We start from the raw sequence: 57671 nt of genomic DNA on the forward strand, positions 1-57671 counted from the left end.
GAGGTTTTAATATTTTTTGTTTCGCAACCTTAAAATACTAAATTCCAAAAGCATGCACTTTTTTTATTCTATTATTTAATTCACACAACGAGTTACTATACTAAAATACTAGATGGTAAAAGCTTACTTTACTTAATATTGTATTCTCTGATTGAGCAAAAAAGAAATAGCTTAAGAACAATGGAAGATATCTTTAATTGTCTTCAGTTTAAGTTTTTGTTCAATTTTGACACATCAAAAACAGTAAAGTTCAATTCTATTTCAGAACGACTAAGTGTAATCAATCTAGAATTCTTTGAAAAATGTTATATGCTTTTTTATGAAGTATATAGTCAACTTTATAGTGATAAAGAACAGGAAGATCATAAACTCATAAGGGTAGATTCAACCATGGTCGCAGAGACTGCCAACAAAATTAAAAAAGGTATGACAGTCGGCAAGAAAAAAAAATCAGGGGAAAGTCGGAAACAAGTAAAATATACTGTAGGGTATGATGGAATTTTACCATGTAATACAGTGCTATATAATACGCAAGAGTGTTTAAGCGAAGATAAAACCATGGCCCCATTAGTGTTTAATTGTTCAAAAAAGAGAAAGTTTTACCCAAATGGTTGAAGAAGGCATTTCATTTGTTTCAAAACTAAAGTTGGATAGTCGTTATAAGGAAATTGATTCAAACTCAGTAGAAGAAGGCATACAGATTGGAAACATAAAAATAGAAACAGATAAAATTGTTTTATTGGGTAAGCCTAACACAAGAAAGTTTCTACCTCAAGAGTTTAGGCTTATAACTACTTACAATACAAAAAAAGAAAAGTATAGTTATGTACTTACAAATATATTTGATTTACCTGCTGAAGAGATTATAAAAATATACAAACGAAGATGGGATATTGAAGTGTTTTTCCGTTTTTTAAAACAAGAACTAAACTTCAAGCATCTCGGATCGACAAGCACTAATGGAATTAAAGTAATGATGTATTCTACTTTAATAGTATCAATGCTAATTATGATATACAAGAAGCTTAATAATGTGGGATTTAAAACAGCAGTTAGGCGTATTGCATTTGAACTAAATGATTTAATTATGGCAATGGTAGTAAAACAATGTGGAGGTGACCCAGCTTTATTTTTTCGATGATTTTTTACTTACATTTTCGCCTACCTCTAAAATTCTTCCGAACACTTCTAATAAGCAATCTCTACCATCGGAACATCAAGACTGCCTTGGGTACCAATATTTAATGGAACAAACCCTTCCTCACAAGGTGCTTTGCTTTTTGTGTACTTTTTTCTCCAGTAATAGAAAATGTGTTCTTTTATGATGTGGGAGGAACAAAACTCCCTGGGACTTTGATCACCCGATTCCCATTCTTGCATCAACGCAAACATCTTTTCTTGCATAATTTCCATTAGTTTTGTTTGCACACAAAATAAAGGATTCGCTAATTATTTTTCAAGATGTACTTGCTCGGAGGCTTACCTTTTGTCGTTGTTTTGCTGTAAGGCCAAAGGGCTTCTTTTTGTTTTTACCATTTTCTTTGTGCAGAGAAAAGTCCAAAGCAAAAAAGCTCTTCCCATCCCATAAACCCAAGAACAGTCCTTTAAAACCAAAAAACCGACAATGATTTACATGTGACCATATCTTACTGATGTGTTCTGTTTTATAAGTAGACTTCTCAAAATCTGTATCGTCAAACACTAAGCATTTTAGTGATGTTGTATTATTGTCTGCACATTCCTCTATCTTGCCCAGTAGAACTTTGTTGCATTTGAAAACAACGGAACGCCAGTTAATGTTGAAATCATTTTTAAAACGGTAAAAAGTGTTTTTTTGAGCCTCAATGGTTTTACTTAGATGGCTAGTGCTGTAGCTGTAAACGTTAGATATAGAATAGATAGGAAACAGTAATAACCCCAATAATATGTCACCTTTACGAAAAGTAGATTGCGGCATTTCTTGTTGCCCCAATTGTAATCGGTGTAAGTTTAATGTCCTATAAAGTTCCATTATTCTATAAATTCCTTTTTCTGTTGAACTGAAAAAGCTATTTGTCTCTGAAAAAACTTTTGTACTTTTATTCTGAAGCATGTCTTTGTTTTTTTAATGTAACACCTCTAATTTACTGATAATTATCGGATTAATAAAATAAAACATGCTTCTTTTTTGTTGATAATCAACACTTTATGGTACATGCAAAAAATCAGTTAATAAAATATAAAGAGGAAGTGTGTTAATAAGTTTTTTCATAGTAATATTTTTGCTTTTCTAATGTTAGAAATGATGATTTATTATATTGATCACAGGTGGTTGTTTTAATTCAATAAATCGTTAATTGATGATATATATAGTTCTTCTGACCAAGTAATCCAGATGTTCTGTAATTTGCTTATTGGAAAGATTTAGTATCTATTTGTAAAATTAGGACTTTGTTAATGCATTAAAACAAATGTTAAAAGTAGTTGCGAGGGGTTAAAGAATGGACTAAATAAGGATTAAGGAATTTCTTTTTTTTATTAATCGCAATGTTAAAAAAGAAACATCCAAATTCAGATTCGAAAAATCGAGCTTATCCATATAGGCCTGGGATAGTTTATCGATTGGCTGAGGTTTTTTTAAGTTACTGTGAAATATTGAATGAAGAAGATCCTGGCAATTCTAAAATACTTACCTATTTGAATGCAATAAGAGAACGCGCAGGTATTCCTCAATATGCAACAGTACAACAGGATGGCTCTATAGAGATAGATTTAAATAACCAAGAAGAAATACGTGAACTTATTCGGAGGGAACGCAGGGGGGAGCTGTGTGGCGTAGGTAATCGATACGATGATTTACGTAGATGGAAAGAGGCTGAAGAATCCTTGGATGGTGGTTTTTACGGTATGAATTTTTCTGGGAATGAATAATCTGAAGAATCTTCAAATCCTAATGCTTTCTTTGTTAGTACACAATATCAGAATAGAGTGTATTATAAAAAGTACTATTGGTTTCCAATTTATCAAAGTGAGATTGATAAAAATCCAAATTTGGTTCAATCACCATATTGGGCAGAATAGAAATAATTGGAAACTTATAAGTATTAAATTAACATTCTATGAAAAATGAGAAATTTTTATTTAATGCTAACTTTAGTATTTATATGAGTATTTAAGCCTGGAAATATTCATAGGCTTTATTGAGGAATAAATAAGGATCATTTGTTTTTAATATATGTTTGAATTTTATAATAAAATATTATGGATGAAAAACGAATGCATAAATTAGGACTGGCTTTAATGGTACAATTCATCTTTTGTATATCTAATGCTCAAATATCTTGGCCATCTGATCAAATTCTGCCTTCTTTTCCATTGCCAGGCCAAACACAGGATTTAATTTATCTAAATGGAAGCCTTTCTGACGATGAACTGTATTTTTTCGCTTCGTTAAAGGGTATTGTGAATAGGACTCAACCTCGGATATTTTCATATGAGGGTGATGCTTATGCAGAAGGGCAATATACATGGCTTCAATCTTTGAGCTTAAGTTGGAATGAATATTCAGACCCATGGAGTTTACTTCCTAAATATATGAGTGAAATTTCAGGTTTGATTATTTATGACCCGAATCAGATTCATACAGTAAATTTAGCAACAACAATGGCTAATGGCCTTAATGCTGTTATTGTTTCGCCAACTTTAGCTGAAACACTAAGCGAACCTCCATATAATTTACCTGTTTTAGAGGATTTACAAGGAGTGTTTAGCAGTAAATTACAAGTCTATGAAACACTATATAATGAGTACTGGCCAAATATTGATAAACGTTTACTTTTAGGTTTAGATCCTACCTCTCACAAAGCAGCCTTAAGAGAATATGCTACATCCTTGGGAGCTGCTGTGATTTGGCTTGATCCTGAAATTATAGATGAAAGTGCGTTATTAAATAATTTTTTATCTTCAATGCCAGTTGGAGCCAATTATATGGGGTGGTGGCCAGAAGAGGGCGCTGGGGTTTCAAGAGGTTCGGCCTATGGAGTTGGAACGATTGCAAGCGATTGGTGTAGCAATTTAACATTACATAGTGGAACTTCAAGAAAAGTAAATTTAAAAGACATACCGGAAAAACCTACTCTGGAAAACAAAATTTATGTGGCTTTTATTTTAAGTGATGGGGATAACTTGCAATATGTTGAACATTTAATGCGAAAACTTTGGAACAACCCAGACCGTGGATCTGTTCCTATAGGATGGACTGTGTCACCGGCTATGATGGATGCTATGCCGGGAGCTTTAAATTATTATTGGCAAACTGCTACTGATAATGATATGCTGATCAGTGGACCTTCAGGTTTAGCATATGTTTATCCAAACGATTTTGTTGATCAAAGTGAGTTGGAACAGTTTGTTGTGAGAACTGAAGATTACACTAAAAGAGCTGGTTTACGTGTTATAACTATATGGAATACCATCACCGGTGGTATAGATCAAAATGTTGGGGAGGCCTATGCTGATTATGCCCCTTCAATACTAGGTTTAACATCTCAGAATACAAGTGATGGATTAACTGTGTATAATAATAGTTTACCTGGAATGGGGTTAGCTTGTAATTATTGTTGGGATGAAGCAACTATGGAAAGTGCAATTTCAGAAAGGGCTGCAGGCTGGGATGGTTCTGAACCTCGTTTTGTAATTATTCAAAGTCAACCTTGGCAAAATGCAAGGCCAACAACCTTTAAAAATGTGGCAAACTCACTTAATTCCAATTACGAGGTTGTTCGTCCAGACCACTTATTTCAGTTGCTTAGAGAGTATCATGGGATGGAGGATCCTACAAATGTTTCTATAGGTGATGCAAATAATTTTGAATCCTCTTCTCTAAGTGTCTCTCCGAATCCATGTAAAGATGACGTGAACGTTTGCTTCACGAAAGGGCTTTTTGATCAATTAAAAGTAATTGATCAAAAAGGAAAGGAAATTATTTCTATGAACATTCCTTACGATTCCTGTGAAATCATTTTAAACATTGAAGCATTTAAGAAAGGAACGTACGTTATACAGGTATCAGGAGAAAAGGTGCAAGAGAATAGAAAAATAATAAAATAAAAAGTGACAAAGTAAATAATATTTATTCATAAGTGGATGGATGTGGAAACGAATTGAATGTGTCCGTTTTAATTTGCTAGTTATGAATTGTTAATAGATTGTATTTTCATATTTGCTTTTGGAAATTACCACAAAATTGGTTGTAGTTGTTGGGAATTGTAGGCGATTATAGAGGGTTAATCAACTTTGATGTAATTTCTTTTATAGAAATTTTATTTGTAATATACTTATTGTTATTTTAAATTGTTATAGCTTAAAGTTGCTAGTGAAATCATATCCCATTGTTTGTTTATAATCTATCAGAAACGCTTGTTGTCTTATTAATGCTTCATCATTACGTTTTAGCTTTTGTAAAGATTTGACCAAATATTCGATTGCTAATTCATTTATGGGGTCTATATTAAACATTGTTTCTGCAACTTCAATAGTTGTTTGATAGTTCTTTTCTGCGTAACTTCTTTCTAATTCTGATATAATAAAAGGTTCTATTTTTGCTTCTATTGATTCTTTAAATTGGTCTAAAAGTGGTTGGTCATAACCTTTTAAAAACTTACCTCTTGATATTATAGTAAAGAATTCTTCTTTATTTTTCTCGAATTGATTCTCATTTATTATTTGGATTAATCTGATATAGTCACAATATAAAACATCTGATTGTTTAATAAGGTAATACCCTTTATTGTAAATTAATTCTACTCCTTCAATTTCTGCCAAACCTTTACGTAAATTATTTATCGTTACTCCTCTAATATTTTTTATTTTGTCTTTTTCTTTATAGGGCCATAATATTGAACTAATTTTTTTGGAAGATATTCCTTCTATTTGGCTTTCTTTCATAACAAGGCAGAACAGTTCAATCAATCTTGTACTGAACATGTAACTTATATCTTTATTTTTTTTGTTGTAAACTGTAAAATTTCCAAATAAATATATCGCATTAGGTATTTGAGGGATAGTTCGCCTTTTTTTTGTTGGTGTTACTTGGTTTTTAAAGTCTTGCTTCTTTTTTTGAATTCTTATAAGCAGAAATACAAGAAGGATAATAATGATAGCACCTCCTATTAATATCGAATATTTAATGAGTGATAACTTACTATTATTATTCGGAAATTTTGATAATTGGTTGGCTGTAATAGAGGGGTATGATATGGAGTATACTTTTAATTCTGATTTTATATCATATTTGCCAAATTCTTGAATTATAGTATATAATTTACCAATATTAGTATCATAATAAAGGTTGGCATTTGTGTTTATTTTATCTGATTTTATAGGGATTGAATCTCCAAGAATTTCATAGCTACCATCATTTATTGAAAATTTATATAGTTTTAGAAATGAATTTGTAAAGTGTTCGGGATAGCATAATGTATAAAAAACAGAGTCATTAAGTAATAGCATACCTCTTACCGGCACAACATTATTATTTTCCCATTTAATCTCCCAAAGCTTTTTGATTTCTTTTGTTTTTAAATTAATACTATGTAAGTCATATAAATATTGCCTTCCTAAAATTTGTTCCCCGGACTCATTACCCATTCCTCCAAAAACGTATAGTAAGTCATTCTGTTTTGAGTAACCCATACTTGTGAAATATCTAGGCATGATAACATCGCCTTGAAAACTTTGAAGGGTTTTCCACTTTCTTGAATTTATGTCAAAGGCATTAAAGTCTTTGCTATAGTGCATATTGCCAAAGCCCCCAAATAAAATATATTGTTTTTTCGCTATATCATAATATGACCCGTGGTGGTGTAATTGTGTTGGAAGTTTATCATAACTTAGAGTAGACCACTTTAAAGTACTTATATCTAAGCTTGCAACTGTTGGGCCTGCATAAATTGAGTCATAATATACTTCATAGTCATAGATGATGTTATTTGCAGCATCCAAAAAGTTAGTTCCTAGTAACATTTTTACCGGACAAGGAATGCTAAACTTGGTTACTTCAGTTGTCTTATTTACAACATTATATATTGTTATGGAATCATTGTTAAAGTAATATAGTTCATCTCTCAAGGTATTGAAGTTCGCCCCAGCGACGCTATTCGAGCTAAATGACACCTCTTTTTTCCAATTATAAGCCTCATTTATCAACCATTCTGGATTGGAAACATATCCAAGTGCTTTTCCTTTTTGGCTATAGACTATATTGCCATGGCTTTCACGTAAGGGAAAGAAATATCTTAACTTGTTTCCTACAGAGAGATTCTTTATTGCGAAAGAAGGAACATCAATTAGGTGGTCACTTTTGCCAAATATGATTTCTGGAGTATACGTATTCGGCAGGTTTGTGTTTTTAGCCACAATATCATGTTCTTTTATTTTTAATTGAATCTCATTATTTTTCAGGTCAAATCTTAGGAATATTTTAAACCAATTAGAGGCAATTAGTTCTTTTTTATTTATTCTGATAGAGGCCAGGTTTCTAATACCTTCTTCATTCAATTTAAACACTAAATCCTCACCTAATTCTTCACAAAAGAGATTATATATCTTAGGAATATTTTTATTTTTTATTCTGAGGATGTAGCCAAATTCAGAAGATGTATATACTGCAATATCAAATTCTATTTCAAAGTAATTTAAAAAATTAATTTCATAGTTATTAAAAACGTTGTATGATCCCCTATTTTTAATTGGTTCTTCATTTCCTTTAAATTTAAGGCCTGTTATGACATTTTGTTGATATGTTAAAAAACTTAAAATTAGTAATGGTATATATTGTAGTTTAATTAGTAAAGCCATAGTTGCAGTTGATCCTATTTTAACTGTTGAATAGATTGTCTATGTTGTATAATGACAAGTATTGTATTACTTGTACAAAAGTACAAAAAAAAGAATAAGCCAAAACTAAAGATTGAAATTGTTTAATTACCTACTTAAACTTAAACATATTTTAAGGATTAATAATATAAATAAGCTATTAACCCTTTATTAATCCCCTTTTTTAATCCGTGATGTTCGACATTTGTTTTTTGAATTAACTAAGCATTATGGATTTGTAAATAATGCTGAAATCATTCAAGATTTTAAAAAAAGCAAATTTTAACAAAAAAAGTTAATCATGAAAAAAGTTAAATTATTAAATTATCTGTTAGGATTCTTAATGTTTTGGGCATTTACTTTGTCTCTAAATTCCTGTAAAGATGATAATGATCTTGAGATCGCTGTCGATTTAGGTACCATTACTGGTGTAATTACCGATGAATTTGGCGAGCCTGTGGTTGATGTGTCAGTAATATTGTCAGGTGTTGATGTGGAAGATATGTCTACTACTTCAGGAAGCGATGGTGTTTATACCATTTCTAATGTAAAACTAGGCTCTTATGTTGTTTCATTTTCAAAAGAAGGCTGGTTAAGTACAAGTGTAACCATTTTAACAAGTAAATTTAGTACTGATAATGTTGCCACTGTTGATGTTTCAATGGAAAATGCCAGTGCTAAAATAGTTGGTACTGTGACTGATTCCAAAAATGGTGGGGCTGCCTTGGCTGGGGTTACAGTTAGCATTGGTGCTGCTGGTACTGTTACAACTGGAGAAGATGGGACTTATTCTATTGAGAGTTTAAAAATTCAGGATTATACAGTAACATATACTTATTCTGGATATGCGACTGTATCAAGAGATATTAGTTCTGGTGATTTTGTTGATGGTATCGCCACATTGGATGCAGAATTGGGAGGTATTGAGTTACTTCGTGGTTTGACAGCAAGTGATTTAACTACAGCTGATTTATGGTATTATAATGAGTATACTGGTGGCAGAAATAGTAATGGTGCTTATCCTCACTGGGATTGGTCAACTGATTATCTTTGTACTCTAGATTTTGTTGGATTTTGGGAAGAGCAAAATGAAGGAACAACATTGCAAATCAGAAATACAGATGTAGACCAAACAAATCCTGCAGATTTAGATGTGTTTGATTCATATGTATATGGAAGTAAGTTAATTACAGAAGATAATAAAATACTTTCTTTACGAGTAAGGACTCATAATGCCGATGAAGCAGCCCCTGCATATTTTGGTGTTCAAGTAATAGACTTAAACAACGCTGAGCCTACCGCAGTAAAAATTGGTGAAACAAAAACTTATGGGTCATCTGATTATGCAGATTTTGATTTTGACCTAAGTGATTATGTAAATAAAGAGGTTGTTATTGCTGTTGGTATTTACCGCCAGGCTACCGGAGATTATTATAAGCAGTTAGTACTTAGTGCAATCCGATTCGCTAGTGCAAAGGTTGAAGGAACAGTCTGGTTACCTGGGACAGAAGTAATTTCAGGATGGAAGCTAACAGAAGAGATGGTGCGTTCAACGATGGTTCATACAAAATCTAGTTTTACAGGCATTAGCCCTCTAAGTGGAAACCGTGATGCATATGTTGATGCTTATCAATCTTGGAGAGATATTAACCATATTGCAAAAGAATGGGCTTTTATGCCAATTAAAAAAGACCCGGAAGTATTTCCTTCTGAAGGATATATAATTAAAACAAGAAATACTCCTGAAGTTGATTTGGATATACCTGAATCATATTTTTATGGGAAATTTGGAATTACCGCAGGTAATAATCAATTGACCTTTAAAACACGTAACTTCTCAACTGAAAATTACACTTATTTTAAATTTACTGTAATTCAAGAGGATGGTACAGTTACACATATAGAACCACAATCAAATACAGCACAAGATGCTTCTGCTGCTGACAATGGATGTTGGAAAATGATCCATGGAGATGGTGGTGCTGATAATCCTGAAGGATTTGCCTCATTTGTGTACGATTTATCTCAATTTAATGGGGAAAATGTTATTGTTGCGCTTGGGGTTTATAATGGTGCTGCTGAAACAGGAGAAAATAAACTATGTATTTATAATATTGATTTTAATTAAATTATTGAAGGGCTGTTTATTGGAGTTTTATTATTCCTTTAAACAGCCTTCTAAAATAGCAGTATGATGGTAAAGTTTAATACATTAATAGTTTGCTGTTTACTTTTAATATTTGAAAGTTCATGTAAGGATGATGATGTTGTTAAAGGTAATGGGGAAGAGGAGATAGTTACTGGTGCTTCAGAAAGAAATTTAGTACGTGCTATGGAGCTTTTTGATAATGCTGCTTCTGCGCATTTTACTGGCTCTGGTATGGCAATGGCAAGATATTATAATCCATATACAGAAACAAAGTCTGACGATATAGGTAGTGTATGGATGTATACAAGTGCTATTGAAGCAGCAAATTCAATCTTGAAAGGATTACTGGAGCAAAAAAATAATGGGAATACAGAATTGTATACTTTATACTTTGATCACTATTCATCGATGTTAAGTGATTTGTATGAAAATTTAGACTATTACGAAGGTACTTTTAAATTAACGTCTTATACCCAAACAAAGCAATGGTCTGTTTATGGTGTGAATAGAAGTAATTCTATAGGAAGTGCTGGGGTTGATGGAATTCTAAATGTATATGATGACCAAATGTGGTTGATTCGTGAATTAGTTGATTCATATGAACTAACTGGAGAGATAGAGTATTTAGAAAAAGCAGAATATTTAACTGATTATGTTCTAGATGGATGGGATTGTACATTAGATAATAATGGTAATGAATATGGTGGAATTACTTGGGGGCCTGGTTATACAAGCAAACATGCTTGTAGTAATAGCCCATTAATTTCAGCGCTCGTGTTATTGCATGAAATATATGAAAATAAAAGTGAGGAAATAGCGGCGCTCTACATTGATCCTAGTGATAAGGTAACCAGGAGGTTGAAATATGTTAATAAGGGGGAGTATTACTTAGATTTTGCGAAAAAGATTTATTTCTGGCAAAAGGATGCACTATTAAGGTCTGATGGGGTCTATGATGATTTTATGGGTGGTTTTTATGGGAATGGGCCTCAGTTTGAGGTGATTAATGGATTTACCTATAGAAAAGCTAATCCGTGTCCTGACCGCATTGGGCCAGCATATTCATATAATAGTGGTACCATGATTTCTGGTGCGGCATATTTATATAAGGTGACAGGCGACAATATTTATCTTGAGGATGGCAAAAAACTTTCTGATAGTAGTTTTGAGTATTTTGCAAAATTAGGAACTACCGTACCTGGCTATTTTACATACAGTATTACAGGTTTTAATAATTGGTTCAATTGCGTTTTAATGAGAGGATATTTAGATATGTTTTCATATCATCAAGATGCAAGCCTTTTTATTAATAGTTTTCAGGATAACCTAGATTATGGTTATGAGAATTTTCTGTATAATGGCTTTTTACCCACTAACTTACTTGTTGGTTGGAGCCAAGTTAGTAGTAATAATAGAACTGAGGCTATGTTCAATTTCACTTTTGCTTCTGAATATGCATTATTGTCTTGTTATGAATTAAATAAATAACCAAGAATCAATTTTAAAATTATGAAAAACAATAATATGTCAAAAGTTATAAAACTTTTGTATTGTACATTATTTCTACTATTTTTTATTCCTATAACAGTATTGTCACAAAATGTTATAATAAAAGGTAATGTAACAGATGAGAATAATATGCCAATTGTAGGAGCTTCTATTGTTGTGAAAAATACTACTTTAGGCACAATAACGGATGTTGAAGGTAATTATAGTTTAAAAGTTCCAGAACTAAATGTAATACTTCAATATTCATTTATTGGTTTTAAGACACAAGATGTTAAGGTCACTAGTTTAATAACTAATGTTGTTATGCAATCAGATATTATGGGGATAGAAGATGTAGTTGTTGTTGGATATGGAACTGCTAAAAAAGTTACATTAACAGGATCTGTTGTTGCAGTTAAAGGAGACGAACTTAGACAAACAAAAAGTGAAAATCCTCAAAATATGTTGACAGGACGCGTAGCTGGTGTTCGTGTATGGCAAAAAAGTGCAGAACCAGGTTCATATAATAATAGTCTTGATATTAGAGGTTTAGGAACTCCCTTAATTGTTATTGATGGTATCCCGCGTACCATGGAGGAATTTCAAAGGTTGAATTCAAGTGATATAAAAGATGTTTCAGTATTAAAAGATGCCTCAGCAGCAATATATGGAGTAAGAGCGGCAAATGGAGTTGTACTTGTTACAACTAAAAATGGAACTAAGGGAGAGGGAGTAAAGATTACTTATAATAGTTCATATACTTTCCAAAAGCCTTCAGGATTACCAACGCTTGCAGATGCATTGGACGCAATGACATTATATAATGAGCAATCAATGAATGATATTAATGGCGGTAGTATCATTTATACTGAAGAGGATTTTGAAGCTTATACTAATGGTACCAAGAAATCTACTAATTGGAATTCCTTAATTTTCTCAGACTACTCTCCACAGCATCAACATGACGTTAGTATTTCTGGAGGGAATGATAAGACCCAGTATTATATGGGTATGGGATACCTTTTCCAAGAAGGCTTTTTTAAATCTGGTGACTTAAATTATAAAAAATATAATATACGCTCGAATATATCTTCTGAGTTAACAAAAGGTTTAACCTTGGATCTTAAATTAAGTGGTATTGCAGATGTTCAGAATAACCCATATTCAACTTCATCAGATATAATTAGAAACTATTGGAGACAAGGAGTTTTATATGCTGCATATGCTGATGATGAAAATACAATGCTTAATTATGAAGGATTGGATTTAGAAGAAAATACGGTGGCTAAAATGACATCTGATATTTCTGGATATAGGCAGTACAAGCAGAAATATTTCCAGTCATCTATTTCGCTTAATTATGATTTTGGTACCATTCATAAGGCTTTGGAGGGATTATCCGCAAAAGCTCTTTTTAGTTATGATTATCGTTTAAATAACAATAAAATATATCGTAAAGAATATTATCAATATGCCTATAATTCTTTGACGGATACATATGACTCAAAATTGTATAATGTTAGTTCTCCAAATCAATTAAGGCGTGAGTTTTATAATAAGGAGCAAAAACTTAGCCAAATTTTATTGAATTATAACCGTACATTTAAAGATAAACATAATGTGTCGGCAATGTTTGGCTATGAAATGTCTAAGAGGGTAGGAGATAATTTCTATGCACAACGAAATCTTGCATTTGCTATGGAGTATCTTTTTGCAGGGGAAGATGAAGGACAGAAGGGGGGAATGAGTAGTGGTAGTAATGATATATATGAACTTGCAAATTCTGCTGCAATTGGAAGGTTGAATTATACATTTTTAGATAGGTATATAACAGAGTTTCAGTTTAGATATGATGGTTCCTCAAAATTTGCAGATGGCTATCAGTGGGGATTTTTTCCTTCTGTATCTTTGGGATGGCGGATATCAGAAGAGCCTATATTTAAATCAATTTCGGCATTGTCATTTATTGACCAACTAAAGGTTAGGGCTAGTTATGGAGAATTAGGAGATGATGGTTCTTTAGAATACGATTGGGCAACTGGTTATACGTATCCTGCTACTAGTGGTAATGCAGAAAAGGGATATTACAATCAGTATGCTCCGGGTTATTTGTTTGGAAATGAATTTGTATATGGTGTTTCTACTTTAGCATTGCCTAACGAACAAATATCTTGGTTCACTTCTCGGACTGTTAATATCGGTGTAGATTTCGAAGCATGGAATGGATTGTTTGGATTTTCATTTGATTATTTTGACCGTCATAGGGAAGGGCTGTTTGCGCGTAATACAGAAGCGCTTTCTACAATTGTAGGTGCTACTGCACCTCGAGAGAACTTAAATAGTGACCGTCATTATGGTATGGAGTTAGAACTTACTCACCGAAATAGGATAGGCGATTTTTCTTATAAAATAAATGCTATTGGTACAATAACTCGTCAAATGTATTTAACTGCAGCTCAAAATAACTCATATGGCAATAGTTATGACGAATGGCGTAATGATAATTTAAATGACAGGTATCAGGGAATCGTATGGGGGTATGAGTCTGCTGGAAGGTATACTAGTTGGGAAGATATATGGACTTATGATATTTACAAGGAGAATAGTACGCTTCCTGGAGATTATAAATATTTAGATTGGAACGGAGATGGAGAGATTAACTCTCAAGATGAACATCCTATTGCATATGATCAAACACCATGGCTTAATTTCAGTTTTGGAGTTGATTGTAACTATAAAAATTTTGATTTAAATCTGCTTTTACAAGGATCAGCTTTAGGGTCAATGAGGTATGAAGAACCTCTTTACCGTATATGGGGAAGTAACGGTGGTGGTACACTTACTCAATATTTAGATCGTTGGCATCCTGTAGATCCAACTGCAGATCCGTATGATCCTTCCACAGAGTGGGTTAGTGGGTATTACGCATATACAGGGAATTATCCTTATGCTAATTCTGAATTTAATACGGTTAGTACTGCTTATTTACGTCTTAAAAGTATTGAATTAGGATATACTATACCTAAGCTAAAAGTTATACCTAATATGGATTTAAGAATTTATGCAAATGCATATAACCTATTTACGATTACAGGAGTGAAATTTGTAGATCCAGAGCATCCTTCAGATGACTTAGGAAGATTATACCCATTAAGTAAAACATATACAATGGGATTGTCATTAACATTCTAATTGTTGTGTGAGGTTATTGTAAAAATAAAATATATGAATATGAAAAGGATATATATCGCATTACTCATTAATATCATACTATTTTCAGCTTGTTCTGATATCTTGGACATTTCACCTAAAAATATTATTAGTGATGATGACCTGATGACAAGTGAATCTGGTATGGAGATTTATATGGCTAGAATGTATAGTCAGATGCCATTTGAGGATTTTAAATATACTGCCCAATGGGGTATCAACTACAGCGGTTGGTTATGTGCAATGGGTATTGAAGGTACAGGTGAAGCTTTGAACCGAGATGGTATATGTACTGCTTTTACAGGAGAGAGTACTCCGTATTGGGGAATGGCATTTACTTTATTGCGTGATGCTAATTATTTATTGGAAAAGCTGCCGGATTATAAGAATTCTTTTGCCGAAGATACATATAACCATTATTTGGGAGAGGCTTATTTCGTACGGGCATTTGTCTTCTATGCTATGGCTCGAAGGTTTGGAGGAATACCTCTAGTGACTAAAGTTATTAATTATCCGGAAGACAAAGATGAGATGGACATTCCTAGGGCTTCAGAGGAAGAAACTTGGGACCAGATCCTTAGTGATTTTAATAGTGCTATATCATTACTTCAGCCAACAAGCCCAATAAGTGGGTATTCTAATAAGTATGTGGCATTATCTTTTAAGTCAGAGGCTATGTTATATGCTGGCAGTGTGGCAAAATATAATGAGACAGTTACTGGCCGATTAACGGGTTTAGGTCAAAAAACAGGAGTAAGAGTCATTGGTTTTGCAGAAGATAGATGGCAAAATGCTGCCAATAAATATTTCTCTGAGGCTTATTTAGCTGCCCAAGAGGTTATTCAAAGTGGTATGTATTCCCTTTATAAAGAGAAATGGATCGAAAATGACCCTGAAGCACAGTACCAGAATATGGTGGATATGTTTAGTGACCTAAATAGTCCGGAGAATATTATGGTGAGGGAATATAGCTATCCTACGTATGCCCATGGGTATGATGCGTATAATGTGCCTTTTATTTTTAAATCGCCTTTGGCTTCTGGAACTTGTCCAACTGCTGATTTTCTTGAATTGTTTGAAGGTTTTGACCACTATCCTGATGGGACTATTAAGACAACAACTGGCGTATCAAGTGGAGATGGAAATTATCTTTTATATGATACTCCAATGGATTTCTTTAAGGATGCAGAACCTCGTTTAAGAGCATATGTTATTTTTCCAGGAGATATGTTTAAAAATGAAGAAATTGAGATTAGAGCAGGTGTATATACTGGTAGTGAACCGATTTCACCTTTATTTTCTGATTATTCATATGAAACTGCTTCTACAGGTTATCAGCATTTGGCCTTATATAAAGAAACTCCTAAAGAGTTGTATTTAAGCCCGCGTGAAGGAAGTCAGCAAGAAATAGTTACTTATAACGGAGAAGAAATAAATGCGGCTGGAGCTAATGGACCTTTTTATGATAATGGAGAATCTTGCCTAACAGGATTATATGGAAGAAAATGGCTTGTAGATGACCCCTCTTTTGTAGTTAATCAATGGACTTGTGAACAGCCATTTATTCTTATGCGTTACGCAGAAGTGTTGTTAAATGCTGCAGAAGCTGCTATAGAGTTGTCAATGGCTGGGGTGTCTTCTCCCGATGGGAGTGATATGTTACAAGTTGCTGCAGATGCTATTAATGATATTCGTATCAGGGCAGGGGCAAGTGAGCTTGCATCGAATTTTGCTTCTGATGAAGATAGTCGAAATATTATTCGAAAGGAACGTCGAAAGGAACTTGCATTTGAGCATAAAATTAAATGGGATATAAGGCGTTGGAGAGTACAACACTATGAAGGGCGTGATGGTTTCTGGGGAGAACCTCGTGACAAGGTTGCTTATAGTAATAATGCCCAATATCGTTTTAGGGGATTATACCCATTCTTCTCTACTGAAAGTGGAAAATACTTTTTTGATTCACATTTTCAGTGGGTTAAGTTGAAAACTTTCCAGTATAATATTGTAGATTATTATTTCTCAATTCCATCTGGAGAAGTGTCAAAAAGCCCTGTCATAGATCAACAGCCAAATAGATAAAACGTATTAAGTTAGTAAATGTAGTATGAAAAATAGATTTATTTATATATTATTCGCATTGATATTGTTCAACTCTTGTAGCATGTTTGATATCGATAATTATGATGCTCCTGCTGAAACATTAAAGGGGCAAGTCATTGATGTAGCAACTGGTGAACCTGTATTGACCGACCAGGGAAGTGAGGGTATTAGGATAAGGTTAACTGAGCTTAGTTATGGGGATAATGTTACTCATAATCCAGACTTTTACTGTATGCCTGATGGTACTTTTCAAAATACTAAGATCTTTAAAGGGCAGTATTATGTTCGTATTGATGGCCCGTTTATTCCACTTGTCCGTGAAGATAGCCGTGGTGTGCCTGTTGCAGATGAAATTAAAACAGTTGATATTGCCGGTGTTACCGAAATTACATATGAAGTACAGCCCTTTTTAAAAGTTGAATGGGTTGGTGAACCTACTGTTAGTAATAACAAAGTAAAGGCTAAGGTGCGTGTTACCCGTGCTGTTACTCCTGAGGTTTTTAAAGAAAAAATAGAACCTATGGGAGACTATAGTAGTAGTTTTTTAAATGTTACAGACATTCAGCTTTTTGTTAGTTATTCTTCTAGTGTTGGGTATAGGGCTAGAGACCAACGTTGGTCGAGTGAAATTGAGTACACTGGTGCTGCCTTTAATTCCTTGTTAGGACAAACTATCACGATTGAATCTAATGGTGAAATTCCTTCCGGGAGTGTTGTTTTTATTCGAGCTGCAGCTAGAATAAATTATGATACCCCTATCGGAAGTGGCACAAGAAGGTGGAATTATAATGAAGCTACGCAAGTATTAATTCCTTAATCTATAATTAATACCCTTCCTAGTTACAACTGCCTAGTAATAGGTGGTTTGTAACTTGTGGGATGCAGTTTGAAGTCACGGTTTTCAGCAATGATTGTTTGGTGGAATGTACTTTAACATCAATTCATAAATTGATTGTAAAGTATAGCTGTGTATAGTCTTTATTGTTTAGTTCGAAGTGTAATTGTTAGGCTATCTATTTTGTATCTAGCTGTTGAGTTGGGTATATAAAGTTAGACTGTTATCCGATAGGGATTGATATTTTTTTATAACTAAAATATTATGAGGAAACAAGCCATTTGTAAAACTTGTTAACACTTGAAGGTGGAAAAAATGGGGAGTTTCAGATGATATAAAAAAACAATATAAACAGATGAAACGAACCATGAGAAAAAGTTCTCACACACGAGGATGACTAAATTGGTGAGTTCCATATGGCATTAAAAAACAATTTAGACATATGAAACGATTAATAATATATGTAGCATTTTGTGTATCTGTTATTGCAAATATTAATGGGCAAACCAAAAACTTGGTAGATTACGTTAATGTACTTGTTGGTACGCAATCAAAACATTCATTGTCAACAGGTAATACTTATCCTGTAATTGCTAGGCCTTGGGGTATGAATTTTTGGACTCCACAAACTGGCGGCATGGGAGATGGGTGGCAATATGTTTATACGCATGATAAAATTAGAGGGTTTAAACAAACACATCAACCGAGCCCATGGATCAATGATTATGGGCAGTTTTCAATCATGCCGGTTACCAAAGCATTGACATTTAAAGATGACGAACGGGCAAGTTGGTTTTCTCACAAGGCAGAGGTTGCAACGCCATATTATTATAAGGTTTACCTTGCGGACCATGATGTTGAAACAGAAATTGCGCCTACATCACGTGCATCCATATTTAGGTTTACCTTTCCAGAAAAAGAGCAATCATATGTTGTAATTGATGCATTTGATAATGGCTCATTTGTGAAAATATTGCCTGTGCAAAATAAAATAATAGGATATACAACTAAAAATAGCGGTGGTGTTCCGGATAATTTTAAAAATTATTTTGTAATAGTTTTTGATAAAACTTTTACATATATGTCTACTGTTGACAAAAATAATATCATTGATGGGGCAAAAGAATTAGTTAGTGACCATGCGGGTGCTATCATTGGTTTTTCTACAAAAAAGGGCGAAAAGGTTCATGCTCGAATTGCATCGTCTTTTATAAGCATAGAGCAAGCTGAGTTAAATTTACAAGAGTTAGGTGATAAAACTTTTGACCAAATTAAGGCTGAAGGAAGAGATGAGTGGAATAATGTTCTTGGGAAGATTGTTGCAACAGATGATAATATAGACAACTTAAGGACTTTTTATTCATCATTGTATAGAGCAGTATTGTTTCCACGTAATTTTTATGAATTTGATGCAAATCAGAAAGTAGTGCATTATAGCCCATATAATGGTGAAGTATTGCCTGGATATATGTTTACCGATACAGGTTTTTGGGATACTTTCCGTGCTTTATTTCCTTTTCTTAATCTGGTATATCCTTCGATGAATCAGAAAATGCAAGAAGGATTAGTTAATACATATAAAGAAAGTGGGTTTCTTCCTGAATGGGCTAGTCCTGGCCATAGAGGCTGTATGGTTGGGAATAACTCTGCTTCAGTTGTCACGGATGCTTACTTGAAAGGCATAAAAGTTCAGGATGCAGAAACTCTTTGGGAAGCTGTAGTTGCTGGGGCAAATTCAAACCATCCTACCGTTAGTTCAACAGGCCGATTGGGTTATGATTATTACAATAAATTGGGATATGTCCCTTATGATGTTGATATAAAAGAAAATGTTGCAAGGACATTAGAATATGCTTATGACGATTGGTGTATATATCAGTTAGGAAAAGAACTGGGAAAACCAAAGTCAGAAATTGAAATATATGCTCATCGAGCAATGAATTACAAGAATGTTTTTGATCCTAGCCATAACTTAATGAGGGGTAAAAATCAGGATGGTACATTCCAAAGTCCTTTTAATCCATTAAAATGGGGAGATGCATTTACGGAAGGCAATAGTTGGCACTACACCTGGTCTGTTTTTCATGACCCAGAAGGGCTAATTAGCCTTATGGGAGGTTACACTAAATTTAATAGTATGCTTGATTCTGTTTTTAATTTACCTCCAATCTTTGATGATAGCTATTATGGTTCAGTGATACATGAGATTCGTGAAATGCAAATTATGAATATGGGCAATTATGCACATGGAAACCAGCCAATACAGCATATGATCTACTTGTATAATTATTCAAAGGAACCGTGGAAAGCACAACAGAAAGTAAGGGAGGTGATGAAAAAGCTTTATAATGCAAATGTTGATGGATATTGTGGAGATGAAGATAATGGACAGACATCTGCATGGTATGTATTTTCTGCTTTAGGATTTTATCCTGTATGCCCGGGTACAGATGAATATATTATAGGTTCACCTCTTTTTGAAAAAGCTGTTATTAATCTTGAAAATGGTAATCAAATTGAAATTGAAACAGATAATAATAGTAATGAAGATGTTTATATTGATAATATGTATGTAGATGGTAAAAACTATTCTAAAAATTATCTAAATCATCAGCAACTAACAGATGGGGTTAATATTAAGTTCCAAATGTCTGCAAAGCCAAATAAAAGTAGGGGAACAAAAAAATCTGATTTGCCATATTCTTTTTCTAATGATCGATAAGGGTATATTATCATTTACATAGTGTTTGTAATTTTTGAAGTTTGAGATAATGAGGTTGGTGATTTTAATTTTTGTTTCGCTATTATTTGGTGTAAGTTCTATCTATGCGCAAAGTATTACAGTAGGGACCTATAATATACGTTATAAAAATACTGCTGATTCTATAAACGGTAACCCTTGGTGTCAACGCTGTGATGTTATCTGTGGGATGATTAATTTTCACGCTCTAGAAATATTTGGAGCCCAGGAAGTATTACATGAACAGTTACTTGACATGTTGCAACGATTATCTGGTTATGGTTATGTGGGAGTTGGCCGTGATGATGGTAAAACAAAAGGAGAGTATGCTCCAATATTTTATAGAAAAGATAAATTTAAAGTACTTGATTCCGGTAATTTTTGGCTTTCTGAGGATACTAGTTATCCTAATAAGGGTTGGGATGCTGCGTTGCCACGTATTTGTACATGGGCTAAATTTAGGGTAAAGGATAGCGGTTTTGAATTCTTATTTCTGAATCTTCATATGGATCATGTGGGAGTGGAGGCACGAAAGAATAGTGCAAAGCTAGTTTTGGAGAGAATAACTCAGTTTACTGACAGTTTACCAGTTGTTTTGACAGGAGATTTTAATGTAGACCAGTATAGCCCAAACTATAAGATTCTTGTTGAGTCTGATCTATTAAAGGATAGTTATAAAGTTGCCAATATTAGGTATGCTTTAAATGGGACATTTAATGATTTTAAATCAGAATCGATGACAACTAGCCGCATTGACCATGTTTTTGTTAGTGCTGGATTTAAAGTGTCTCGTTATGGTGTTTTAACTGATACGTATCGGGTATTTAATGGTGATAGTATATCGGAAGGTTCAGATAATTTTCCAAACGAAGTAACTTACAATAATTGTGTTGCTAGAGTGCCTTCTGACCATTTTCCTGTAAAAGTAGAATTAATCTATGAATAGAAAGTAATAGAACTATAAAATTGATTTAATATACGAGTGGATATTTTTGATTGTTAGTATTTGTAGACAGTTATAGGCTGTTTTAAGATGGGGGGATGCCCCCATCTTATTTATGAAATATAGAAATGAATAATGAGTATTTTACTTAATAATAAATTAGGAAATAGCTATGAGTAATAGAAGAGATTTTTTTAAAAACAGTGCAATTGCATTAGCAGGTATGGCATTGCTTCCTAAAGCATCATTATTAGGTGCTAACAATACAAGCATGTATATAAGTAAGCGCCCATCAATCGACAAAAGGAAGTTCTCTTCTGAAGAAGTAGAAAAAGTAATAACGGAAGCAAAATCGAGAATTAAAGATCCAAAGCTAGCGTGGATGTTTGAGAATTGTTTTCCTAATACATTAGATACAACTGTTGAGTATAACTTGATAAATGGACAACCTGATACTTTTGTTATAACAGGTGATATTCATGCTATGTGGTTAAGGGACTCAACAGCTCAGGTCTGGCCTTATTTGCCATTAGCAAAGAAAGATAAGCAATTAAGAAGCTTAATTGCTGGCGTTGTTTTTCGTCAAACCAAATGTGTTTTGATTGATCCATACGCAAATGCTTTTAATAAAAGTATTGAGGAAAAGTCGCATTGGGAGAGTGATAACACTGAAATGAAAAAAGGTGTTCATGAACGCAAATGGGAAATTGATTCTTTGGCATATACAGTACGCCTTGCATATTATTATTGGAAAACAACTGGAGATACATCTGTTTTCAATAAGGATTGGGAAAAGGCTGCAAGGATTATTCTTAAAACATTTATAGAGCAGCAACGTAAGAATGGGGTTGGCCCTTATGTTTTTGCAAGGAAAACAGACCGCCAGTTAGATACTTTATCAAATGAAGGATATGGGCGTCCTTTAAAACCTATTGGATTAATAAATTCATCTTTTCGCCCATCTGACGATGCTTCTACTTATGGATTTCTAATTCCTTCTAATTTATTTGCTGTTGAGTCATTGAAGCAATTGGCAGAGATTAGTTCAACTGTAAAAGGTGATGTGCAATTTTCAGGACAATGTATGGAGCTTGCAAAAGAAATTAATCACGCAATTCAAAAATATGGAATTGTTAAACATCCTAAATATGGACAAGTATATGCGTTTGAAGTAGATGGTTATGGGAATCACACATTTATGGATGATGCAAATGTGCCTAGTTTGTTGTCTATGCCATATCTTGGGCTTATTGGACCAAAAGACAATGTTTATAAGAATACACGTGAGCTAATATGGAGTGATAGTAATCCATATTTTTTTAAAGGAAAATTTGGAGAGGGGATAGGTGGCCCACATATTGGTTATGATATGATTTGGCCAATGAGTATTATTATGAAAGCAATGACCAGTACAAGTGATACCGAGATTAGGTGGTGTATTAAGACTTTGCGGGATTCAGATGCAGATACTGGTTTTATGCATGAAACCTTTCATAAGGATAATCCCCAAAAATTTACGCGTTCATGGTTTGCTTGGGCAAATACACTATTTGGAGAATTAGTTTTAAAACTAATAAATGAGAATAAAGAACATTTATTAGTATAATTTAATTGAAAATATTTAAGACGCTTTGTATTAGTTTGGTTTGTTGGATGTAGGGGAAGGGATAAGACAAGAACACTAGAACAGGGTTCTTGTCTTTATAAATTATATTAAATATGAAAACATTTTTTTTGTTTATGGGGATGCCTGGAGGATTCGAATGGGTACTCGTGATTTTAGCTATAATTTTAATGTTTGGAGGAAAGAAAATTCCTGAACTAATGAAAGGATTAGGGAAAGGTATGAAAGAATTTAAAAAGGCTAGAAATGAAATTTATGAAGAATTAGATTAGAGATGAAGTATATTTTTTTAATAGTAGTTTATGCTTTTACTTAGTATAAATGTATTTACACAAACTTATAATGGGGATAACTACCGCAAAGAAATTTCACCAACTAAAAATGATATTTTATTAATCGCTGATGGAACTTCATTGGGCGTATTGTCTTCAGCTCGATGATATAAAGTATATAATAAGTTGGGAAAAGTGGAACTTGCAATAGATCCATATTTTTGTGGATATGTTAAAACATTTTCATCAAATGCTCCTACTACGTCTTGTTATATGACAGGAATGCCTCAGTAGACTGAAAATGTGGCTATTTACCCACGCGCTGATAAGTAGAATGATATAGTTGATGTTGATTCATTACTGGCTTATCAGCCACTTTCCACAAGATTGTAGGCTGCAAAAGTGGAAAAAGGTAAAGCTACTGGTTTATTACAAAAACATACAGCTTTGTCCTAATAGTATAATAATGGTAATTATAGGCAGTTTATTTTGGATGATTATAATAATCCTATTTTAATAGGTTGTGAAAATAAATCAAAATAAGTAATTATTTTAGGTAGGGTTTTTTTTAAAACAGGCTACTACTAATGAAAAACAATTAGAGATGAGGGAAACAATTAAAAAATATTTAGAGGTATTGCTTTTGAAGATGAGCAAAAGTAATTGCTGAATTAGCTTGAAAACAAAGATAATTCTAGAGAATTTTAAAAAGAGAAAATTATCTGAATAAAAGAACTTCTTACCTCAATTGTTAGTCAAGATATAGAAGCTAGTTTAGTTCGTTTACAATCGAATATCATAAACGATGAGTTTGCTATAGGTGTCATATGCTACATATATTGATATGCTGTTGTTATCATGTAGATTTTACTTTTAACATTAGGTGGTGATTTTATTAGAAATCATATGGTTGAGTCTTTATATACTAGTGTTATAGCTGACAATGATCACGTTTCTAAAATTATTTTGCCATATCATTTACTGTGTAGAAGATATCATTGGTAAGTATCACAGGATTGAGAATTGGACTAGGTTACAGTTTAGATGGATAATTTTCGCAACGAAACACAACTAGTATTGTATCCAGAAAATGATGATTTTAAAAATAATGAATGGGAAGATTCATGTATTGTGTAAGATATGAATGGTATTTATTATATGACTTATATAGCTTATGATGGAGATAAATCATGTTTGTTGATATATGGTCGAAATCTGAATCTATTTTACATATTTATAAGAACGAAAGAGTTATAGCTACGAAAAATGATGTGAAATGCTGGATCTATAGAGGTGAATCAAACATCTATATGGCAACATCAAATAATTTAGTTGATTGGGAGCCGATATGAGTAAAATGCAACTTATTGAAAAGAGAAACTATATAAATGCCTTTAAGATTGTTTTCTCAACCTGAAAAGGCAAATTTGATAGTGATTTAGTTAAACCAAGTCCTTCAGCAATACTTACAGAAAATGGTATTCTTTTTATTTGCAACTGTAAAAATAGTACAGAGCATAGAGATAAACATTTGCCTGATGGCACTTATGCTGTATTTTAAATATTAATGGAGAGACATGAACCAGCAAGAGTATTAAAACGAACTTAAGATTGGTTTATCATGCATGATCAACAATTTGAAATTACTGGTCAATTAAATCATGTGTGTTTTGTTGAAGGCCTAGTCGTTTTATAAAATAAATGACTTTTATATTAAGAAAAAGCAGATTCAATAATAGCAATAACTGAATCGTAAGCTAAATTGAGGATTGAAAAATAAAATCATAAAAACAAGCTAAAACTTAATTTACAATTAGAATGATCTGATACTTCTTTATATGATTAAAAAATAATTTATTAAAATGATAAGTTTATGAAAAAAAATCACGTTTTAAAAAGGATAAGCATTTCCTTAGTTTTTGCTCTGTTTTGTTCTGGATTCGCTTTTAGCCAGACTGAAATATCAAATGCTACAGAATTAGCTTCAATAGCTAATGATTTAAACGGCAATTATATTTTAACAGCCGATATTACCTTAACAGCCGAATGGAGTCCAATTGGAAATTTTGCAGGGATATTAGATGGAAATGGACATGTGATAAGAGGTTTAACTTATGATAATACAGAAGGTAATAGTGTTGGTGTATTTGCAACAACAACAGGAGCAACTATAAAAAAAATAGGAATAGAAAATGCTAATGTGATTGGTAATAAGGATGTAGCAGCTCTAGTTGGAATTATGACTGGTGGTTTAATAGAAGAATGTTATGTCTCTAACAGCTATATCAAAGGAGGAGATCATGTTGGATCTCTTGTAGGACAAACTACTTCAGATGCATTGATTAAAAATTGTTATGCCTCTGCATATATATTATGTACAAGTTATAATACAGGAGGACTAGTGGGGAGTGCTAAGACTTCAACAGTGTCAAAATGTTATTTTTCTGGTTTTGTAAGAGGTATGGGATCTTCTTGGCGTTCAGGAGGCCTTGTTGGGTATATTGAAAATGGATATCTACCAGTAGTTGAATATTGCGTAAACCTTTCGCCACTCATAATATCTAATTCAGGAGAATCTCTACGAATAATTCCAAGGACAGATAGGTCTGCCGTACTTACAGAAAATTATTCATTGAATTCAACTTTAGTTGGAACATCTTATGATTTGAGTACTTTGGATATAGTTGATGAAAATAATATTCATTATGGTTCTGATAATTATAATGGCGCTAATTTACCAAGTGATGCAGACGCAAAAAATAGTACTTTCTACGCAAATAATTTAGGATGGGATTTTACAGAAATTACGGGTGTATGGAAAATGTTAAATGATGGTTACCCTGTTTTTCAATGGCAAAATACCCCTGTTAATATATCAATTTTAAATTTAGATGCCCCTGATGATTTGGATATATTGGATAATACAAGTTATCCATTAAGTAATCTTAGCCAGATTGATTTCACAAAGCTTATATGTAGCCATGGCGTAAGTTTGGGTGTAAGTTGTGAGAGTTCAAAAGTTGATATTTCAACAGGCCTGGTGGCTAAAATTAGTGATGACATAACAATAACGGCAAATGAAGATGTAGATGTAAATATTAGTGCAGATAATGATTTTGTTATTTCGAATACTGTGGCTACCATCACTCTTGCTCCAGGTTTTCCTAACTTTTTAAGTTATCCTGAAGGTGTTGTAAGCCCTTTATACAATGCAGGGCCTGGTATGGCAATTGACCAAACTTCAGTTACGTCAGAAGACTGTAAAATGGCTGTAATTAGTAATACAAGTGTAGATACTTTTTCTGATTACATTCAATCATTGATTAATAATGGTTTTGTACAAACATCTACCTCAAGCCTTGAGGATAATGTATTCTATACTCTTGTCAATGAAGATAAAATATACTACCTGTATTATACTTCTAGTAAAAGTCAGGTTCGCATTATTCAAGACAATGCATCAAGGAATTTGGTTGATGAATTAGATGCAACTGTGCAGGGTACAGGCGATACTGAATTTTATCTTTATAGCCTAGATCATACTCATGGGGAGGGGCAAACCAGTAAAGTTGATTATTGGGAAATTGATTGTGGAGCATTATTAATTATTAAATTAAAGGATAACAGCTTGTTTATTGTAGATTCAGGACATGAACGTCAAAGTAGTAATGCTGCACTAGAAGGATTAATGAATTTTATGTATCAAATAACAGGACAAGAAAACGGGAGTTTGATTAATATACGAGCATGGTTTTTTTCACATGCGCATGGGGATCATGTGTATATGAGTTATCCTTTCCTTGAAAAATATCATAATATATTAAATATAGAAAGTGTATTAACTAATTTCCCCTCTTATCAGACAATGAATTCAGGTTATGATTCAGGAACGTTTCTAATGAAAGAATCATTTAATACATATTATCCAAATTGTAAATATATAAAATTACATACTGGGCAACATTTCTCATTACAAGGAGTATGGTTTGATGTATTACATACGCACGAAGATGGAGTTTCTTCAGCAGGCGAAACCATGATTGGTAATTTTAATGATACATCAACCATATTACAAATAACAATCAATGGTAGTAAAATTATGTTATTGGGTGATGCCGATTCAGTTTGTCAGTCAGACATGTTGAGTATGTATACTAGTAGTACGTTAAAGAGTGAATGTGTTCAAACAAGCCATCATGGCTTCAATGATTTAACAGCATTATATAGTGAAATAGGTGCATCCTATGCCCTATTTTGTAATTCGAGTGAAAATATAAGTACTACAAGTAATGCTTATCAAGGAGTTATTAATGCATCAGATTATGTTACTACATTATTTGATGATCCAGATACGAATAAATTAACATTTGATAATGGAGATGTAATTGCAGAAACAGAGCCTAGTTATCGCTCTTATTTTACAACAGTTGGGGTTCCAGATCTAACTATAGGTGCAGTAAGTAGCCAAGGAAACCATGAAGACATAAGCAGCGTTTTAAGTAAAATCTCTCTAGCCGATAAGTTAATTGATAAATCGGTTACAGGGACAGAGGGTGTAAGTACATCAGAATCCGCTTATCTAATGTTAGATGGCGAAACATCAACAAAGTATTGTACTAAAAATATTCCTTCAACATTGTCGTGGACAATGAAAGAGCAGGTGACTCTAAAATGGTATGTAATTTATACCGCCAATGATAATGCAGATCATCCAGGGCGTAATCCTCAAAAATGGGGTTTGTATGGTTCTAATAATGCTGTTACTTGGAATTTGATTGATGCTGTATATGATCCGCAATTACCAGATGAGAATTATGTAGGGACTGCATTTAGTATTTCAGATCCTGTTCCGTATCAATATTATTGCTTTAGGGTTGAATCAACAGATGGCTCAGATGTATTACAATTTTCAGAAATAGGTTTATATACTAGTGAAGAACTTACAACAAATGTTGATGAGGCGAGTGTCCAAAGTAATGCTGATATTCGTGTAAATAATAAAGGAAATAGACAGGTTGAAATATGCTATAAAGGAGAAGCGGAAGCTTATGTTTCTATATATGATTTATCTGGACAGTTGTTTGTAAATAAGAAAATTCAGAATATAAATACTCTAGTTACAGTTCCTGTAACAGGTATTTATCTTGTCGTATTAAAAAATAATGAAACAACTTTGGTAAAGAAAATAAGACTCTAATAGGTCTATTAGAAAACTATTTGAGTAAATTTTTTGAAGTATCAAAAAAATAAATGGGATTTTGAAATAGTATGTGGTAAATGTAAAACAATTTAAAAAGTACAGGTAAGAATTGTTTACTTACTACATACTATCCATAATAAAAACACTAGTATTACAATGGTTTTTCATAAAAAGGGAATGAGGATTTATGGTTTAATGATTACAGTTGTGTTTGGAGGTGTTGTTTTTCTATTTTTAATGGAAATTATCTGATACTAGCATAATAATTTTTGTCGGCGCTTAATATCATGCATTTGCTTCATTTGTCATTAATAGTAAAAAAGAGAATGTATTAAATAGTATTTTACACTATCATATTTGTTAAAAAGTATTAAGGCGTAATGAAAAATAATTGTAATAATATTACTTAAATAGAATTGCAATAACAATTGAAAGCATAGCATACTCTTTTTCAAGTTTTTTTCTTAATTGTTCTTTAGCCTGACTAATATATTTTTCCACTGTTTTAACTGAAATATCTAGCTCTACAGCAATTTCTTTCTGCTTTTTACCTTCAATTTTACTTTTAATAAAAACTTCTTTGCGTTTAGTTGGCAATTCGTCAATCGCTTCTTTAAGGGATGTAATTAAACTTTCTTCTAATGTTTTTTCTTTCTTTTCAGTAAAATCTAACTGATACAAATACTGAAGTTCATTTATTGGTAATTCATCAATGTATATGTTATTTTGTATTAGTTGCTTTTCTTTTAAAATTCTTAAGCATTTATTTTTAAGGATAACAAATAAATAGCTTTCTATAGATTTATGAACATCAATATTCTCCTTTTTATCCCATAGGTGAGTAAAACAATCCTGAATAAGGTCTTTAATCTGATCTTCGTCATTAATAAAGAGTCGACAATAGCATGTCATCCTCGGCTGCAATGCTATAAATAACGAAGAATATACTTCAGGATTACCTTGTTTTAATTTTTTGTTTAATGCGATGTCGTACATAAATTTTTCAGTCAGTTGAAAGCGCATGCAAAATAAATTAAATTAATAAAAAATAACAATTATTAATAATAAAATTAGTGAATGATATTTTGAATTATTTAGGTAAAACAGTGAATTAAGCTTTGTGCTAATTGTATAATAATGGTAATAATTATAGGCAGATTATTTAGAAATATTATTATAATCATATTTTAATAGGTTGTGAAAAAAAATTAAAATAAGTAATAATTTTAGGTAGGGTTTTTTTTAAAACAGGCTACTACTAATGAAAAACAATTAGAGATGAGAGAAACAATTAGAAAATATTTCGAAGGTATTGCTAATGAAGATGAGCAAAAACAATTGCTGAATTGGCTTGAAAACAAAGAAAATTTTATAGAATTTAAAAAAGAGAAATTTATCTGGAAAAAAGAATGTCTTACCTCAATTGTTAGTCAAGATATAGAAGCTGGTTTAGTTCGTTTACAATCGCATATCATGAGTGATGAGTTTGCCAATGTTGTTAGGTTAAAAAAAATACGCTACATATATAGATATGCAGTTGCTATTATGTTGATTTTGCTTTTAACAGTAGGTGGTATTTTTATTAGAAATCGAATGGTAGAACCTTTGTATACTAGCGTTATAGCTGATAATGGTCATGTTTCTAAAATTATATTACCTGATCAATCAGAAGTATGGTTAAATTCTGGTTCTTCTTTAACTTACAATGATAAATTTGCCAAATCAAATAGAGACCTAAAGTTAGAAGGGCAGGCATATTTCGATATTAAACATGATGATAGACTTCCTTTAGTTGTTCAAAGTAAAGATGTAAATGTTAAGGTGCTGGGGACTAAGTTCGAAGTAGAAGCATTTGAGGCAGTAGATAAAACTTCAATTTTACTTGAAAAGGGGTCGGTTGAAATGTCATTAGTAAAAGATCCTTCAAAGAAGGTTATTTTAAAACCTGGTCAAAGAGCTGTATTCGAAACTAATTCTGGAAAGATTGTTCGAGATGCTGTAAATACAGACAAATATACTTCATGGCGCAAAGGTATACTTAATATATACAATTGTCCTTTATCAGAGGCTGTATTAAAACTTGAAAGAAGATATAATTATAAATTTATTGTGGATGAAAGATTAAAAGAGTATAAAATAAGTTTATCTATTGAAGATGAGGATTTAGATGATGTACTAACTATTATGGAAAACATTGCCGCAGTAAAAATAGAACAATTTAGTGATACAATTTATTTTGAATCTCGCAAAAAATAAATAAAAATAGGAAAGTGCAGCAACACTTTCCTAAGGAATTCTAAATAATCGGCATCAAAATAATGATGCCAAATTAATAAATGTAAATACAAATTTATGAAAAAAAATGGTATTGCAAGGGAAGGTACGACTTCTTTTGTAGGACGTAAAATTCTACGGATTATGAAAATCAGTATGTTTTTATTAACAGTTTGTTTATTGCAAGTTTCTGCCAGGGGAAGTTATGGACAAAATGCTAGGATTACTGTTAAGATGGGAGAAATAACAGTAGGAGATGCGTTAACTGTAATTCAGGAAGAAACTGAATTTAAAGTAGCATTTAGTTCTGAGTATGTGAATCTTGAACGTAAAGTAAATGTTGATTACGAAAACGAACCATTGGCTAATGTACTTGAAGATATATTTCAAGGTACGAATATTGGTTATATGGTGGTCAACAAACAGATCGTTCTTTACGAAGTAAATACACAACAACATGAAAATATTAAGATTTCAGGTAGTGTTACAGATGGAATGAGGGAAGGTATTCCTGGCGTATCTATTGTAATTAAAGGAACTGATATTGGAACAATTACTAATTATGATGGAAATTATACTCTCTCAAATGTTCCAATAAATTCTACATTGGTTTTCTCGTTTATAGGGATGAGAACACAGGAGTTTCTTGTTAGTGGTCCTGAAAATATTAATGTGACTATGGAACCAGTAGCAATGGATATGGATGAAGTTGTTGTTGTTGGTTATACTAAACAAAGAAAGGAAACAATAACGGGAGCAATCTCATCAATTACAACTACAGATTTAAAACAAAGTCCCACGGCAAATTTAACAAATGCATTAGCAGGAAGAATGCCAGGTTTAATTGTAAATCAATATAGTGGAGGTGAACCTGGTGTTGATCAAAGTGAAATATTTGTGCGAGGATTAGGAACGTATGGAAGTAAATCACCAATTGTAATAGTAGATGGAGTTGAACGGGATATGAATTTTTTGGCTCCTGAAGAGATTGAAACATTTACAATTCTTAAGGATGCTTCAGCAACTGCTCCATATGGTGTAAGAGGCGCAAATGGTGTAATTATAATCACAACAAAAAGGGGGAAAGAACAAGAAGCAACGGTTAATTTTAAAGCCTCGTATGGCGTTAATGAACCGGTGCAATTCCCTACTTATTTAGGATCTGCGGAATATGCAGAATTATATAATGAAGCTATTCAGAATGATAATCCCGGTATTAATCCTGAAAATTTAAATTTATTTACTCAAGATGCCATTGATAAATTTAGAAGAGCAAAAGGAGATAATTCTGATGGTTTGGGGTATAATTGGGATTATTTTGATTATGCTTTTAAACCTGGTGCACAAAGTGATTACAGTTTATCTATTAAAGGAGGAAATGAGAGAGCAAGATATTATGTAATGGCAAATTATTTTCAACAAGATGGTAACTATAAACATACGGATCTAGCACAGTATAATACACAAGCTGTTTTTAAACGTTATAACTTCAGATCAAATATTGATATAGATATTACGGATAATTTTTATGCAAAGTTAGATATTGGAGCAAGGATAACAGATAGAAATGCACCAGGAACTACTGCAGGAAGAATCGTTGAGTTTGCGAATACTCAACCACCTTATTTGCCGATTACATTAGAAGTAAATGAAGATATTGAAACTAATAAAATTTATGCGGCAAATAATCCATCAGGAATGTTATATGGAGATCAAATTTATCGTTTTAATATTTTAGGTGAACTGAGTAGAACTGGATTTTTAAATGAAAAAAATACTTATTTGAACGGTTCTTTTGCACTTGGACATAAATTGGATTTTATTACAAAAGGATTACAAGCAGAGGCTATTTTTTCATATGATGCTTCAGATGGACGATGGATTAATAGAAAAGTAGATACTTATAGCGAAGGATATAGAGAATACCCGGGGTATGCAACTTTTGTTCCTGTGGAAGGAAGTGATGTTTATCGTACACCAGGACATTATGTTGGCGAATATAAAACAGGTAATAAATACGATATTGATCAGACTATAGGAAATGGATTTAGTCGTAATTCAACAGTTGGTCGCAGTTATTTACAGTTAAAACTTGAGTATGATCAGAAATTTGGAGCACATAGTGTAACTGGAATGGTTTTAGCCAATCGCTCAAAAAAAGATATTGATAATCAAGTGTCATTTTGTTATCAAGGAATAACAGGACGAGCAACGTATGATTTTGCATCTCGCTACTTATTTGAGGTTAATATGGGTTATAACGGATCAGAGAACTTTGCTCCAGGAAAACGCTACGGTTTTTTTCCTGCAGTTTCGGGAGGATGGATTATTTCAAATGAATCATTTATGGCCTCAACAAGTAAGTGGTTAGATAATTTAAAAATACGAGGATCATATGGACTAGTCGGTAGTGATAATATTCCTAATAATTCTCGTTTTATATACCTTCAGTATTATGGAGGTGGTGGAGACTATAGCTTTGGAATAGATAACTTTGGATCCGGAGCTGGAGGAGGTATTTCTGAGGGTAATTTAGCCAATCCAAACCTTACCTGGGAGAAAGCTAAAAAAACTGATATTGGGTTTGATTTGGTTATGTTTGATCAGCGACTTTCTTTGTCTGTAGATTATTTCTTTGAGCATCGATATGATATTATAACAGATTTATCTGGAGGTGATAAATTTGGATTACCTGATATTGTTGGAAAGGATGCACCTTATGTTAATTCGGGTATAGTAGATAATAAGGGAGTTGATTTAGAGATAAGTTGGAGAGGTAAAATCGGAGATAACTTTCAATATTATTTCAAACCGAATTTTACTTATGCCAAAAACAAAATCAAGTTCATGAATGAAATTGATCGTAAATACTCATGGAGAGCTCAAACAGGAAAACGGATCGGTGAACATTTTAATTATGTAGTAGATCATTTTGTTAGAGATGAGGCAGAAGCTGAAATGCTTAATGAAATGAATAATGGAGCAGGTTTTCAATCGTGGGGACAATTGACTCCCGGAGATGTTGTATACAAGGATTTAAATGGAGATGGTAAAATTGATGATTTAGGTGATCGCACGGCTATGGGAAATCCCAGATCTCCGGAAATTATGTTTGGTTTACCAATAGGTTTTAAATTTAAAGGTTGGGATTTTAGTATGTTATTACAAGGGGCTGCACGTACATCAGTCCAATTGTCAGGGGCTGCAGTTTGGGATTTTCCACTTTTTTCACAAGATAAATATGGTAAAGTTAAGCCAATGCACCTAAAGCGTTGGACACCAGAGACTGCTGAAACTGCTAAATATCCTGCTTTACACTTTGGAGATCATAGTAATAATAAAAATTCAAATAGTAGTTTGTTTATGTATGATGCTTCTTATATGAGAATGAAAACTATAGAATTAGGTTACAATGTTTCTCGTGAAAAGTTAAAGACTATTGGCCTTAAAGCTGTGCGTATATATGTACAAGGATTAAACTTGTTTACATTTGATAAATTAGGTGAAGTAGATATGGATCCAGAAACACAAGAAGGTTCTGGAGATTGGTATCCAATTCAAAAAGTGATAAACTTTGGTATAGATGCAACTTTTTAAACAACAATTAAGCAAGTCAATTATGAAATTTAAATATTTATTCCGAATAATTTTATTTGTTTCAGTTTCTTTTGCTGGATGTAATGATGATTTTCTAGATAGGAAACCTGATGATCAATTGGATGAAGAACAGGTGTTTACAAGGTATACGAAAACAAATCAGTTAGTAACAGATTTGTATTCCAATATTAAGTCTGCAAATAAAACATTGGTATTTTTTAATCACTTTAGCACTGCTCCAGTAACAGATGAGTGTGAAGGTTCAACGGCAGAAGGAAGTTTAACAAATAAATTTAACGATGGAGATTGGAGTTCTATGGGAATGCCAGACAGAAGTAGTTGTGGACAATACTGGTGGGATCTTTACAATAAGATAAGGAAAGCTAATGTTATACTTGAAGGTATAGAAAAATATAAAACGCCAGATAATCCATTGCAAGAAGGTGATTTATCAAAGCGAATAGGAGAAACCTTTTTTATGCGTGCATATTTACATTATTTAGCAGCAAGAATGTATGGAGAAGTGGTTTATTTAAACCATACTGTTGATCCACAGGGAAGTATGGAATTTGAAAAAGAGTCATTTCATTCAGTTGTTGAAAAGATATGTCAAGATTGTGATTCCGCATATAATAGAGTACCAGAGACATGGGGAGGATCAGATTTTGGGCGTATTGATAAAGGTGCTTGCTTAGGACTAAAAGCAATTGTACGATGGATGGCAGCAACCCCAATGTGGAATGGAGGCAATTTTCCAGATGATACACGAGCTTATGTAAGTGAGTATGGGTATGATGAGTCTAGATGGGAGAAAGCTAAAGTTGCAGCTAAAAATGTAATAGACTTTCAAGTTGACGGAGGAAAACGTTATTCACTTTATGTTAATCATGATAATACTGAATTTGATGATGATGCGGGGGATAATAATAATAACTCGAAAGTATATACACGCCTTTGGGATATGTATTATGACATGGACGCATATCAGGAAGAAGCTGTTTTTTTTATAACAAAAGATAAGAATAGTGCATGGCAAGGTGATATTTACCCTCCAAGTTGGGGTGGAAGTTCAAGACAAATGCCAGTACAAGAACAAGTAGATGAATATGAGTATATTGCTAGTGACGGATATGGTTATCCAATTTATTCTGATCGTGCAGTTTCAGATGGTTATAATGATGAGAATCCATACGAAGGAATTGCCAGAGATCCCAGATTATACAGAGATATAATATATCATGGTTCTACATTTAAAGGAGGTAAGATAAATACAGCCTCTGGAGCAGACAAAATTAATGCAACAAATTCTACCACAACAGGATATTTCTTACGCAAATTTTTGAAGGAATCGTGGAATAGAGATAAATCATTTGATATAAGTGCTCCTCCTGTCTGGAGATTACCTGAATTTATATATATATATAGTGAAGCAGTTAATGAGACTTCCGGACCAAATCAGGAAATATATGATATGATTAATGAAGTGCGTGCAAGATCATTTATGGCACCTATGCCAACAAGTGTTATCACAGATAAAGATTTAATGAATGAGTATATTCAGAGAGAAAGAAGAGTTGAATTATTTTATGAAAATAATAGGATATGGACATGTCGTCTTTACTTAGAACCTAATAGCACGACTGTAACAGCTAGTGAGGATGAATGGGAGGCTTCTGGTAGTACAAATGATGAAAGATCACAAAACTATTGGCCTTATCCTAAAGGACAAAGAATGATAAATGGAATGAGGCCAGTTGAAGATCCTAACGGAGAGATTATTGTAGACGGGAAACATTATAAAATGGAAAGATTCTTTGTAGAATCAAGAGTTTTTGTAACTCCAAGGCATTATTTATTCCCGATTATGTTTGAAGAATTAGAAAAGACTCCTGGATTAATTCAAAATCCAGGTTGGTAATATTAATTGAAAGTATATCATATTAAAATGATATATGATCAATATAAATTTTATTGTTGGAGGAAGTTCATGCTTCCTTCATTTTTTAACAATGATTAATTTAAACGGCTATGAATTTAAAATATATAAAGAATCTACATTTATTCTCCTTTTTAATTCTAATATCTATTGTTTTTGCATGTAATAAAGAAGAAATAGATGTAGATATTGAGTTAGATACAACAGAAGTTAGTATCAACCCGGGAGAAAGCTTAACTATTAATGTAATATCAGGAAATGGTGAGTATTCAGCATATCCATTAGATGAAGATATTGTTACAGCAACGGTCAATGAAAGTGAAGTAACAATCACAGCTAGTGATAATTTGGAGGGAGGAGAAACAAACGTTTATGTATTTGATTCTAAAGGAAAAAAAGCAAAAGTTGTAGTAACCGTTGCCCAGGTATTCAATATTACAGTCGATAGCAGTATGCCTTCAATTGTTGTAGGACAGGAAAAGGTAATATCAATACTTACTGGAAATGGAAATTATACAGTAGACTTTGTTGATGCATCTTCTTCGTCAATAATAGAATTAAATAAAGATGATTTACAAGGAAATAATACATTTACAATAACAGGAAAAAATGTTGGAGAAGCTAGTTTAATAATTCGTGATGGAAAAGATCAGACTTTAGACTTAATAGTTAAAGTTGAGGAAGGTGTTATTTCAGTAGATCAATCAAGTTTAACATTAAATGGATCAAAATCTATTGGTACCATTTCTATTTTATCAGGAAGTGGTAATTATACATTTTCTTTCTCAGAGGATGATATAGTAAGTGTATCTTTAGAGAATGATGTTATAACTGTTGTACCTCTAGCATCTGGATCAACTGAGTTAACAATCACAGGAATTCAAGGTGATAATGTTGTTATTCCAATTTCTGTTGATTTAGATCTTGCTATTAATCTTTATGATAATTATTGTTTAGTGGTTGATATGGCAAATTCACCACAAGCAGAGAGTTTGAAGAATCTAAGCCAAGTTACATACGAAATAGTATTCTATGCTGATTATACAAGAGGATTGATGACGCTTATGGGATTGGAAGGGAATCTTTTATTACGAGGAGAATTTACTGATGTTAATCCTCGATTTGAAATTTCAGGAAGTGATCTTAAAATATTTAGTCAACAAACTATTTTATCAGATAGGGCTGGAGGAAATGGCCCTGGTAAATGGTATCATGTAGCTGTTGTATTTGATGGAACAGCCACTAGTATTGAGGAAAAATATAAGATGTACATTAATGGAGTACAAGAAACATTAACGTTTGAAAATACTAGTGGAGAACATACGACCGTAGATTTGACTGTTCAAAATGAGGATCCTGCTTTTATGATAGGTAGAGCTTGTAATCAGGATTGGAGAGGATTTTATGGTAAATTAGGTGAAGCTAGGATCTGGAAGGTAGCTCGTACAGAGTCTGAAATTCAGGCAAGTATGTGTTCATTAACTTCGGAATATAATGTTGAAGATCTTGTTTCAAACTGGGTGTTTAACTATGGTACTTCAACCTCCTCTTTTACAGATTTATCTGGCCATGGGTTAGATGCTGTAGTATATGGAAATGTTGGAGGTTTTGAACCAAAAGAGTTTCCTGAAGATAGATATGTGCAAAAAGTATGTCCAGAATAATTCAGAAATAAATTCATGGCTTCTACAGATCTTTTTTAGAAAGTCTAAGAGGAAAAGTAGAAGCCCTTTTTGATAACCTATTGAAATATAACGAATATGACAAAGGAAGTGAACTTATTATTCCTGTTTATAAATATTATTATACTTTTTTCTTCTTGTGGTAAGAATGACAGCATAACTCCAAATGTTAATTCTAGCATTGATCCTGTAGAAAATTTAACTATAAAAGAAGCTAATACACCTAAACAGTTATACGTTGTTTGGGATAATCCAGATAATGAAAATTTGTCAACCGTAAAGATTAGCTGTAGGACAAAGAGTATCACAGGAGTGAAGATTGAACCTATTACATTAACTGTTGAAAAGGGCACTCAGAGTTCATTAACGATTGAAGTCCCTATGTATTCAACATATATTATAAGTGTCAAGACTTATAGTGAGACGGGAATGAGTTCTGAAAGTATTGAGGTAGAAGGGAAACCATATTTAGGAGATAATGAAGAACCAGATACAGGTATATTTTTAGCAAGGGCAGATACAGTGATGGATGCAATGATTAAATTAATGTTAACTAGTCCAAGATCTGGAGTTTGGAATAGCGGATATCCAAATTCAACTGGACCATATTGGGATGGAGATGCAGTAGTATGGGGGCAAGGTGGAGCTTTTTCTGGTTTTGTTGCCATTAGAGAAGCGTCACAAGCGATAAAATCGTTAGGTAATAAGTATATAGAGATGGATGACTTAATGTTTAACGGGATTAATAAGTTTATAACAACTGATAATAATATATCAGCTTATGCGGTTTATCCTTCCAATGGAAATCAACGCTTTTATGATGATAATGTTTGGATTGGAATTGATATGGCTAATCTATATCTACAAACTGGAGATACCCGTTATCTAGATAAAGCTAAAATGGTATGGCAATTTATTTTAAGTGGTACTGATGAAAAAATTGGAGGAGGTGTATATTGGATTGAAGAAGAAAACCCTAGTTCTAAGCATACATGCTCAACAGCTCCGTCTGCTGTTCTTGCAGCAAAACTGTATTTAGCTACTAAAGAACAGGAATATTTAGATAAATCTGTAGAACTTTATACTTGGGTGAAAGAAAAACTTCAGGATTCAGGAGATTATTTATATTATGATAATATAAATATTAACGGTATTACTATTGATAAGAATAAGTTTACGTATAATTCAGGGCAACCAATGCAAGCAGCATCTCTTTTATATAAGATTACAAATGAAAAACAATATTTAACAGATGCTCAAAATATAGCAAGATCCATATTCAATAAATGGTTTACTGAGTATGTGTCATCATCTCTTGAGCAAAGAATAAATTATATTGAAGGACATACTTGGTTCAATGCAGTAACTCTGAGAGGATTTATTGATCTATACAAGATAGACGGAGATAGGAAGTATATAACTGCTTTCGAACAAACATTTTCAAATCTTTGGTTGTCAAAATATGGAGTAGATGAGTCTACTAAACTACCAAATTATAGCCATATTTTAGGAGATGAAAGACAATCAAGCTGGGAAGTTTTGCATGTTGGTGCGGTTGTTGAAATTCTTGCAAATTTAGCTTTATTGGAAGAGGAAGGCTTATAAAACTTTAATATTATCTAATACAGTAGTAGTTATGTGATTTTTATAAATTCTAAATAGTGATTTGATGGATTCTTTAATGTATTGAAATCAAATCAATCCTATTTCTTTTCAGTGTTTAAACCATGTGCTCAGAGTAGATAACCTACTTTGAAATGGGATTGTTATGTGTAAAATAATTTATTCAATTTTAAAATAATGACTTTTAAAAAAAAATATCGAGAAATAATTATCTTTCTTATCGTTCTAACAATAAAATATTCAGTAATTGTTGGTCAAGAACCAGTTGAATATGTTAGTACTTTAGTAGGTACTCTATCAAAATTTGAGCTATCAACAGGAAATACATATCCAGCTATAGCTATGCCTTGGGGTATGAATTTTTGGACACCTCAGACCGGAAGAATGGGAGATGGTTGGACTTACACTTATACTGCTGACAAATTAAGAGGATTTAAGCAAACTCATCAACCCAGTCCTTGGATTAATGATTATGGACAATTCTCGTTAATGCCTGTTGTTGGTAAACCTATTTTTAATGAAGACGAAAGAGCAAGTTGGTATTCTCATAAAACAGAAGTTGCTAAGCCATATTATTATAAAGTACATCTAGCTGATTGTGATGTAACAACTGAAATTGTTCCTACAGAAAGAGCAGCTATGTTTAGGTTTACTTTTCCAGATAGTAAAAATTCGTATGTTACAATTGATGCTTTTGATCAAGGATCATTTATTAAAATTATACCTGAAGAAAATAAAATAATTGGTTATACCACCAAAAATAGTGGAGGTGTACCTACTAATTTTAAGAACTATTTTGTCATTGTGTTTGATAAACCAATTGAATATTATGCGACAGTTAAAGATGGTTCAATATCGACAAAGGAGACAAGTTTTCAAGGAAATCATGCAGGAGGAATAATTGGATTTTCAACAAAAAGAGGAGAGGTTGTTCATGCAAGAGTTGCTTCATCTTTTATAAGTGATGAACAAGCATTAATTAATTTGGGAGAGTTGGGGACAAAAACATTCGAGGAAGTGTTGGAAAAAGGAAAAGAAAGATGGAATGAAGTTTTAGGACGAATTAAAATAGAGGATGATAATATTGATAACATAAGAACTTTTTATTCCTGTCTTTACCGTTCAGTGCTTTTTCCTCGTAATCTATCAGAAAAAACTGCTCAAGGAGAAATAGTTCATTACAGTCCTTATAATGGTAAAGTTTTACCGGGATACATATACGCAGATACTGGATTTTGGGATACTTTCCGTAGTTTATTTCCATTATTAAACTTAGTATATCCGTCAGAAAGTGAAAAAATTCAAAAGGGATTAGTGAATGCATATAAAGAGAGTGGTTTTCTTCCAGAATGGTCTAGCCCTGGTCACAGAGACTGCATGGTTGGAAACAATTCTGCATCAGTTGTGGCTGATGCATATATTAAAGGCATTCGAGGATATGATATAGAAACATTATGGCAAGCTGTAATACATGGTGCCAACAATGTACATCCTGAGGTTTCATCATCAGGACGTACAGGCTATAAAGAGTACAATGAATACGGATATATACCTAATGATATAGGAATTAGTCAAAGTGTTGCACGTACTCTAGAATATGCTTACGATGATTGGACAATTTATCAGTTAGGAAAAGTTCTAAAAAAGCCTGAAAGTGAGATTGCAGTTTATGCTAATCGGGCTATGAATTATAAGAACTTATACAATACAAATAGAAAGCTAATGAGTGGCCGAGCGAAGGATGGATCTTTTTCAAGTAATTTTAAACCAGAAGATTGGGGGTATGATTTTACAGAGGGGAATAGTTGGCATTATACATGGTCTGTTTTTCAAGATCCTCAAGGTTTAATTGATTTAATGGGGGGTAATGATGATTTTATTACAATGTTGGATTCTGTATTTGTTGTTTCTAGTTCAAAAGGAATAAATAGTAGATCTGTTATACATGAAATGAGGGAAATGCAAGTTATGGGAATGGGCCAATATGCTCATGGTAATCAACCAATTCAACATATGGCTTATCTATATAATTATGCTAATCAACCTTGGAAAGGTCAGTATTGGGTTCGAGAAATAATGAATAAGCTTTATACTGCTGCACCAGATGGTTATTGTGGAGATGAAGACAATGGACAAACTTCTGCTTGGTATGTGTTTTCAGCTATGGGATTTTACACAGTATGTCCTGCAAGTGATCAATATGTTATTGGATCTCCATTATTTCGTACTGTGAAAATAGAGTTAGAAAATGGAAATCAAATACAATTGATCTCAAAGAATAATGGGAACAATAATAGATATATCGACAAAATAAAATTAAATGACAAGAATTACGGCAAGAATTATTTTTCTCATGAAGATTTTATAAACGGAGCGATAATAGAATATGAAATGAGTTCAAATCCAAATTATCAAAGGGGAATAAAGAAAAAATCATTTCCATATTCATTTTCAAAAAGTAAATAAATTTTTAAGTGATTTATCGTGCTCATGTGTATGTAACGTTATATGTACGTGAGTATGTATCGAAATTGCATAATCTAAATAATAAGAATTAGAAAAAACAAGAATATAAGACAACACTAAATTCATTTAAACTAAAATCAGATAGTATGAAAATAAAAGACAATCTACAAAGAAGAACTACTTTATTCCTTGTTTTTATATGCATAGGAATAGGTAGCTTATTCTCACAGGAAAATTATATTTCCCTTACGATTAGTGGACAGAATGCAGACTGTATTGTTGAAGATAAGAGCAATTTAACAGAAGTTGTTTCAATTGATAGGGATGGTTGGGCATTTTATTCCTCTACAGTTCAAGAGCAAGGTTGTATTTCTGATGAATCAGGGATAATTAGAACTGCAGCAGGTGTAAAATACAATTTATCTTCATATAATGATGTTAATACTTTTTTGTTAAAACCAGATTTTGCAACTTCCTTATCTATAGGCTTATCTGAAACTGTTCAAACAAGTGAAATTTGGTTATTAGGGACAGCAGCAAATGGTAGTAATAAAATTTTAGTTACCGTAGAATATACTGATGGAAGTACTGATGAAAGTATTTTAGAATTCTTGGATTGGTATCAAAATTCTCAGTATGGAGTTTCATATTTTGGAATGGGAAGAATAGATACTGAAAATAGCAATTTGGATGAAAGATATAATTTTTCATTATTTGATCGTATTGTACCAACTGATGAATCTAAGAGTATAGTAAGCATTAATATAGAACATATTGAAGGCAGTGGTTATGTTGCCATTTTTGGGGCTTCAGCTTATGATATCTCCACTACCCGTGAACAGGAATATAGCCTTTATCTTCTTTCTAATTCACACCTTGACACACAGTGGAATTGGGAGTTAGAGAATACAATTGGAGATTACATTCCCAATACAATGAATGATAATTTCAATCTTTTTGAAAACTATCAAAATTTTCATTTCAATTTTGAATCTGCAATTCATTATATGTGGATGAAGGAGTATTATCCTGAAAAATGGGAAGTATTAAAGAATTATGTTGATGAGGGGCGTTGGAACATCAGTGGAGGAGCAATAAATGCCAATGATGTTATGGTACCATCGGCAGAATCCATTATGAGAAATTTTTTATATGGACAAGAATTTTATAAAGAGGAATTTGGTCGAAAGGGAGGAACTGATGTCATGTTGCCTGATTGTTTTGGATTTCCATATTCACTACCCACCCTTGCAAAACATTGTGGTTATGTAGGATTTCATAGTGCAAAACTTGCTTGGGGATCAGCATATGATTACAACAGTTTATTTAATTTTGGGCGTTGGAAAGGTGTTGATGGATCAGAAATTATGGCATTGCTAAAACCTGGGCCTTATGATGCTCATGAAGAATTTAGGAAGGACTTATCATATGATGGTGAAATTTTAGCCAAATGTATAAGCAACCAGCAAGAGTTTGGAGTAGCATCAACCTGCCGATATATAGGTCCAAGAGGAGATAGAGGAGGTGGTTTAGATGAAGAAACAGCAATATGGTTAGAAAAAAACATGACAAGTTCAGGCCCTGTTAAAGTAATAATGGAGTCTCCTGATAACTATTTTGCAAGCTTTTCTGGTGAGCAAGTTGCAAACTTACCTGTATGGGATAATGAATTGCCTATGAGAATTCATGGTGTTGGCTGCTATACTTCACAAACAATTTTGAAATATTGGAATCGCAAAAACGAACTCTTAGCTGGAGCAACAGAAAAATCAAGCGTTGTTTCAGATTGGATGGGAATGTTAAACTACCCATCTGAAGAAATAAAAGAATCGTGGATTCGAATTTTATGGCATCAATTTCATGATGATTTAACAGGTACATCTATTCCAAAATCTTATAGATATGGTTATAATGATGCAGTACTAAATCAATTAGAATTATCAGAAAACCTTAGAAATTCCGTAGGGGCTGTTAGCCGAAACTTAAATACGAATGTTAGTGGCATACCTGTAGTGGTATATAATCCATTGTCTATAGCACAAACAGAGTTGGTTGAGGCATCTATAAAGATAGACGGGCAGCCTAATTCATTAATTGTTACTGATGGCGAAGGACATACTGTAATGTCTCAGATATTAGGATATGATTCTAGTACAAATGAATTAAAGTTTTTATTTGTTGCGAGTGTACAGTCCTTAGGTTATTCAATATACAACATAGAAGCATCAGAAGAAGCTCCTATTAATGATGAAAGCTTGATCGTAACTGAAAATAGTTTGGAAAATGATGTTTTTAAATTGACTTTAGATGCAAACGGAGATGTTTCGTCAATATATGACAAGGTACAAGCAAAAGAGCTTTTATCAGCACCTATTAGGTTATCTCTACAAAGTGATGTTTCTACTACCTGGCCTGCCTGGGAAATAACATCAGAAACAGTTTTTTCTGATCCTTATTCATATGTAGATGAGGGAGTAAACGTTTCAATTGAGGAGGACGGGCCATTGCGTATTGCATTAAAGGTTGTTAGGACAAAAGAGGAATCAGAATATGTACAATACATAAGGTTATCTTCTCAAACATCAACTGACCGTGTTGATTTTGTAAATGAAGTAAATTGGAAAACAACGGGAACGTTATTAAAAGCCGAATTTCCGTTAGTAGCTCAAAATGATATTGCCAAATTTGATTTGTCAATAGGTGCAATTGATCGTTCAAATAGTACTGGTGATTTATATGAAGTTGCAGGTCATCAATGGGCTGATATTACCAACAGTGATGGTGCGTATGGAGTTTCCATTTTAAATGATTGTAAATATGGTTGGGATAAACCTTCAGATAACACATTACGTTTATCATTAATACATACTCCGAAGGTAGAGAATTCGTATACTTACCAAGCACATCAGGATTTTGGTTTAAATAAGTTTCTTTTTTCTTTTTATCGTCATATAGGTGAATGGTCAGAGAGTACTGTATGGGAGGGGGAGAAGGTAAATCAACCTTTAATGGCGTTTCAAGCTCCGAAATATGACGGAACATTAGGACGTTCGTTTGGATTTGCATCAGTAAATACTCCAAAGGTTGCTATTAAAGCTTTGAAACAAGCAGAAGAGTCAGATGATGTTATTATTCGCGTTTATGAGTTATCTGGAGAAGAACAGAATAATGTAGTAATTAATTTCCCATCAGAAATATTATCAGCAACAGAGGTAAATGGCCTTGAAGAGTATAGTGGAAGTGCCACTATTTCAGGGAAATCTTTAGTTTTTAATATTGGAGGATTCGCACCAAAAACTTTTTCTGTAAAGTTAGCAGATCCTGATTTCAAGGAGGATATGAATCCTGTGTCAAATCCCGTGTCATTAACATATAATATAGATGTAATGAGTTCTGATTCAAATCGTAATGATGGTGAGTTTTGTGAGACAGGTTTATCTTATCCAACAGAACTGTTAGGAGACTACGTTGAATCCGAAGGAATACAATTTGAAATGGGGCCTCGTGAGGATGATTTATTAAATGCTGTACGTTGTGAAGGGCAAACTATTTCATTGGATTATAACGAGGGTACAAATAGTAAACTTTATTTACTTGCAGCTTCAACTCAAAGGGATGGTGCTTTAGGAGAATTTGTTATTGATGATGAAACACATACTATAAATATAGGTAATTTTGCAGGTTCGGTAGGGCAATGGCCAAATCAATATTCTTATGGATATTACAGAGTTGAGGATGTTGGATTTACAGCGACTCACAGGCACAATAATAATACTTTAGAAAACGAATTATACAAGTTTTTGTATATGTTTAAGTATGCCATTCCTGTTACTGCAGATGTACAAGAGTTACGTTTGCCTAATAATCCTGACATTATTGTTTTTGCGGCAACACTTTCAAATAATGAAAATGATAATGTTATTCCAGTGACCGATATTACAAGCTTACCTGACTTTATCGAAGTAGAACCTCTTTTTAATACGGTTAAATGTGGCTCTGTATTAACTCCTACTTCAGTTTCAGTATCTGATCAAACTAATGATAGAGAAAGTGGTTTTATGGCTATCGATAATGATCCTTATACGAAATGGTGTGATAATAGTTCAGCTGACAAGTGGATAGAATTAAACTTTGGTAAGGATGTTGAGATTTGTGGATGGCAAGTGTTACATGGGGCGATTGAAAATGAGGGTTTTATAACCTCTGATTTTAGTTTGCAAAGGTTTGTGAATGATAACTGGGTGGATATTGATATAGTTAATAATAATACATCTAATGTAACATATTATGATGTAGAACCATTTGTTACGAGTAAAGTTAGATTGCATATTGTTAATGCTCAACAAGGTAGTAATGAGGCAGCTAGGATTTATGGATTTAATGTTTATGGAAGTCAATTAGCAACAGGGATTTTTAAACATAAATTGAATTCAAAAACATTTAAAATATACCCAAATCCGACTAATGGGCAAGAGCATCTCAGAGTGAATACCGAAGAGATAGGGATTATAAATATTTATTCTTTATCAGGACAGTTAATATACACAAATACTGTTGGAATAGGTATAACTGATATAAAAGCAAGTGGCCTATTAAGTGGCAGTTATGTTGTTTGTTTATTGTCGAAAAGTGGGGTGAGTACTCAAAAGCTGGTTGTTTTTTAATATAAAAGACTTAAAAATGATAATGTGCTTTATTCGTGCTTTCTGTTTGACTTTTACACTATTGGTTTTATTTATGACAAAAATAGAAGCTCAAACCGAATTTAAATTTACAGATAATCCAGAAGGAGTATTATCGTCGCAGTATGACGATTCTCCATCTGGAGAAGATATAAATAATTTGATTGATAATGATCTTAACAGTAAATACTTAACTTTTCATTCTTCTGCTTGGATTGTTTTTGAAGTGAAAAATCCATTTATACTTAATAAATATATAATTTCTTCGGCTAATGATGCACCAGAAAGGGATCCTTTGAACTGGACTTTGGAGGGATCTTTTAACGGACTATCCTACCATTGTATTGATATTCGCGAAGGACAAGATTTTGTTAATAGGGGACAAAAAAAAGAATTCTTAATTGAAGATAATGTGGAATCTTATACATTTTATCGTTTATCAATGACTAATAATAGTGGAAATATTCTTCAATTAGCCGAGATTGAGATGTATGGAGTAACAGGAGAGTCATTTAATGAGTTACTTGTGGATTTTTCAACAGGCTCATATCATGTTACTAATCGACCTATTTCATTTATTAACGGCTCATTAAATGCGACTTCTTATCAATGGGCATTTGAAGGTGCTTCTCCTAAAGGAAGTACAGATATAAGTCCACAAGTGACATATACAAATCCAGGGGAGTATGAGGTCTCGCTAACGGCATTTGATGATGTTTCAACTAAAACAAAAACAGAGATAATATCAATAAAAGATATTAATGATTGGTCTGAATTTATATATCCTGAAGTACAATTAGAGTGTACAAATGAAGATAATCCTGGTTACTTAATGTATTTGGATCTCGTTAAAGCAAATGGTTTCGAGAGTATTCAAGATTTTGTAAAAAATTGCTGTCTGGTAATTGCTCAAAAACTTTATTTTACTGTAAATGAAGCCAATGATCATAATTTGAGATCAATTCATTATAAATTGACAGAAGGAGGAGCTTTATCATATAAAGGAGGTGATGTTCCAAATATTGAAATTGGTTTCGATATGGAATATTTAAATTCCTTCTCTCAGAAATATGGTATCGATATTTGTGCCGATGAAATTTTTGGGATATTGTGTCATGAAATATGTCATGGATATCAAAATTCTCCTAAAAACTGTGGAATATACGGTTCCCCTAATGAATATTATGGTTTTATTGAAGGTACAGCTGATCTGGCAAGATTACTTACTGGAGGATTTAATCCTGAACGATATCCATCGACAGGAGGTAGTTGGATAGATGGATATAATACAACTGCATTTTTTTACTCATGGATTCAAAATAGTCTTCTAGATGAAGATTTTTTGAAAAAATTAAATTTATCAGCAAAGCAAATTGATTCATGGTCCCTGAACGAAATGTTATATCAGGAATATGGACAATCAGTTAATTCTTTATGGGCTCAATATCAAAAATCTATACTAAATGTTGGTCTTGACAATAGAACAGAAGGTAAAATCGATGTTTGGTTAACTAACAATAAGAGTGTATTAACAATAAATAATTTACCAGAAGGTGTAAACAATGTCATCGTTTATAATTTGAATGGAAGTGTAACATTGAAAGAAAAAAAAGTAGGAGAAGAAAGTCAGGTATGTTTGAAAATAGATAATCTAGATCCAGGAGTATATGTAGTTCAAGTTATCAATAAAGGAATACAAAAGACTCAAAAGATTATAAAATAAAAGTCTAGTCTATACAAAATAGAATACGATATCCAAGAAAACCAGTAGAAGTTTAATTATAAATTAAAAGTTATGAAGAAATTAAATACTATTAATTTACGTGTTATTATTATAACAGTTTTCGCATTAGTATGTTATGCAACAAAAATTAATTCTCAAGTAATTGATATAACTGATCAAGTAGGTAATGTATATACAGAAACAGGAAATGACTCTCCAGATAATGAGGGACTTGAAAAATTATTTGATAATGATAACTCTACAAAATATTTAACATTTAATCAACCTGTGGAGGTAACTATTGTAGCTACAAAAAAATATGTTGTTAGTAGCTATGAAATTGTTTCAGGAAATGATGAACCGGATAGAGATCCTTATAATTGGACACTGTATGGATCAAATGACGGCACAAACTGGGAGGTAATTGAAGTGCGTACAGGAGAAATATGGACTGATCGTATACAATCAAGATCTTTTGATATTACTACAATTCCTAATGGATATTCAATGTTCAAATTTGCTATGGAAGTTCAAAAAGTAGATGGAACAATATTACAATTTCAGGAATTGAATTTGTATGGTACGGAAGATACTTCAACATCTATAGATAATTTTACTACATCTGATTTATCTATGTATGTTTCCGATAGTGGAAATTCTTTGATTCTTACTAATTTGTCTGAAGGGGAAAGTAAGATTACAGTCTTTAATATAGATGGGAGTTTAATGTTAGAACAGGTTATTTCTAATAGTGCAAATGTGAAACTTGATATAGCTGGTTTAAGCTCTGGTATTTATTTGATTAGAGTGGCCAATGGACAAGTAATACAGACTCAAAAAATTATAAAATAAAATTATTAAAGAATGTGGATGTCGTATTCTATATATTAAAAATCATATAGTAAATCAAATGAAATTATATAAGATTAGAGCTTGGGAAATAATATTACTAATGTCTATCATAGTTATGGGATGTTTTAAACGAGAAAAAGATCCTGTAGATTATGTTAATCCTTATATTGGAAATATTAGTCATTTATTAGTACCAACTTATCCAACCATACATTTACCAAATAGTATGTTAAGAGTATATCCTGAAAGAGAAAATTTTACAGGAAATGAAATTAAGGGTTTACCAGTAGTAGTAACAAGTCACCGAGGAACCTCGGCTTTTAATTTGTGTCCTTATCAAGGCGATTTAAATCAAGTTAAAAGTATAATTGATTATGGATATGATAATGAGACTATAAAACCCTATTTTTATGCTGTTGATTTGGATAACTTTAATATTCATGTAGAATTTGCTCCATCTCATCAATCCGGTATTTATTCATTAAAATTTGAGAATGCAGATCTTCCAGCATACTTGATTCTTAATACCAGAAATGGAGCATTAAATACTCAAGGATCTACAATTAGTGGTTATCAGCAATTGTCAAATAATACTCGTGTTTATGTGTATATGGAAACAGATTTAATTCCAGAAAAATCTGGTACGCACAATAAAAATGAAATTAATACAGCTGAAAAACAGACTCAAGGTAATAATGCTTATTTTATTCTTCAATACCCAAAAGAAACATCATCGTTAAATGTACGTTACGGGATATCATTTATCAGTGTAGAGCAAGCTAAATTAAATTTAGCCAGGGAAATTAAAGACTTTGATCTAAACACTATAGCTGAAAAGGGGCGTGAATTATGGAATGAAAAGCTTGGGCAAATTGAAGTGCAAGGTGATGATGAGGATGCGAAAGTAGTTTTTTATACTTCTCTATACAGGACCTATGAACGAATGATTTGTATTTCTGAAGATAATCGTTATTTCAGTGCTTTTGATGGGAAAGTGCATGATGATGAAGGTGTCCCTTTTTATACAGATGATTGGATTTGGGATACTTATCGCGCAACTCATCCATTAAGAGTTATAATTGAACCAGAAATGGAATGTAATATGATAAATTCATTTTTGAGAATGGCTCAACAAATGGATAATTTTTGGATGCCAACCTTTCCTGAAATTACAGGGGATAGCCGAAGAATGAATTCAAATCATGGTGTAGCAACTGTTATAGATGCATATAATAAGGGATTAAGATGTTTTGATCTGAATATAGCTTATAAAGCTTGCAAAAACGCCATTGAAGAGAAAACACTTGCACCATGGTCAAGTAAAAAGGTTGGAATATTGGATCTGTTTTACAAAGATCATGGATATTTCCCTGCTTTGACTCCAGGTGAGAATGAAACGGTACCTGAGGTTCATTCGTGGGAGAAAAGACAGCCGGTAGCAGTAACATTAGGAACAGTATATGATGAATGGTGTTTGGGACAAATAGCCCTCAATCTTGATAAAGATAAAGATGCAGAATATTTTTTTAATCGAAGTTTGAATTATAAAACAGTTTTTAATCATCAAACAGGTTTCTTTCACCCTAAAGATAAAGATGGCAATTTTATTGAGCCTTTCGATTATCGATATTCAAGTGGTATAGGAGCACGTGAAGCTTATGATGAGAATAATGGATGGGTGTATCGTTGGGATGTGCCTCATAATATAGCCGATCTTATTAAGCTGAATGGAGGTAATGAAAAATTTGTGAGCGAACTAGAGCGAATGTATAATACTCCACTAGGAAAAGGACGTCCGGATTTTTATCATCAGTTTGGTGATCATACTGGAAATGTTGGTCAGTTTTCGATGGGAAATGAACCAAGTATGCACATTCCTTATTTATACAACTATGCAGGACAGCCGTGGCGTACTCAGAAGCGAGTTCGAAATCTATTAAAACAATGGTTTCGTAATGATTTAATGGGTATTCCTGGAGATGAAGATGGTGGAGGACTTACATCATTTGTTGTTTTCTCTGAACTTGGTTTTTATCCTATCACACCAGGATTACCTATGTATGTAATTGGGAGTCCAATGTTTGAAGAAGCCACAATTAGATTAGGGAATGGTAAATTATTTAAAATTATTTGTCATAATTATAGTCCAGAAAATAAGTATATCCAATCTGCAAAATTAAATGGAGTAGAATGGAATAAATCTTGGTTCTCGCACGAAGATTTAATGAAGGGAGGACTGTTTGAGTTTGTTATGGGAAAACAACCGAATAAAGCATGGGCTTCTGATGCTAATTCTGTTCCCCCTTCATTTAAATTTAAAAATATACAGGAAAACTAAATTGACAATAAAATGAAACAGATTATCATTACTCTATGTATTTGTTTTTCTATTAGTCTTCAATCTTTGTTTGGAGAAAAGTTAATTGTAGCTACTTATAATGTTCGTAATCATAACTATAATGATTCAATCATGGGTAATGGTTGGTATAGGCGTTGTCCATTGATATGCGATCAAATTAGGTTTTATGATTTTGAAATATTTGGTGCTCAAGAGGTTTTGTATGATCAATTAAAAGATATGTTACATCAATTGCCAGAATATGGATATGTGGGAGTTGGACGCGATGATGGAAATAAAAAAGGAGAATTTGCTCCAATATTCTATAAAAAGAAACAATTTAAACTATTAAGTTCTGGCAATTTTTGGCTGTCTGATATAACTTATGAACCAAATAGAGGTTGGGATGCTGCACTTCCTCGTATTTGTACATGGGCAAAATTAAAAGATTTAAAAAGTGGATTTTCATTTTTCTTTTTCAATTTACATATGGATCACATAGGTGTTGATGCAAGGAAAAACAGTGCTAAACTAGTGCTTAATAAAATAGATGAAATTAGTGATGGATTACCTGTTATTTTAACGGGTGATTTTAATGTTGATCAACACAGCCCTAATTATGAAATTCTTGAAGGATCAAAAGTATTGACTGATTCCTATCTGGAAGCAGATGTTTGTTACGCATTAAATGGAACCTTTAATGATTTTAAAACCAATACATTTACAGACAGTCGCATTGATCATATATTTGTTAGTTTGGATTTTAAAGTCGAACGTTATGGTGTTTTAACGGATACTTATCGGTCTAAATTATATAATGAACATGAATTAAAATCATCAAATTTTCCGAAAGAAGTTTCTATGCAAAAATATGAAGCTCGAGCATTATCGGATCATTTCCCTATTATGGTTATTTTGAATTACTAATTGTTTTTAGGTCGTTTATGTATAAACATAAAAATAAATAATTTAAAACATAAATTATGACAACAAAAAGAAATATGAATAAAATAAAAATATTGAAATTTTTGCTCGTAATCACCATTTTTATTTGGGCTTGCAGTTGTGATACAAAAAAAGAGGTTGGTTTACCTGTGTGGGCAATTGGGCCTTTTGAAAGACCTGTTGCGGTGAATCCTATCATAAGTCCAAGTAATCAAACTTTTTACTGCCCAATGCAACATGACTCCGTAGGATGGGAAGAAAATGATACATTCAATCCTGCTGCAGTACTACTCAATGATACTATTTGTGTATTATACAGGGCTGAAGATAAATCTGGTGAAGGAATAGGGAAAAGGACTTCTCGAATAGGATTAGCAAAAAGTAAAGATGGTTTTACAATGACTTTTAGGAATAAACCAGTATTATACCCTGAAGAAGATAAGTTTAAAGAAATTGAATGGCCAGGAGGTTGTGAGGATCCAAGAGTTGCAAAAACGAAAAATGGTCTTTATGTTATGTTTTATACTGCTTGGAACAGAAATGTGCCACGTTTAGCAGTTGCTACGTCAAAAGATTTAGTAAGTTGGGAAAAACACGGATTAGCATTTGAAAAAGCCTACGAGGGTCGTTTCAATGGATTGGCTTGTAAATCAGCATCTATTGTAACAAAAGATATTGGAGGGGAATTAATCGTAGATAAAATCAAGGGTAAATATTTTATGTATTGGGGAGAGACAGCTATATGTGCAGCTACTTCTGACAATCTTATTGATTGGAAACCAATATTAAATGAAAAGGGTGAAATTAGGGAGCTGGTGAAACCGCGTAATGGTTATTTTGACAGTAAATTAACAGAGTGTGGGCCACCTGCTTTATTGACAGAAGAAGGCATTGTACTTCTGTATAATGGCAAAAATGGAGGCCTTAATGAGGGTGATCCTAATTATCCGGAAGGGGCATATTGTGCCGGGCAATTATTGTTCTCATCGCAGAATCCATACGAATTGTTAGAGAGGTTGGATAAACCATTCTTTGTTCCACAAGAATCATTTGAAAAAAGCGGACAATATGTTGATGGAACCGTTTTTATTGAAGGACTAGTATTGAAGGATGATGTTTATTACCTATATTATGGATGTGCGGATTCTAAAGTTGCTGTAGCTGTATGTAATACTAAAATTAGAGAATGAGTATCAATTAAATTAAATATGTTTTAATAATAAGATGTTTTAAATGGCTATTTAGGTATGTAAATTTATGAAAGTATTGTACTAATATCTACCTTTTTAAAATACATGTCACATAAAAACTACTGTATTTCTCAAATTGTAAATATTAAATTTTATCATCATAAATATTTTTGGCGTATTTAGTAAACCGTTTTAGTCTATAGTGCTTTTTATTTGACATACTATTTAGGCAAAAGAAATAGCTTAGAGTAGTTGTAATTATTTCAAATTCCATTTTCAAATAAATGTTATAAATACAGATAAAATATATCTGTCATATAAAAATACAATAACTATTTATGATCCTGAAAATAAGAAACATATAGTAATCGTTAATTAATTTTCAATGAAAAAAAAACTAAGAATTTACGCTAATAAATATGCAATTGCAATGTTGCTATTTGTTTTTTCAATTATTGAACTTTCTGCACAATCAGGAATATATGTTGGAGGTCATTTTCGCCGTGAAAGAAGCCACACGATAGATGACTTAAAAGCTTCAGGATTTCAATATGTAATTTTGTTTAATATAAACGTGGAGTCAAATGGAGACTTGACGACAGATGGTGAAATAATATGCTCAGATGGAAATTATGTATTTAACAACACTCAGCCTTATTATATAGATGATGTAACAGCCTTAAAAACTGGAACAACATCTATTACTCGAGTAGAACAATGTATTGGAGGGTGGGGAAATCATTCTTACACAAACATTAAAAATTTGATTGCATCAGAGGGAACAGGAACATCCAGTATTCTATATCGAAATTTTCAGGCATTAAAAAATGCAATCCCTTCAATAGATGCTATTAACAACGATGATGAAGAAGCTTATGATGTAAATTCAGCAACAGCATTTCATGTTATGTTGGCGGATATCGGGTTTAAGACCTCTATTGCACCATACATGAATAAGAACTATTGGGAAAGTTTAACTACAAATATTAATAATCAGCGTACAGGAACTGTTGATTTTATATATCTGCAATGCTATGATGGAGGTGCAGGTAATAACCCTTGTGATTGGGATATTAATGGCATAACCATGCATACCGGAGGGTTAACTTATGAAGATCAGAATGCCCTAGTGGACAAAATGATTTCTGCCAGGGATAATTGTAATTCAAAGGGAGGTTTTTTCTGGGTATACAATGATAATACCGTGAACCTAGCAACTCTTGCGTCCAATGTAAATTACATTTTTAGCAACTTTGAAGTAAACCTGCAAGAACCATGTATATTTTATAACAATATTGATTACGGATTTTTTGAAAATGGATTAGCAGTTGGCGAGTACAATGTTTCAGACCTTGAAGCAGCAGGTATTACTACAAATTCCATATCATCATTAAAAGTTTTGGAAGGATTTAAAGTTATAGCATATGATGGAGATAATTTTGACGGTGAATCAACCACTCTTACCGGAGATATAGATTTTATTGGTTCAGATTGGAATGACCGAATCTCCTCAATTAAAATAGTATCCGATGGAGATACCGGTTTAGAAGGAACTTATTATCTACAAAATCGCAATAGTGGCCTATATATGGATGTGGAGGGAGGACCAACAAATGTAGAAGATGGAGCAAACATTCAACAATATTATTGTACAGGAAATACTAACCAGCAATTTCAGTTTACACACCTCGGTGATGGCACATACAAAATTACTGCTGTGAACAGTGGAAAAGCAATTGATGTGAGTGATTTTAGTAAAGATAATTTTGCAAACATACATCAATACACATATGATGATTTATTAAATCAACAATTTGTTGTGGTTGAAGTAGATAATAGTTACTACAAATTAGTATCTAAAAATAGTGGTAAAATTATCGAAGTACTTTATTCTAGTTCAGATGCAGGAGCAAATGTGAACCAATATGACAACAATGGACAAACAGGAGGCCAATGGAAACTTATTGCAGTTAATAAAATAGCTACAGATATTACAAATATAGAAGGAACAATAAACGTACAATACGATGATGCTAATTCTGACGAAAGATATCCAAATCTAATTGATGATGATATTAATACTAAATATTTAACTTTTCATGCCTCAGGATGGTTGCAATATCAGGCTGTAGGTGACTATGCTATTTCCAGTTACACAATAACATCAGCTAATGACCATCATGAAAGGGATCCTCTTAATTGGACATTGGAAGCATCTGAAGATGGTAGTAATTGGACAACTATTGATACTCGTACAGGAGAAGATTTTACTGAATTTTTACAAACACGTTCCTTTAATGTTTCTTCTCCTGGAGCATATTCTTATTTCCGATTTAATTTAACTAATAATAGCGGAACAGTTTTACAATTAGCAGAAATTGAATTAATAGGAGTTGAAGTAGGGTTAAATGATATAACAAATGAAGGTGGAACGATAACTGCTCAATATGATGATTCCAATACATATGAAAGATATCCAAATCTGATTGATAATAATGTTAATACTAAGTATTTGACTTTTCATGACTCAGGATGGATTCAATATCAAGCATTAGGAAGTTATGTTATAAATGGCTACACAATAACATCTGCAAATGATGAACATGATAGAGATCCTCTTAATTGGTCATTATATGGCTCTAATGATGGCAGTAATTGGGCAACATTGGATATTCGTACAGGAGAAGAGTTTACAGATTATCTACAAACCAATAGTTTTAGTTTTGTAAATAGTACAGCTTATACGTACTACCGGTTAGATATGACAAATAATAGTGGAAGTATATTACAACTGGCAGAAATAGAATTATTAGGTTACCAAGCTTTAAAAAATGCAACTATTGTACAACCTATGTCTGATTCAGAGAATTTCGTTGAATTTTATCCCAATCCGGCAAATGAATACTTGAATATTAATAATTACGAAGCAAACTATTCAGTTGAGATTTTTAATATGGCAGGAATGTTAAAATACAGAAAAACTAATAACTCAGGACCATGTCAAATAGATATTCAAAAATACCCAAATGGAATGTATATTCTAAATATAAACTCCAATATTTCTAAAATTTCGAAAAAGCTAATTATAAAACATTAAAAATATTGATATATACATTAAAGAAGGCGTTTCATTAATTCTGCTTAATTAAGTTGTTGGCTTCATTGATAATTAAGTAGGAATGAATATAGTTAGCAAATAAATCAGTTCTTTTTATTCTCTATTCAAATTGATATTTATCAATTTGAATAGAGATGATTTATTCGAACATAATAGAAGTACATAACTTAATATTTTAACTATGAGGTTCATGAAAAAACGACAAATATTAATTGTTGCTGCTGTATTATTTACAAAGCTTTATAGCTGGTCACAGCTTAATTCTAAAGTGTCTGAGAATTCAAAATATGTAAATCCATTTATTGGTACAGGTTCTATAGATAGTTTAAGTCTATCTGGAAGTAATTTTCCAGGAGCAGTATTTCCTTTTGGATTCGTTCAATTGAGCCCAGATACTGATGCTGAACCTGAAGATCCATGTAGCGGTTATGACTATGCTGATAATAGAATTGTAGGGTTTAGCCATACACATCTTAGTGGTACAGGAGTAGCAGATTTATTTGACTTTTTATTTATGCCTTTTAAGGGAGAGCCTAAATGGTATCCATATGATTCTGAAAGTGAAAAGGGATATAGTTCTATATTTGATCACAAGAATGAAATAGCTACGCCTGGATATTATAGTGTTTTTTTGGATGATCAGAAAATTAAAGTTGAACTAACCGCTACCGAACATTGCGGAATACATCGTTATATGAGTGAGGGGAAAGAACCATTTTCTTTAATTATTGACTTAAATCACTCATTAGATAAAAAAAGACCATATTGGTCATGTAAAGTTATTGATGCACAAATTAAAATTATTAATAATCATATAATTGAAGGTT

The 57671-nt window shown here is 32.6% G+C and carries 32 protein-coding genes and 1 pseudogene (1 of these 33 running past the window's edge); 29 read left to right on the forward strand and 4 right to left on the reverse strand.

Annotation, left to right across the window (positions count from 1 at the left end):
- Positions 1 to 180 precede the first annotated feature (180 nt).
- Both OM075_RS15740 and OM075_RS15745 read left to right on the forward strand, forming a co-directional pair.
- On the forward strand, positions 181 to 615 hold the full coding sequence (locus OM075_RS15740) for a hypothetical protein (RefSeq protein ID WP_301191494.1): 435 nt from the start codon (positions 181 to 183) through the stop codon (positions 613 to 615).
- The gene (locus OM075_RS15745; protein WP_301191495.1) at positions 608 to 1141 is read left to right on the forward strand and encodes a transposase; all 534 of its coding nucleotides are present in this window, start codon (positions 608 to 610) and stop codon (positions 1139 to 1141) included. Before OM075_RS15740 ends, OM075_RS15745 begins: the two co-directional genes overlap by 8 nt.
- Positions 1142 to 1188: 47 nt before the next feature.
- Here the strand turns inward: OM075_RS15745 and tnpA are convergent, their stop codons facing one another.
- Positions 1189 to 1413 (reverse strand): IS66 family insertion sequence element accessory protein TnpA, encoded by a 225-nt coding sequence (gene tnpA, locus OM075_RS15750; protein ID WP_301191496.1) that lies wholly within the window; start codon positions 1411 to 1413, stop codon positions 1189 to 1191.
- A 43-nt stretch (positions 1414 to 1456) separates the two neighbouring features.
- Positions 1457 to 2092 (reverse strand): hypothetical protein, encoded by a 636-nt coding sequence (locus OM075_RS15755; RefSeq protein WP_301191497.1) that lies wholly within the window; start codon positions 2090 to 2092, stop codon positions 1457 to 1459.
- Positions 2093 to 2526: 434 nt separating this feature from the next.
- Between OM075_RS15755 and OM075_RS15760 the strand changes: the two are divergent.
- Positions 2527 to 3060 (forward strand): annotated as a pseudogene (locus OM075_RS15760) (RagB/SusD family nutrient uptake outer membrane protein).
- Positions 3061 to 3240: 180 nt separating this feature from the next.
- The gene (locus tag OM075_RS15765; RefSeq protein ID WP_301191498.1) at positions 3241 to 5088 is read left to right on the forward strand and encodes a T9SS type A sorting domain-containing protein; all 1848 of its coding nucleotides are present in this window, start codon (positions 3241 to 3243) and stop codon (positions 5086 to 5088) included.
- A gap of 246 nt (positions 5089 to 5334) precedes the next feature.
- Here the strand turns inward: OM075_RS15765 and OM075_RS15770 are convergent, their stop codons facing one another.
- Complete coding sequence (locus tag OM075_RS15770; protein WP_301191499.1) at positions 5335 to 7836, reverse strand: Kelch repeat-containing protein; 2502 nt, start codon at positions 7834 to 7836, stop codon at positions 5335 to 5337.
- A 319-nt stretch (positions 7837 to 8155) separates the two neighbouring features.
- Between OM075_RS15770 and OM075_RS15775 the strand changes: the two genes are divergently transcribed.
- From OM075_RS15775 to OM075_RS15825, 11 genes are all read left to right on the forward strand, one after another.
- A complete protein-coding gene (locus OM075_RS15775; RefSeq protein ID WP_301191500.1) occupies positions 8156 to 9982 on the forward strand; it encodes a carboxypeptidase-like regulatory domain-containing protein in 1827 nt (608 codons plus the stop codon).
- A 63-nt stretch (positions 9983 to 10045) separates the two neighbouring features.
- Positions 10046 to 11491: a glycoside hydrolase family 76 protein gene (locus tag OM075_RS15780; RefSeq protein WP_301191501.1), complete on the forward strand. Its 1446-nt coding sequence runs from the start codon at positions 10046 to 10048 to the stop codon at positions 11489 to 11491.
- Between the two features lie 21 nt (positions 11492 to 11512).
- Positions 11513 to 14683: a SusC/RagA family TonB-linked outer membrane protein gene (locus OM075_RS15785; RefSeq protein WP_301191502.1), complete on the forward strand. Its 3171-nt coding sequence runs from the start codon at positions 11513 to 11515 to the stop codon at positions 14681 to 14683.
- Positions 14684 to 14722: 39 nt separating this feature from the next.
- Entirely contained in the window at positions 14723 to 16783 is a 2061-nt protein-coding gene (locus tag OM075_RS15790) for a RagB/SusD family nutrient uptake outer membrane protein (protein WP_301191503.1), read from the forward strand.
- An 82-nt stretch (positions 16784 to 16865) separates the two neighbouring features.
- Positions 16866 to 17621 (forward strand): DUF3823 domain-containing protein, encoded by a 756-nt coding sequence (locus OM075_RS15795; RefSeq protein ID WP_301191504.1) that lies wholly within the window; start codon positions 16866 to 16868, stop codon positions 17619 to 17621.
- 460 nt (positions 17622 to 18081) lie between these two features.
- Positions 18082 to 20361: a GH92 family glycosyl hydrolase gene (locus OM075_RS15800; RefSeq protein WP_301191505.1), complete on the forward strand. Its 2280-nt coding sequence runs from the start codon at positions 18082 to 18084 to the stop codon at positions 20359 to 20361.
- A 49-nt stretch (positions 20362 to 20410) separates the two neighbouring features.
- Positions 20411 to 21325, forward strand: coding sequence for an endonuclease/exonuclease/phosphatase family protein (locus tag OM075_RS15805; protein ID WP_301191506.1), 915 nt, complete (start codon positions 20411 to 20413; stop codon positions 21323 to 21325).
- A 169-nt stretch (positions 21326 to 21494) separates the two neighbouring features.
- Positions 21495 to 22928, forward strand: coding sequence for a glycoside hydrolase family 125 protein (locus OM075_RS15810; RefSeq protein ID WP_301191507.1), 1434 nt, complete (start codon positions 21495 to 21497; stop codon positions 22926 to 22928).
- Between the two features lie 113 nt (positions 22929 to 23041).
- Positions 23042 to 23218, forward strand: coding sequence for a Sec-independent protein translocase subunit TatA/TatB (locus OM075_RS15815; protein ID WP_301191508.1), 177 nt, complete (start codon positions 23042 to 23044; stop codon positions 23216 to 23218).
- Positions 23219 to 23248: 30 nt separating this feature from the next.
- Positions 23249 to 23386, forward strand: a complete 138-nt coding sequence (locus OM075_RS15820) for a hypothetical protein (RefSeq protein ID WP_301191509.1) — start codon at positions 23249 to 23251, stop codon at positions 23384 to 23386.
- Between the two features lie 1705 nt (positions 23387 to 25091).
- Entirely contained in the window at positions 25092 to 28415 is a 3324-nt protein-coding gene (locus tag OM075_RS15825) for a T9SS type A sorting domain-containing protein (protein ID WP_301191510.1), read from the forward strand.
- Between the two features lie 405 nt (positions 28416 to 28820).
- Here the strand turns inward: OM075_RS15825 and OM075_RS15830 are convergent, their stop codons facing one another.
- Positions 28821 to 29441 (reverse strand): RNA polymerase sigma-70 factor, encoded by a 621-nt coding sequence (locus tag OM075_RS15830; protein ID WP_301191511.1) that lies wholly within the window; start codon positions 29439 to 29441, stop codon positions 28821 to 28823.
- Between the two features lie 255 nt (positions 29442 to 29696).
- Here OM075_RS15830 and OM075_RS15835 point away from each other — a divergent pair, with 255 nt between their 5' ends.
- The 14 genes from OM075_RS15835 to OM075_RS15900 form a co-directional block, all read left to right on the forward strand.
- Entirely contained in the window at positions 29697 to 30674 is a 978-nt protein-coding gene (locus OM075_RS15835) for a FecR family protein (protein WP_301191512.1), read from the forward strand.
- 96 nt (positions 30675 to 30770) lie between these two features.
- On the forward strand, positions 30771 to 34289 hold the full coding sequence (locus OM075_RS15840; RefSeq protein WP_301191513.1) for a TonB-dependent receptor: 3519 nt from the start codon (positions 30771 to 30773) through the stop codon (positions 34287 to 34289).
- Between the two features lie 22 nt (positions 34290 to 34311).
- On the forward strand, positions 34312 to 36207 hold the full coding sequence (locus OM075_RS15845) for a RagB/SusD family nutrient uptake outer membrane protein (RefSeq protein ID WP_301191514.1): 1896 nt from the start codon (positions 34312 to 34314) through the stop codon (positions 36205 to 36207).
- A 110-nt stretch (positions 36208 to 36317) separates the two neighbouring features.
- Positions 36318 to 37889: a LamG domain-containing protein gene (locus OM075_RS15850; RefSeq protein ID WP_301191515.1), complete on the forward strand. Its 1572-nt coding sequence runs from the start codon at positions 36318 to 36320 to the stop codon at positions 37887 to 37889.
- A 96-nt stretch (positions 37890 to 37985) separates the two neighbouring features.
- Entirely contained in the window at positions 37986 to 39512 is a 1527-nt protein-coding gene (locus OM075_RS15855; RefSeq protein ID WP_301191516.1) for a glycoside hydrolase family 76 protein, read from the forward strand.
- A gap of 195 nt (positions 39513 to 39707) precedes the next feature.
- Positions 39708 to 41996, forward strand: a complete 2289-nt coding sequence (locus OM075_RS15860) for a GH92 family glycosyl hydrolase (protein WP_301191517.1) — start codon at positions 39708 to 39710, stop codon at positions 41994 to 41996.
- Between the two features lie 146 nt (positions 41997 to 42142).
- Complete coding sequence (locus tag OM075_RS15865; protein WP_301191518.1) at positions 42143 to 46660, forward strand: beta-sandwich domain-containing protein; 4518 nt, start codon at positions 42143 to 42145, stop codon at positions 46658 to 46660.
- 73 nt (positions 46661 to 46733) lie between these two features.
- Positions 46734 to 48401, forward strand: coding sequence for a basic secretory protein-like protein (locus OM075_RS15870; protein ID WP_301191519.1), 1668 nt, complete (start codon positions 46734 to 46736; stop codon positions 48399 to 48401).
- A 72-nt stretch (positions 48402 to 48473) separates the two neighbouring features.
- Positions 48474 to 49253 (forward strand): T9SS type A sorting domain-containing protein, encoded by a 780-nt coding sequence (locus OM075_RS15875; RefSeq protein WP_301191520.1) that lies wholly within the window; start codon positions 48474 to 48476, stop codon positions 49251 to 49253.
- 100 nt (positions 49254 to 49353) lie between these two features.
- A complete protein-coding gene (locus OM075_RS15880; RefSeq protein WP_301191521.1) occupies positions 49354 to 51591 on the forward strand; it encodes a GH92 family glycosyl hydrolase in 2238 nt (745 codons plus the stop codon).
- Between the two features lie 12 nt (positions 51592 to 51603).
- The gene (locus OM075_RS15885) at positions 51604 to 52518 is read left to right on the forward strand and encodes an endonuclease/exonuclease/phosphatase family protein (RefSeq protein ID WP_301191522.1); all 915 of its coding nucleotides are present in this window, start codon (positions 51604 to 51606) and stop codon (positions 52516 to 52518) included.
- A 56-nt stretch (positions 52519 to 52574) separates the two neighbouring features.
- The gene (locus tag OM075_RS15890) at positions 52575 to 53726 is read left to right on the forward strand and encodes a beta-1,2-mannosidase (RefSeq protein WP_301191523.1); all 1152 of its coding nucleotides are present in this window, start codon (positions 52575 to 52577) and stop codon (positions 53724 to 53726) included.
- Between the two features lie 385 nt (positions 53727 to 54111).
- Positions 54112 to 56823 carry an RICIN domain-containing protein gene (locus OM075_RS15895; RefSeq protein ID WP_301191524.1) on the forward strand — a complete coding sequence of 904 codons (2712 nt, stop codon included), beginning with the start codon at positions 54112 to 54114 and terminating at the stop codon, positions 56821 to 56823.
- Positions 56824 to 57034: 211 nt separating this feature from the next.
- On the forward strand, positions 57035 to 57671 hold the start of the coding sequence (locus tag OM075_RS15900) for a GH92 family glycosyl hydrolase (protein WP_301191525.1). Its footprint extends 1658 nt past the window's final position; 637 of the gene's 2295 nt are visible here — the first part of the coding sequence; its start codon is at positions 57035 to 57037; its stop codon lies beyond the right edge, outside the window.

Source organism: Plebeiibacterium sediminum (assembly GCF_026013605.1).
Classification (GTDB): Bacteria; Bacteroidota; Bacteroidia; order Bacteroidales; family Marinilabiliaceae; genus Saccharicrinis; species Saccharicrinis sediminus.

Coding starts and splice junctions, on each gene's coding strand:
- OM075_RS15740 (WP_301191494.1), top strand. CDS start 181: ATGGAAGATATCTTTAATTGTCTTCAGTTTAAGTTTTTGTTCAATTTT.
- OM075_RS15745 (WP_301191495.1), top strand. CDS start 608: ATGGTTGAAGAAGGCATTTCATTTGTTTCAAAACTAAAGTTGGATAGT.
- tnpA (WP_301191496.1), bottom strand. CDS start 1,413: ATGGAAATTATGCAAGAAAAGATGTTTGCGTTGATGCAAGAATGGGAA.
- OM075_RS15755 (WP_301191497.1), bottom strand. CDS start 2,092: ATGCTTCAGAATAAAAGTACAAAAGTTTTTTCAGAGACAAATAGCTTT.
- OM075_RS15765 (WP_301191498.1), top strand. CDS start 3,241: ATGGATGAAAAACGAATGCATAAATTAGGACTGGCTTTAATGGTACAA.
- OM075_RS15770 (WP_301191499.1), bottom strand. CDS start 7,836: ATGGCTTTACTAATTAAACTACAATATATACCATTACTAATTTTAAGT.
- OM075_RS15775 (WP_301191500.1), top strand. CDS start 8,156: ATGAAAAAAGTTAAATTATTAAATTATCTGTTAGGATTCTTAATGTTT.
- OM075_RS15780 (WP_301191501.1), top strand. CDS start 10,046: ATGATGGTAAAGTTTAATACATTAATAGTTTGCTGTTTACTTTTAATA.
- OM075_RS15785 (WP_301191502.1), top strand. CDS start 11,513: ATGAAAAACAATAATATGTCAAAAGTTATAAAACTTTTGTATTGTACA.
- OM075_RS15790 (WP_301191503.1), top strand. CDS start 14,723: ATGAAAAGGATATATATCGCATTACTCATTAATATCATACTATTTTCA.
- OM075_RS15795 (WP_301191504.1), top strand. CDS start 16,866: ATGTTTGATATCGATAATTATGATGCTCCTGCTGAAACATTAAAGGGG.
- OM075_RS15800 (WP_301191505.1), top strand. CDS start 18,082: ATGAAACGATTAATAATATATGTAGCATTTTGTGTATCTGTTATTGCA.
- OM075_RS15805 (WP_301191506.1), top strand. CDS start 20,411: ATGAGGTTGGTGATTTTAATTTTTGTTTCGCTATTATTTGGTGTAAGT.
- OM075_RS15810 (WP_301191507.1), top strand. CDS start 21,495: ATGAGTAATAGAAGAGATTTTTTTAAAAACAGTGCAATTGCATTAGCA.
- OM075_RS15815 (WP_301191508.1), top strand. CDS start 23,042: ATGAAAACATTTTTTTTGTTTATGGGGATGCCTGGAGGATTCGAATGG.
- OM075_RS15820 (WP_301191509.1), top strand. CDS start 23,249: ATGCTTTTACTTAGTATAAATGTATTTACACAAACTTATAATGGGGAT.
- OM075_RS15825 (WP_301191510.1), top strand. CDS start 25,092: ATGAAAAAAAATCACGTTTTAAAAAGGATAAGCATTTCCTTAGTTTTT.
- OM075_RS15830 (WP_301191511.1), bottom strand. CDS start 29,441: ATGCGCTTTCAACTGACTGAAAAATTTATGTACGACATCGCATTAAAC.
- OM075_RS15835 (WP_301191512.1), top strand. CDS start 29,697: ATGAGAGAAACAATTAGAAAATATTTCGAAGGTATTGCTAATGAAGAT.
- OM075_RS15840 (WP_301191513.1), top strand. CDS start 30,771: ATGAAAAAAAATGGTATTGCAAGGGAAGGTACGACTTCTTTTGTAGGA.
- OM075_RS15845 (WP_301191514.1), top strand. CDS start 34,312: ATGAAATTTAAATATTTATTCCGAATAATTTTATTTGTTTCAGTTTCT.
- OM075_RS15850 (WP_301191515.1), top strand. CDS start 36,318: ATGAATTTAAAATATATAAAGAATCTACATTTATTCTCCTTTTTAATT.
- OM075_RS15855 (WP_301191516.1), top strand. CDS start 37,986: ATGACAAAGGAAGTGAACTTATTATTCCTGTTTATAAATATTATTATA.
- OM075_RS15860 (WP_301191517.1), top strand. CDS start 39,708: ATGACTTTTAAAAAAAAATATCGAGAAATAATTATCTTTCTTATCGTT.
- OM075_RS15865 (WP_301191518.1), top strand. CDS start 42,143: ATGAAAATAAAAGACAATCTACAAAGAAGAACTACTTTATTCCTTGTT.
- OM075_RS15870 (WP_301191519.1), top strand. CDS start 46,734: ATGACAAAAATAGAAGCTCAAACCGAATTTAAATTTACAGATAATCCA.
- OM075_RS15875 (WP_301191520.1), top strand. CDS start 48,474: ATGAAGAAATTAAATACTATTAATTTACGTGTTATTATTATAACAGTT.
- OM075_RS15880 (WP_301191521.1), top strand. CDS start 49,354: ATGTCTATCATAGTTATGGGATGTTTTAAACGAGAAAAAGATCCTGTA.
- OM075_RS15885 (WP_301191522.1), top strand. CDS start 51,604: ATGAAACAGATTATCATTACTCTATGTATTTGTTTTTCTATTAGTCTT.
- OM075_RS15890 (WP_301191523.1), top strand. CDS start 52,575: ATGACAACAAAAAGAAATATGAATAAAATAAAAATATTGAAATTTTTG.
- OM075_RS15895 (WP_301191524.1), top strand. CDS start 54,112: ATGAAAAAAAAACTAAGAATTTACGCTAATAAATATGCAATTGCAATG.